The 57,671-nt window shown below is 38.9% G+C and carries 53 protein-coding genes, 8 tRNA genes, 4 rRNA genes and 3 riboswitches (2 of these 68 only partly in view); of the genes, 14 read left to right on the top strand and 51 right to left on the bottom strand.

Annotation, left to right across the window (positions count from 1 at the left end; all coding sequences use genetic code 11):
- Both LMF32_RS07845 and LMF32_RS07840 read left to right on the top strand, forming a co-directional pair.
- A protein-coding gene (locus LMF32_RS07845; protein ID WP_092480494.1) for a putative heavy metal-binding protein crosses the window boundary here: on the top strand, positions 1-203 show its 3' portion. It extends 118 nt beyond the left edge of the window; 203 of the gene's 321 nt are visible here — the last part of the coding sequence; the start codon falls outside the window, past its left edge; the stop codon is at positions 201-203.
- A 112-nt stretch (positions 204-315) separates the two neighbouring features.
- Complete coding sequence (locus LMF32_RS07840; RefSeq protein WP_230524416.1) at positions 316-1,188, top strand: SDR family oxidoreductase; 873 nt, start codon at positions 316-318, stop codon at positions 1,186-1,188.
- 37 nt (positions 1,189-1,225) lie between these two features.
- Here the strand turns inward: LMF32_RS07840 and LMF32_RS07835 are convergent, their stop codons facing one another.
- Together LMF32_RS07835 and LMF32_RS07830 are read right to left on the bottom strand one after the other, a co-directional pair.
- Positions 1,226-1,426 carry a hypothetical protein gene (locus LMF32_RS07835; protein ID WP_092480492.1) on the bottom strand — a complete coding sequence of 67 codons (201 nt, stop codon included), beginning with the start codon at positions 1,424-1,426 and terminating at the stop codon, positions 1,226-1,228.
- A gap of 112 nt (positions 1,427-1,538) precedes the next feature.
- The gene (locus tag LMF32_RS07830) at positions 1,539-2,435 is read right to left on the bottom strand and encodes an Rgg/GadR/MutR family transcriptional regulator (RefSeq protein WP_230524415.1); all 897 of its coding nucleotides are present in this window, start codon (positions 2,433-2,435) and stop codon (positions 1,539-1,541) included.
- Between the two features lie 402 nt (positions 2,436-2,837).
- On the opposite strand from LMF32_RS07830, the gene LMF32_RS07825 reads away from it, so the two are divergent.
- From LMF32_RS07825 to LMF32_RS07815, 3 genes are all read left to right on the top strand, one after another.
- Positions 2,838-3,104, top strand: coding sequence for a hypothetical protein (locus LMF32_RS07825; protein ID WP_230524414.1), 267 nt, complete (start codon positions 2,838-2,840; stop codon positions 3,102-3,104).
- 417 nt (positions 3,105-3,521) lie between these two features.
- On the top strand, positions 3,522-4,169 hold the full coding sequence (locus LMF32_RS07820) for a hemolysin III family protein (protein ID WP_092480489.1): 648 nt from the start codon (positions 3,522-3,524) through the stop codon (positions 4,167-4,169).
- Between the two features lie 298 nt (positions 4,170-4,467).
- Positions 4,468-5,169 (top strand): zinc metallopeptidase, encoded by a 702-nt coding sequence (locus tag LMF32_RS07815; protein ID WP_230524413.1) that lies wholly within the window; start codon positions 4,468-4,470, stop codon positions 5,167-5,169.
- A gap of 106 nt (positions 5,170-5,275) precedes the next feature.
- Here the strand turns inward: LMF32_RS07815 and LMF32_RS07810 are convergent, their stop codons facing one another.
- From LMF32_RS07810 to LMF32_RS07800, 3 genes are all read right to left on the bottom strand, one after another.
- A complete protein-coding gene (locus LMF32_RS07810; protein WP_230524412.1) occupies positions 5,276-6,883 on the bottom strand; it encodes an ABC transporter permease in 1,608 nt (535 codons plus the stop codon).
- Positions 6,884-6,910: 27 nt separating this feature from the next.
- Positions 6,911-7,801: an ABC transporter ATP-binding protein gene (locus LMF32_RS07805; protein WP_347401933.1), complete on the bottom strand. Its 891-nt coding sequence runs from the start codon at positions 7,799-7,801 to the stop codon at positions 6,911-6,913.
- A 107-nt stretch (positions 7,802-7,908) separates the two neighbouring features.
- The gene (locus tag LMF32_RS07800) at positions 7,909-8,865 is read right to left on the bottom strand and encodes a 2-hydroxyacid dehydrogenase (RefSeq protein WP_230524410.1); all 957 of its coding nucleotides are present in this window, start codon (positions 8,863-8,865) and stop codon (positions 7,909-7,911) included.
- 249 nt (positions 8,866-9,114) lie between these two features.
- Between LMF32_RS07800 and LMF32_RS07795 the strand changes: the two genes are divergently transcribed.
- Entirely contained in the window at positions 9,115-11,100 is a 1,986-nt protein-coding gene (locus tag LMF32_RS07795; protein ID WP_230524409.1) for a S9 family peptidase, read from the top strand.
- A 151-nt stretch (positions 11,101-11,251) separates the two neighbouring features.
- The gene (locus tag LMF32_RS07790) at positions 11,252-12,382 is read left to right on the top strand and encodes an NADH-dependent flavin oxidoreductase (RefSeq protein ID WP_230524408.1); all 1,131 of its coding nucleotides are present in this window, start codon (positions 11,252-11,254) and stop codon (positions 12,380-12,382) included.
- A gap of 54 nt (positions 12,383-12,436) precedes the next feature.
- Here LMF32_RS07790 and LMF32_RS07785 read toward each other — a convergent pair whose 3' ends face one another.
- From LMF32_RS07785 to LMF32_RS07665, 25 genes are all read right to left on the bottom strand, one after another.
- Positions 12,437-12,982 carry a dihydrofolate reductase family protein gene (locus LMF32_RS07785; protein WP_230524407.1) on the bottom strand — a complete coding sequence of 182 codons (546 nt, stop codon included), beginning with the start codon at positions 12,980-12,982 and terminating at the stop codon, positions 12,437-12,439.
- An 81-nt stretch (positions 12,983-13,063) separates the two neighbouring features.
- Positions 13,064-14,416, bottom strand: coding sequence for a phosphoglucosamine mutase (glmM, locus tag LMF32_RS07780; RefSeq protein ID WP_230524406.1), 1,353 nt, complete (start codon positions 14,414-14,416; stop codon positions 13,064-13,066).
- Between the two features lie 76 nt (positions 14,417-14,492).
- Positions 14,493-15,659, bottom strand: a complete 1,167-nt coding sequence (locus tag LMF32_RS07775; RefSeq protein ID WP_230524405.1) for a CdaR family protein — start codon at positions 15,657-15,659, stop codon at positions 14,493-14,495.
- Complete coding sequence (gene cdaA / locus LMF32_RS07770; RefSeq protein ID WP_092480481.1) at positions 15,656-16,498, bottom strand: diadenylate cyclase CdaA; 843 nt, start codon at positions 16,496-16,498, stop codon at positions 15,656-15,658. The genes LMF32_RS07775 and cdaA overlap by 4 nt, the downstream gene beginning before the upstream one ends.
- A gap of 182 nt (positions 16,499-16,680) precedes the next feature.
- Positions 16,681-16,753: transfer RNA gene (locus tag LMF32_RS07765), tRNA-Lys, on the bottom strand.
- 13 nt (positions 16,754-16,766) lie between these two features.
- Positions 16,767-16,882, bottom strand: a 5S ribosomal RNA gene (gene rrf / locus LMF32_RS07760).
- Positions 16,883-16,897: 15 nt separating this feature from the next.
- Positions 16,898-16,969 (bottom strand) — tRNA-Gln (locus LMF32_RS07755).
- A gap of 4 nt (positions 16,970-16,973) precedes the next feature.
- Positions 16,974-17,057 (bottom strand) — tRNA-Tyr (locus LMF32_RS07750).
- Between the two features lie 165 nt (positions 17,058-17,222).
- The gene (aac(6'), locus tag LMF32_RS07745; RefSeq protein ID WP_218147497.1) at positions 17,223-17,669 is read right to left on the bottom strand and encodes an aminoglycoside 6'-N-acetyltransferase; all 447 of its coding nucleotides are present in this window, start codon (positions 17,667-17,669) and stop codon (positions 17,223-17,225) included.
- 37 nt (positions 17,670-17,706) lie between these two features.
- Complete coding sequence (locus tag LMF32_RS07740) at positions 17,707-18,153, bottom strand: DUF4385 domain-containing protein (RefSeq protein ID WP_188205100.1); 447 nt, start codon at positions 18,151-18,153, stop codon at positions 17,707-17,709.
- A 222-nt stretch (positions 18,154-18,375) separates the two neighbouring features.
- Positions 18,376-18,448, bottom strand: a tRNA-Thr gene (locus LMF32_RS07735).
- A gap of 26 nt (positions 18,449-18,474) precedes the next feature.
- Positions 18,475-18,546 (bottom strand) — tRNA-Glu (locus LMF32_RS07730).
- A 228-nt stretch (positions 18,547-18,774) separates the two neighbouring features.
- Positions 18,775-19,053 carry a GNAT family N-acetyltransferase gene (locus LMF32_RS07725; RefSeq protein WP_092480479.1) on the bottom strand — a complete coding sequence of 93 codons (279 nt, stop codon included), beginning with the start codon at positions 19,051-19,053 and terminating at the stop codon, positions 18,775-18,777.
- Positions 19,054-19,161: 108 nt separating this feature from the next.
- Positions 19,162-19,788, bottom strand: a complete 627-nt coding sequence (gene thiE / locus LMF32_RS07720) for a thiamine phosphate synthase (protein ID WP_188205101.1) — start codon at positions 19,786-19,788, stop codon at positions 19,162-19,164.
- A complete protein-coding gene (thiD, locus tag LMF32_RS07715; RefSeq protein ID WP_230524404.1) occupies positions 19,778-20,593 on the bottom strand; it encodes a bifunctional hydroxymethylpyrimidine kinase/phosphomethylpyrimidine kinase in 816 nt (271 codons plus the stop codon). The genes thiE and thiD overlap by 11 nt, the downstream gene beginning before the upstream one ends.
- Entirely contained in the window at positions 20,590-21,336 is a 747-nt protein-coding gene (gene thiM, locus LMF32_RS07710; protein ID WP_188205102.1) for a hydroxyethylthiazole kinase, read from the bottom strand. Before thiM ends, thiD begins: the two co-directional genes overlap by 4 nt.
- A gap of 135 nt (positions 21,337-21,471) precedes the next feature.
- A riboswitch (TPP riboswitch) is annotated at positions 21,472-21,570 on the bottom strand.
- A 54-nt stretch (positions 21,571-21,624) separates the two neighbouring features.
- A riboswitch (TPP riboswitch) is annotated at positions 21,625-21,723 on the bottom strand.
- A 134-nt stretch (positions 21,724-21,857) separates the two neighbouring features.
- Positions 21,858-22,376 (bottom strand): YtxH domain-containing protein, encoded by a 519-nt coding sequence (locus LMF32_RS07705; protein WP_092480475.1) that lies wholly within the window; start codon positions 22,374-22,376, stop codon positions 21,858-21,860.
- 235 nt (positions 22,377-22,611) lie between these two features.
- Positions 22,612-22,684: transfer RNA gene (locus tag LMF32_RS07700), tRNA-Thr, on the bottom strand.
- 41 nt (positions 22,685-22,725) lie between these two features.
- Positions 22,726-22,799 (bottom strand) — tRNA-Asn (locus LMF32_RS07695).
- An 11-nt stretch (positions 22,800-22,810) separates the two neighbouring features.
- Positions 22,811-22,926: ribosomal RNA gene (gene rrf, locus LMF32_RS07690) — 5S ribosomal RNA — on the bottom strand.
- An 80-nt stretch (positions 22,927-23,006) separates the two neighbouring features.
- A 23S ribosomal RNA gene (locus LMF32_RS07685) occupies positions 23,007-25,925 on the bottom strand.
- 156 nt (positions 25,926-26,081) lie between these two features.
- Positions 26,082-26,154, bottom strand: a tRNA-Ala gene (locus tag LMF32_RS07680).
- Between the two features lie 88 nt (positions 26,155-26,242).
- Positions 26,243-27,793 (bottom strand): 16S ribosomal RNA (locus tag LMF32_RS07675).
- Together the 16S, 23S and 5S rRNA genes with 3 tRNA genes alongside form the textbook arrangement of a ribosomal RNA operon.
- Before the next feature lie 638 nt (positions 27,794-28,431).
- On the bottom strand, positions 28,432-29,538 hold the full coding sequence (locus LMF32_RS07670; RefSeq protein ID WP_230524403.1) for an IS4 family transposase: 1,107 nt from the start codon (positions 29,536-29,538) through the stop codon (positions 28,432-28,434).
- Between the two features lie 209 nt (positions 29,539-29,747).
- Positions 29,748-30,452: an O-methyltransferase gene (locus LMF32_RS07665; RefSeq protein ID WP_230524402.1), complete on the bottom strand. Its 705-nt coding sequence runs from the start codon at positions 30,450-30,452 to the stop codon at positions 29,748-29,750.
- 138 nt (positions 30,453-30,590) lie between these two features.
- On the opposite strand from LMF32_RS07665, the gene cbpA reads away from it, so the two are divergent.
- The gene (gene cbpA / locus LMF32_RS07660) at positions 30,591-31,226 is read left to right on the top strand and encodes a cyclic di-AMP binding protein CbpA (protein ID WP_188205457.1); all 636 of its coding nucleotides are present in this window, start codon (positions 30,591-30,593) and stop codon (positions 31,224-31,226) included.
- Positions 31,227-31,307: 81 nt separating this feature from the next.
- On the opposite strand, the gene LMF32_RS07655 is transcribed toward cbpA, so the two are convergent.
- The 15 genes from LMF32_RS07655 to LMF32_RS07585 all read right to left on the bottom strand — a co-directional run bounded on the left by LMF32_RS07655 (position 31,308) and on the right by LMF32_RS07585 (position 46,136).
- Positions 31,308-31,802: a QueT transporter family protein gene (locus LMF32_RS07655; RefSeq protein WP_230524401.1), complete on the bottom strand. Its 495-nt coding sequence runs from the start codon at positions 31,800-31,802 to the stop codon at positions 31,308-31,310.
- A 4-nt stretch (positions 31,803-31,806) separates the two neighbouring features.
- Positions 31,807-31,852: riboswitch (PreQ1 riboswitch) on the bottom strand.
- A 150-nt stretch (positions 31,853-32,002) separates the two neighbouring features.
- Positions 32,003-32,359 (bottom strand): type II toxin-antitoxin system PemK/MazF family toxin, encoded by a 357-nt coding sequence (locus LMF32_RS07650; RefSeq protein WP_230524400.1) that lies wholly within the window; start codon positions 32,357-32,359, stop codon positions 32,003-32,005.
- 31 nt (positions 32,360-32,390) lie between these two features.
- On the bottom strand, positions 32,391-32,642 hold the full coding sequence (locus tag LMF32_RS07645) for a hypothetical protein (RefSeq protein WP_092481222.1): 252 nt from the start codon (positions 32,640-32,642) through the stop codon (positions 32,391-32,393).
- 137 nt (positions 32,643-32,779) lie between these two features.
- Complete coding sequence (gene alr / locus LMF32_RS07640; RefSeq protein WP_230524399.1) at positions 32,780-33,901, bottom strand: alanine racemase; 1,122 nt, start codon at positions 33,899-33,901, stop codon at positions 32,780-32,782.
- A 25-nt stretch (positions 33,902-33,926) separates the two neighbouring features.
- Positions 33,927-34,283, bottom strand: coding sequence for a holo-ACP synthase (gene acpS / locus LMF32_RS07635; protein WP_230524398.1), 357 nt, complete (start codon positions 34,281-34,283; stop codon positions 33,927-33,929).
- 190 nt (positions 34,284-34,473) lie between these two features.
- Positions 34,474-36,030 (bottom strand): DEAD/DEAH box helicase, encoded by a 1,557-nt coding sequence (locus LMF32_RS07630; RefSeq protein ID WP_092481219.1) that lies wholly within the window; start codon positions 36,028-36,030, stop codon positions 34,474-34,476.
- A gap of 469 nt (positions 36,031-36,499) precedes the next feature.
- Positions 36,500-37,885, bottom strand: coding sequence for a UDP-N-acetylmuramoyl-tripeptide--D-alanyl-D-alanine ligase (gene murF, locus LMF32_RS07625; RefSeq protein ID WP_230524397.1), 1,386 nt, complete (start codon positions 37,883-37,885; stop codon positions 36,500-36,502).
- Between the two features lie 75 nt (positions 37,886-37,960).
- The gene (locus LMF32_RS07620) at positions 37,961-39,070 is read right to left on the bottom strand and encodes a D-alanine--D-alanine ligase (protein ID WP_092481217.1); all 1,110 of its coding nucleotides are present in this window, start codon (positions 39,068-39,070) and stop codon (positions 37,961-37,963) included.
- Positions 39,071-39,223: 153 nt separating this feature from the next.
- Positions 39,224-39,994 (bottom strand): hypothetical protein, encoded by a 771-nt coding sequence (locus LMF32_RS07615; protein WP_230524396.1) that lies wholly within the window; start codon positions 39,992-39,994, stop codon positions 39,224-39,226.
- Positions 39,995-40,203: 209 nt separating this feature from the next.
- The gene (locus tag LMF32_RS07610; RefSeq protein WP_092481215.1) at positions 40,204-40,467 is read right to left on the bottom strand and encodes a type B 50S ribosomal protein L31; all 264 of its coding nucleotides are present in this window, start codon (positions 40,465-40,467) and stop codon (positions 40,204-40,206) included.
- 149 nt (positions 40,468-40,616) lie between these two features.
- Positions 40,617-41,912: a transcription termination factor Rho gene (gene rho / locus LMF32_RS07605; RefSeq protein ID WP_092481058.1), complete on the bottom strand. Its 1,296-nt coding sequence runs from the start codon at positions 41,910-41,912 to the stop codon at positions 40,617-40,619.
- Between the two features lie 24 nt (positions 41,913-41,936).
- Positions 41,937-43,196: a UDP-N-acetylglucosamine 1-carboxyvinyltransferase gene (locus LMF32_RS07600; protein WP_230524395.1), complete on the bottom strand. Its 1,260-nt coding sequence runs from the start codon at positions 43,194-43,196 to the stop codon at positions 41,937-41,939.
- A 634-nt stretch (positions 43,197-43,830) separates the two neighbouring features.
- Positions 43,831-44,688, bottom strand: a complete 858-nt coding sequence (fba, locus tag LMF32_RS07595; RefSeq protein WP_092481060.1) for a class II fructose-1,6-bisphosphate aldolase — start codon at positions 44,686-44,688, stop codon at positions 43,831-43,833.
- Between the two features lie 315 nt (positions 44,689-45,003).
- On the bottom strand, positions 45,004-45,639 hold the full coding sequence (rpoE, locus tag LMF32_RS07590) for a DNA-directed RNA polymerase subunit delta (protein ID WP_230524394.1): 636 nt from the start codon (positions 45,637-45,639) through the stop codon (positions 45,004-45,006).
- 44 nt (positions 45,640-45,683) lie between these two features.
- Positions 45,684-46,136: a DUF1934 domain-containing protein gene (locus LMF32_RS07585; protein ID WP_223156162.1), complete on the bottom strand. Its 453-nt coding sequence runs from the start codon at positions 46,134-46,136 to the stop codon at positions 45,684-45,686.
- Between the two features lie 204 nt (positions 46,137-46,340).
- Between LMF32_RS07585 and LMF32_RS07580 the strand changes: the two genes are divergently transcribed.
- The 6 genes from LMF32_RS07580 to LMF32_RS07555 all read left to right on the top strand — a co-directional run bounded on the left by LMF32_RS07580 (position 46,341) and on the right by LMF32_RS07555 (position 52,699).
- Positions 46,341-47,216, top strand: a complete 876-nt coding sequence (locus LMF32_RS07580; protein ID WP_230524393.1) for a lipoate--protein ligase family protein — start codon at positions 46,341-46,343, stop codon at positions 47,214-47,216.
- A complete protein-coding gene (locus tag LMF32_RS07575; RefSeq protein ID WP_230524392.1) occupies positions 47,200-48,579 on the top strand; it encodes an HD domain-containing protein in 1,380 nt (459 codons plus the stop codon). Before LMF32_RS07580 ends, LMF32_RS07575 begins: the two co-directional genes overlap by 17 nt.
- A 15-nt stretch (positions 48,580-48,594) precedes the next feature.
- Positions 48,595-49,404, top strand: a complete 810-nt coding sequence (gene yidA, locus LMF32_RS07570) for a sugar-phosphatase (RefSeq protein ID WP_230524391.1) — start codon at positions 48,595-48,597, stop codon at positions 49,402-49,404.
- Between the two features lie 32 nt (positions 49,405-49,436).
- On the top strand, positions 49,437-50,252 hold the full coding sequence (yidA, locus tag LMF32_RS07565) for a sugar-phosphatase (protein ID WP_230524390.1): 816 nt from the start codon (positions 49,437-49,439) through the stop codon (positions 50,250-50,252).
- Positions 50,253-50,341: 89 nt separating this feature from the next.
- Entirely contained in the window at positions 50,342-50,782 is a 441-nt protein-coding gene (locus LMF32_RS07560; protein WP_188205298.1) for an organic hydroperoxide resistance protein, read from the top strand.
- Positions 50,783-50,950: 168 nt separating this feature from the next.
- A complete protein-coding gene (locus tag LMF32_RS07555) occupies positions 50,951-52,699 on the top strand; it encodes an IS1182 family transposase (RefSeq protein ID WP_230524389.1) in 1,749 nt (582 codons plus the stop codon).
- Here LMF32_RS07555 and LMF32_RS07550 read toward each other — a convergent pair.
- The 6 genes from LMF32_RS07550 to LMF32_RS07525 all read right to left on the bottom strand — a co-directional run.
- On the bottom strand, positions 52,657-53,103 hold the full coding sequence (locus tag LMF32_RS07550) for an NUDIX hydrolase (protein ID WP_230524388.1): 447 nt from the start codon (positions 53,101-53,103) through the stop codon (positions 52,657-52,659). The two genes, LMF32_RS07555 and LMF32_RS07550, sit on opposite strands and share 43 nt — an antisense overlap.
- 89 nt (positions 53,104-53,192) lie before the next feature.
- A complete protein-coding gene (locus LMF32_RS07545; protein ID WP_188205296.1) occupies positions 53,193-54,032 on the bottom strand; it encodes a hypothetical protein in 840 nt (279 codons plus the stop codon).
- Complete coding sequence (locus LMF32_RS07540; RefSeq protein ID WP_230524387.1) at positions 54,029-54,955, bottom strand: ATP-binding cassette domain-containing protein; 927 nt, start codon at positions 54,953-54,955, stop codon at positions 54,029-54,031. The genes LMF32_RS07545 and LMF32_RS07540 overlap by 4 nt, the downstream gene beginning before the upstream one ends.
- Positions 54,952-56,139 (bottom strand): hypothetical protein, encoded by a 1,188-nt coding sequence (locus LMF32_RS07535; protein WP_143084256.1) that lies wholly within the window; start codon positions 56,137-56,139, stop codon positions 54,952-54,954. The genes LMF32_RS07540 and LMF32_RS07535 overlap by 4 nt, the downstream gene beginning before the upstream one ends.
- 13 nt (positions 56,140-56,152) lie before the next feature.
- Entirely contained in the window at positions 56,153-57,358 is a 1,206-nt protein-coding gene (locus LMF32_RS07530; protein ID WP_230524386.1) for a hypothetical protein, read from the bottom strand.
- A gap of 165 nt (positions 57,359-57,523) precedes the next feature.
- Positions 57,524-57,671, bottom strand: partial view of a folate family ECF transporter S component gene (locus LMF32_RS07525; protein ID WP_092481071.1) — the 3' portion only. It continues 374 nt past the right edge of the window; the window shows 148 of its 522 coding nt (coding positions 375-522); the start codon falls outside the window, past its right edge; the stop codon is at positions 57,524-57,526.

Here is a 57,671-nt window from a genome sequence, read left to right as displayed (position 1 = left end):
GAAACTTTTTTGGCGGCCGTTCACAAGGATATGAAGATGAAATTCTGCAAGCTCGTGAAAATGCTTTAGACGAAATGGTTAATCGTGCTGCGCAAATGGGAGCAGATGCTGTTGTAGGCGTTAAAATGGACTATGAAACATTGGGCGCAGACAATGGAATGATCATGGTCACTTGCAGTGGAACAGCTGTTAAATTAAATTGATTTTCTATATGTGTTCAGAGCTTAATGAATTGTTCATTGAGCTTTTTTTGTACTTGCGGTCTAACAGGTTGATTTAGACAGTATAAAAAATCTATTTTTCGGAGGGTTCAGTATGAAGATTTTAATCACTGGTGCTACAGGAATGTTAGGGGTAAAAGTCGTTCAAGCTTTATTGGAACGTGTGCCAACCGAACAATTAGCAGTATCAGTCAGAGACCCTGCTAAAGCAGAACGATTTAAAGAACAAAGAATTGAAATACGTCAAGCGGATTACGAAGATCCTGCTTCATTAGAAGCAGCTTTTACAGGAATTGATCGGTTATTGCTGATTTCTTCTCAAGGCGATGATGAAACTCGCATCCGACAACATTCCAACGTCATTTATGCTGCCGAACGAACAGGTGTCGGCTTACTTGTTTATACTAGCGTATCCAAAGCAGAAACTAGTTCTCTACCTGTTGCTGAAGTTCATCGCCAAACAGAAGCTGCGATCATTAAAAGCGGTATTCCCTATACTTTCTTGCGCAACAACTGGTATGTAGAAAATGAGATCCCTGTGATTAAGAATGTTCTGGCTGGAGGTCCTGTTTTGACAGCGGCTGAAAGCGGCAGAGTTGGTTGGGTTCCAAGAGTTGATTACGCCGAAGCTGCGGCCGCCGTTTTGGCTTCTGGTAAACACACTAATAAAATTTACGAACTCTCAGGTATTCCCTCAAGTTATGCAGATATGGCTAGGGAATTAACCTCTATCCTGGGAAGGCGAGTGATTGTTCGAAACGTAGATGACAAAACCTATCAGGAAGTATTGATTGCGAACGGAACTCCCGATGTGATGGCTGAGTTTTCTTTAGATATCCAGCGAGCTATCAGAAAAGGGGATTTAGATGTCGAAAGTGCGGACCTGCCTTACTTGATGGGAAGACCAGCGATATCTTTAAAACAATCTTTGACGGAAATCGTCTATTATTTAAATACTGTCGAGTAAATAAAAAGAGGCTGGGAATGTTCCCAACCTCTTTTTATCATCGATTTCGCTTGGCTTTCAGATATTTTCGATACACCCAAATAATGACTACAATAGCGCTTAACGGCCATAGTTCAAGATACATGAAGAAAATGAATAAACCAATCATCCCGAATATTTCAATCGTTGCAGGTCCACCTTCATTAAAATATACCAGCACTGCTATCGCTAATAATAAAAATCCTACAAAAAACCACATACTATTTCTCCTTATAGCTCTTCTTGAGTTATTCTCCTTGAAGCAGCTTTATTCCATTTTTTTCTCTTACTTCAACTCATACTGAATCAAAAAGATAACTTGCGTTTTTGTGTCATATAGTGGAATCTATAATTACAGATTCTTCTTGTTTTAATTGAATCATCTCATTAACGTATTCTTCATGACTGATCGCTAAGTCTTCAGATCCTATGGTATACATCGTATCGATTGCTTTACGACACAAAGATTCTCCTTCTGGAATATTGCCTTTTTTGATTTCATAAATCCCTTTTAAGAATACCAACAGAGTTCGTTCATAAAATAAATTCTCTGCCATATGCATATTTTCGAGTGTTAAAATAAAATATAAAGCATCATTCAGCAAGTTGTTTTCTAAGCAAACAATTATAGTATTTATAAAAATACCTAGTATCTGAACAAAATTTTTATGAACCAATTTGTACATGGATGTCTTTTTGACTATTTCTTTAGATAAAGCAATAACGGTAGCCGGCGGAAATATAGTCAGAGAGTTAGCGTAAATGACTAATTCATAATTTCCCCACAGCTCTATATTGAATAAGTAGTTGGCTAAATATTCTCTTTTTTTCTTATCGATTTCTTTTTTTTCTAAATCCAATAACTTAGCTTCTGCCATGATCGAGTTACATAAATAAGCGTTTAGTCCGTATTCTTCCCATTTTTCATACTCTTTATTTTTTATGAGCGTTAATTTTGAAGTATTATTTCGTTGGTACGCTGTTGCTATATCAGCCATCAACCGATCTAACTCGCTAGGTTTGTATTCATTAGCTGCAAAAACAAATTCGTCTAAAGAAATATTCATCCGTTCAATGATTTTGATAAAATGACTCAAAGAAATGTTCGATTCCCCACGTTCAAACTTCGATAAAAAGGAGGTCGATAAAATACCATTGGATACTTGTCTTAAAGAGTATCCTTTTTCTTCTCGCAACCGTCTCAATACATAGCCGTATTTTTGTTCCATAGGCTTTTCCTCACTTTCTCTTATATGACACATTTTTACTTTTTGATTTTTTTTGTAGTACACTAAACGTAAATAAAGAAAGGTCAGGTGATATTATGAAAAAATTTGTCAAAAAGAATCTTTTTACAATTTTAGGTATTCTTGTTACTGTTGGTGCTCCACCTGTTGTGTATGGAACATACGCTTTATTACCCGTTCTTTTCTAGTCGTTTGAATTAAAGAGATGCAAAAGAGGAACTTTTACCCCTTCTTAAGATAACAGATAATTTACTTATCCTAATCTCCTCCTCTTTTGCACCTTTCATAAATGACATTTTTTATAAATAAACTTTATTTCAATAAATGATAAAAAGGTTCTTTTAATATCCATTCAACCTTTATGTATTATGGGAGTGAGCTATAATGGACCATATTGAAAAAGTATTAAATGTCCAATACGTTTTTGTTTTAGTCAAAAATGACGCTGAAATAGAGTTGAAAATCGACCAAGAAGATTTCATTTTGAATGCTGATGACGAATTGGATATTCCACTTGAAATGATCTTGAGAAAAAACCATTTAACGTTACATGATTTGTATACTATGAACGTCCAAAAGCTGCTTTTTGTTCGCAAAGATGACGGTCACTCCATTACTTTAAAACAAATTTGCTTAGATATAAATTTATAGAGACAATCGCTCAGACAAAATCTGATAGAAAGAAGCGTATAACTCATGTGCAAATTTCAACATTCGGGAATACTTTAGAACAGTGTGTTCATTGTTCAAAAGGTATTTCCGTTATTTTTTTATTCTGCTCAATCAGTCAACTTTTCTTTTAGTGTACTATGTAATCCACCTAATGAAAACCAATATCCCGTAAAGCAACGTTTCATTTCGAGTATTCTAACGAACTGATCACATATCCGTCAAAGTCTGACTCAAAAATAAATCAGCTTTTCATCTAGTTTCAGAAACTAGATGATGACATAACGGAAATTCTGTGTTAAGCTGAATTTATTGAACGCGTATCGGAGATTTACTATAATCTTATTAAAGAGCTTAGAGTGCTCCGTACCATTTTAGTCTTTAAAGGAGGTATTTAGGTTGGTTAAAACACCTACGTTTACGAAAAAATATTTGATCTGGAATGAGGTACTCAATGCAGTCACTCATGGCATCGGCGTTTTATTAAGTGTAGCAGGACTCGTTTTACTACTTATGAAAGGGTCTCAAAGCGGTTCAAAAGTAGAATTTGCCTCTTACATTGTTTATGGCACTAGTCTGATTCTTCTTTACTTGTGTTCCACCTTATACCATAGTTTGAGTTTTACACGTGTGAGAAGACTATTTAAAATTTTGGATCACAGCAGTATTTATGTATTGATTGCAGGAACTTATACTCCTTACTGTTTGGTGACGATCGGCGGGACGCTTGGCTGGGTGATGTTTAGTATCATTTGGATTATCGCTCTGGCAGGTATCATTTTTAAAAGTGTAGCTGTTGAAAAATTCCCGAATGTTTCCACTATCGTTTATATCGGAATGGGCTTGATTTGTACAGTTACTTTTAAACCTCTATACGAAGGCTTAGGTACAAACGGGTTGTATTTATTGGTAGCCGGCGGTGCAGCTTACATTGTAGGAACTATCTTTTACAGCCTGCGAAACGTTAAATATATGCATGTGGTATGGCATTTGTTTGTTTTACTCGGTACTGGATTAATGTTTCTGTCTATTCTATTTTATGTCTAACAAATAAAATCAAACCATTCGGTTCTGTAACTAATGAAGTATTTCTTTAGTTATAGAGCTTTTTTTGTTCTCCCTATTATAGTAATCGAATGAATTTAATAACAGTTAATACAAATCACTAGAAGTTGCAAAAAATTCACATTTATCTGTTACACTAAGTACAATAATACTTATTCCTGTATCTATTGTCATAGACTTAATGAATTCTTTTTATCTCATTTCGTGATATGATAAAAGTAAGATAAGTTGCCGCTTAAAGGGAATAATAAAGCCAACTGACAACTGAAAGGAGAATATTATGCCATTTTACTTTTTTTATGATCCAACAATGATCTTTATTTTGATTGGATTAGTGATTTCAGGTATAGCAAGCACTTATGTTCGCAGCACATACAGTAAGTATGCGGACACTAGAAATAACAGAGGATTCACTGCTTGGGAGGTTTCACGATCTATTTTAGACAATTCTGGTTTGAGAAATGTTGTTCTTGATCGAGTACCCGGAGATTTGACCGACCATTACGATTCTCAAAACAACATTTTACGTTTGTCTGATGCAACATATAACTCAACTTCTGTTGCGGCTATTGGTGTAGCTGCCCACGAAGCCGGTCATGCGATACAAGATCAAGAGAACTACTTCCCACTGCGTTTAAGAAGTACCTTAGTACCTGTAGCGAATTTCGGTCAAGGAATTTCATTTCCACTGATTATAGCCGGTGTGATTTTTGGTGGAAATCAATCATTGATCAACTTAGGAATTTTATTTTTCTCTCTAACCTTGGTTTTCCAATTAGTGACTTTACCGGTAGAGTTCGACGCTTCAAATCGCGCGATCGCTATCTTGGATCAGCAACAACTCTTGACTCCTGAAGAATTAGATCAGGCCAGACATGTACTGCGTGCTGCTGCTTTAACTTACGTAGCTGCTGCTGTCGCTTCTTTCTTGCAAGTTCTTCGTTTAGTCCTTTTATTCGGCGGAGGAAGACGGAACGATTAAAAGTTGAAATCCAATAAATTGTATAAATAGAGGGACTCTTTGATTTTATCGAGAGTCCCTCTATTTTTTCAACGCTTAGCTTTGAATCCCAAACCCTTGTCATGCATCAGTTTTTAAAATCCCGTCTATTGTATCCAATAAACCCGAGAACAGTTAATAGAACAGTTCCCCCTATCAACATCTCCAACTCTGTCCAATTGATCGTTTCAATCGGTACTTTTGGAATAAAATAAAAAACAGACAGCTGATTCAGCCATTCAGGAAAATCAATCAGTCCTCCTAAATAGACGACTGTCAGTGTTAACGCAATATACATCCACACAAATGAACTCCCTTTCGGCCATAGCCCTAATAGAAATGTCGCTAAGGCAAGGATAAACCAAAGAGCCGGAACATATATAAATGCTCCTTGGAATGCAACAGACCATTCAAGACCTGCGGCTAAGGATTGATTAGCTGCCAAATATAACCCTAAAGCAATCACAAATTGGATCACGCAAGAAAAGAGCAAGGAGATCATATAATAAGTAAACAGAATTTTGTTTCTTGATACTGAACGACTATAATAGTGTTCGATACGCTGCTGTTTTTCTTCTTTTTTCAACTTAAATACTATAGAGGTGACCGCTATGGCAGTAAAAATAGATAAAATTTCCATCAATAATACAATGAATTGTTCTAGCAGAACAGCACCGGCTTCTTTTGAAAAAAAGCCTTCAATAAATTCTACATCTGCAAAATAGGTTTCTAAATCTCCTAGAATAGCTCCAAATGCTGCACTGATTAAAAACAGCATCACGGTCCACCCTATTAAAATGTTTTTTTCCAAGTGCCATATTAAACCTACAGGTGTTTTCAAAAAAGCGGATGCCTTATCTTTTCCCTTGTAACTGGATATAAGACCTGTGTCAATGTCTCTTCTATGGTTCAGATAAAGAGCCACTATCAACAACACTCCTGCTCCAACAAGCAAATTGATAACCGGCCACCAAGTGTTTGTTACAAAGACTTGCGTACGAACCACCCACCCCAAAGGAGAGATCAAGGCCAGCGCTTCATTCCAAACATCTCCAATGGCTCTGATGAGGTATAAGACGATAACCAGACCAATAGACAACATAGTCGTATTTCTTGCAGTATCTGCCAATTGTGCAATGAATACTGTTAATCCAGCAAAGAACAGTCCGCAAGTTCCCAGCAATGCTCCATATAATAAAGAAGCTTCTAAACTCATTCCAGATGCCGAAATAATGGTTAAACCAACAGATAGGATAAGAAATAAAAGACCATTTGCCAATAATACTATTATTCCAGAAGCTGCTAGATACGATAAACGACCAACCGGCAAAGCCCGGATATATTCTAAACGTCCGGATTCCTCATCATTACGAGTACTTGAACTCACAAATAAACTATTCATGACTGCTACTGCAATAGCTGTAAACAATAACATTTCGTTTGCAAAAGCAGCTCCCACAGTATATTTGTCGATTGGATAATTCGGTCCTAGCATTGCGTTCATTGCAGGGTTCTCCATTGTGATCGCAAAACCTATAAGATCCTCTTGGTTAGTATAGACAGTAGGGTAAACACTAGCTACAACCAACGACATCCCTATTATTCCAAATAACCATAGACCTAGCTTGAACCCATTTTGGTGCAAGAGTATTTTTGTTACTGTACGAGTTCCTTTAAACCATTGTCCTATCACCACTACTCGCCTCTCTCCTTGAAAAATTGATTAAAAAGATTTCTCTTTATAGTGCCGCATGAATAAATCTTCTAACGTAGGAGCAGAGCTTTCTAATTTTAAAACACCAAATTGACTGATATGGCTAATCACTTCTGGCAATTTTTCGCTGTCTACTTGGAATTCCCAACTATTTCCCTTTTGACTAATGTTTTGAACACCTTTTATTTCTGTTAACCCCACTAAAGGTTTTTGTGTTTCAACAGTGAATGTTGACCTAGTTAAGTGCTTCAATTCTGAAAGAGTCCCTGTCTCTATAATTTTCCCCTCTCGAATAATGGCAACTCGGTCACACAATTTTTCAACTTCAGATAAGATATGACTCGATAACAATATACTTTTCCCTTGTTGCTTGAGTTCTAAAATGATCTCTTGAAAAATCTGTTCCATCAATGGGTCTAATCCTGACGTGGGTTCATCAAGAATATATAGATCTGCGTTTGAAGTAAAAGCTGCAATAAGAGCGATTTTTTGGCGATTTCCTTTAGAATAAGCACGACACTTTTTCGTAGGATCTAATTTGAAACGTTGGATCAGTTCATCTCTTCTCGCCACATTGCTATTGCCGTGCATTTCTATAAACAAATCAATGACTTGCCCACCTGTCAAATTAGGCCATAGATTTGCTTCACCAGGAACATATGCAATTCTTTTATGAATCATGACAGCATCTTTCCAAGCGTCTTTACCAAAAAGAGTAACTTCCCCCTCTGTAGCTTTTAATAGTCCTAATAACACTCTGATCGTTGTTGTCTTCCCAGCACCATTTGGTCCAATAAAACCGTATATTTCTCCTTCGTTTAAATTCAAATCGATTTTATCCAATGCTGTAAAATGGTGGAACTTTTTCGTCAGTCCTTTAATTTCTACTAAACTCATTATACCCACCTCCATAATAGTCACAGTGATATCTTCATGTTGCTCATTTTTTAAATAATACAAAAAATCCCCACTGAGAAAAAAACTCAATGGGGATGCATACTAACCACTTATTCTTGAACGATATTTTTAGGTTCCCCATCAAGGAACGCAATCGTATTCTCAAAAGCGATTTTTGCTCTTTCTACCATAGCTTCATCTGTCAAGTAAGCAACATGCGGCGTCAAAACAGCATTCTTCGCGTTCAACAACGGGTAATCACTTGGAATAGGCGGCTCCATATCAAATACATCGATTCCTGCTCCAGCGATTTCTCCATTATTCAGCAATTCTGCTAATGCTTCGTTGTCTATAATGGGACCACGCGCGCAATTGATCAAAATCGCAGAAGATTTCATTTTTGCCAACTCTTCTTTTGACAGGAAGCCCTTAGTCTGTTTATTCAACGGCAGATGAACGGAAAGGATGTCGCTTTGTTTCATTAGTTCGTCTAAAGAAACGTATTCTATTCCCAACTCTTTTGCAACTTCTTTTTCAGTACGACTGTATGCAATCACGTTGGCACCAAAGGCTTCAAACAAACGAGCGGTCATCAATCCAATATTGCCTGTCCCTAATATTCCAACTGTCTTCCCTTTGATTTCATTTCCTTGGATCAAACCAGGGAACTCTTTCTTACGGATGTCTTGGTTTCCTTGGGAAATAGAACGATATAAATCAAGGGTCAGCCCAATAACCAGTTCTGCTACTGATTGATCGGAATAGCCGGCTGCATTAGCGATTTTGATGTCTTTTTCTTTTGCTGCATCTCCTGCTACATGGTCTACACCTGTAAATGCGACATTGATCAATTTCATATGATCAGCTTTTTGGATGGCCTCTTCTGGATAAGGATTATTTGCTATCATGACAATATCTGCATCCTTGCTTCGTTCAGCTAATTCATCAGTATCCGTCGTCTTTTCTTCATAATAAACAAAATCATGTCCTCTATCTTTAATCGGTTGTGCCAATTCATCAATCAACTCTTTAGGGACTCTTAAAGGTTCAAGTAATTTTACCAGCATGTATTTCTTCCTTTCTATTTATTCTTACATTTGTATCCATTAGGAATAGGTTTATCTCACTTCTTATTGTACCAATAAATGACTGCAAATGTGAAATCAGCTCTCTTTGCCTCACTCAAACTTCTTTTTATTTCTACTTGAATTACTTCTTTATAAGAAGCATAATAATGATAAGAAAGTAAGTGGAAAATTAGAACAAATTAATAAAGCAGTTAAATCCATTCAAAATTTATTTTCAGGAGGAAAGTAATGAAAAAAATAACCACCGAAAGTTTATATGAACTGAAGAATGTCTCACAGCCCGTCACATGGAAAGATACGATTTTTTATTTAGAAACTCAGATAGATAAACCAGAAAATACATATCATACAGCAATCAAAAGTTTGGATACGAAGACAAAAAAACGTCGTGATTGGGGTGATAACGGGTCGGTTAATACAGCCGTTGAAATTTCTCCAAACCAGAAATGGCTGTCTTTTTTATCCAACGGAACAAAAGATAAAAAAATGCAGCTCATGATCATGCCATTAGATGGAGGTACTTCAATACAGCTGACAGATGAAAAAGAAGGAGTCTCTAATTACCATTGGACATCAAATGGCTCCAGTATTTATTATCAAACTTCTACCGATCTGACTGTAGAAGAAAAGCTGGATGACTCTTCACAAAAAACTGCTGCTGACAAAGCGGACACATTACCTAAAGCAACTACTATCACTAAATTGACTTATAAATTAGATGGAGCAGGTATCCTTCCTGCTGATCGAGATTACCATATTAAGAAAATTGATATTGCGACTAAAACTCTTACTACCATCATGACTCGTAAAGACCCTGTCTGCTTGAATTATGTCTCTAAAGACGAAAGTTATTTAATCTATGCAGATGAATTGCTTCCTGACGATGAATGGGCGTACGGACAAACGGTTTATTGGTATGATGTATCTTCTAAAGAAAGCCGTTCATTGACTGATTCTATTTCTAAAGGAAGTTTTCGCTTTGCTGCTATGTCTCCTGAAGAAGACTATTTGTTATTGATTGGAAATGATTTCGAATATGCTTTCGTTTCTCAAAATAAACTCTATGGCTATGACATAGCCTCCCAAAAGTTAACTTGCTTAACTGCAGAGCACGATATCGAATTAGGCGATGTCTTAGTAGGCGACTTCCAGCAGCAAGTCAATGGCATCGATCCTATATGGCTAACTAATGAAGAGTTTGTCTTCTCCACAACTGAACACGGGAAAATCAAATTGTATAAAGGAACTCGTTCAGGAGATATTACTGTGATTTTTGATCAGCCTCTGCACTTGACCGATGGAGCCGTTTTTGCTGGTTCTAATCAGTTTGCGGTAACTTACTCTTCACCTACTCGCCCGAGTTTATTAGGAGTGATTGATTTGACTACCGGTGAATTGAACGATTTGTATAACCCTAATCAAGCCTTTGAAAAAGAATATACCATTACAAAACCAGAGATGTTTTGGTATAAAGGCGCTGATGATTGGGATATCCAAGGGTGGTATTTAGCTCCTGAAGATAGAACATCATCTCATCCTGCAGTGCTATATATTCATGGTGGACCGCAAGTCAGCTATGGCGAAACCTTCTTCCATGAGATGCAATCCTTGGCAGCAAAAGGCTATGGGGTCATTTTATTGAACCCTCGTGGCGGAAATGGATATGGTCAAGAATTCGTAGCCTCTATCTTAGGAGATTACGGGAATAAGGATTACCAGGACTTGATGTTGGGGACAGATGTTGTATTAGCTGCTCATCCTGAAATCGATGCTGAATCAGTATATGTGGCTGGAGGAAGTTACGGAGGCTTTATGACTAACTGGATCGTAGGACATACAGACCGCTTCAAAGCAGCGGTCACACAACGTTCTATTTCAAACTGGATCAGTTTTTATGGAACCAGTGATGTCGGACCTTTCTTTGTGCAGTTCCAACTGCAGAATGATTTATCCAATGTTACTAAGTTATGGGAAATGTCTCCTTTAGCTCATGCCAAAAACGCTAAAACACCTATCTTGATCTTACACAGCGATGATGATCTGCGCTGTCCAAAAGAGCAAGGAGAGCAATTCTACATCGCTATGAAGCGGCAAGGAGTGGAAACTCAATTCATGACTTTCCCTAAATCCAGTCACGGTTTGTCTCGTAATGGTTTGCCAAACTTGCGTATCGACCGTTTGAAAGCTGTCTCTGACTGGTTTGAATCTCATTAAATTAATAAACATCAAAAGAGCCGATAAATGTTGGTTTTTTCGGCTCTTTTGATGACCTGAAATTCAATATACTATACTTTTGTAAGTACGTTGGGTATACTTTTCATTGTTCACACATATCACGTTTTTACTTATAGGAGGATTAATTAGAATGAAAGAGTCTTATCAATCATTATTTGAACCTTTTACGTTTGCTTCAGGAGCTACGATTGAGAACCGAATTGTTATGGCGCCTATGACGACCCAGTCTTCTTTTGTCAACGGGATGGTCACTTCGGATGAATTAACTTATTTTAACCGACGTGCGAAAGGACTAGGTGCTGTTATCACTTCTTGTGCGCAAGTTCGCGAAGACGGGCGATTTGCCGGTTCACTTAGCGCAGCATCAGATAATCGGATTGAAAGTTTGTCTAAATTAGCTGATTCTATCCAAAGTACAGGCTCTAAAGCCATTTTACAAATCTTCCACGTAGGCCGTATGGGAGATCGTACTTCTTTGAAAGGAGTACAACCGGTAAGTGCCAGTGCAGTTCCTGCCCTAAGAGAAGGGGCAGAAGAACCAAGAGAATTACCAGACTCAGAAGTTCGTGAATTGGTTGAAGCTTTTGGCGAAGCCACTCGTCGAGCTATTCAAGCTGGATTTGATGGGGTTGAACTTCATGGTGCTAATACGTATTTGATCCAACAATTCTTCTCCCCTCATTCAAATCGCCGTACAGACCATTGGGGCGGAACTCTTAAAAAACGAATGAACTTCCCATTAGAGGTTATTGCAGCAGCTAAAAAAGCTATTCAAACCTATGCTGAAAAACCGTTCATCTTCGGGTATCGTATTTCTCCAGAAGAACTTGAAGAGCCAGGTATCACTTTACAAGATACACTAGCATTCTTGGACAAGTTAAAAGATACAGGACTAGATTACATCCATATCTCTACAGGATCAGCTTTCCAAAGTTCGATGCGCGATAAAAGCGATCAAACTCCTGTCTTGCAATTGATCCATGAAAAAATAGGCGACTCTATTCCATTGATTGGTGTGGGTTCTGTTAAAACGCCAGAAGATGCCGCAGCCGTTTTAGACATGGGCGTTCCTATTGTAGCTTTAGGACGTGAACTGATCGTAGAACCGGATTGGGCAGATAAAGTATTTTCCGGAAAAGAAGACACTATTCGTAAAACCATCTCATATTCTGATCAGCAAGAGTTGGTTATCCCTGACGCTATGTGGGAATATATCCAACTTGCTCCAGGATGGCTTCCATTTGAAACAACTAAGGATTAAAACTTTTTAAAAAGCAGTTTTTATCAGGACTCATTCTGATAAAAACTGCTTTTCTTATAAGGATTTTCTTTCAAAAGTAAGTTCAGCAAATTGGACGATCTGCCGAACATTCGTCAATTCCCATTCCATTTCATAATTGCCCTCTTTGAATAATGGAATTCCTTTTCCTAACAGAATAGGTGCAATCGTAATAATCATTTTGTCGATTAAATCAGCTTCCAGAAAATCTGCTATCAATTCACCGCCGCCCATCAACCAAATATTCTTTCCTGCTTGATTTTTCAATCCTTGGATCAATTCAGTAGGATCTATGGCAGTAAATGTTATGCCTTTAGACGAAACTTGAGGAACCGTTCTTGAAAAGATATAATTTTCTTTATCTTCATAGGGATATTCCCCATCTAATTCGTTCATCACCCAATCATACGTTTTCCTTCCCATAATAATCGTGTCGATCGTTTGTTCAAACTCTTCCACAATACCCGTATTCTCTTCTTGACCATCAACACTAAATAACCACTCTAATCCATCTTGTTTGGTTGCAATATAGCCATCAAGACTGCAGGCAATAAACAAGACTACTTTTCGTTTTTGATCCATTTTTATTCCTCCTTAATGCTTTATCAGTAAATAAAAAAGGCAGAAAACTGTTTGATCAGTTTTCTGCCTTTTTACTACTGTTTAGTCTAATCCAATTTCTGCTTTTACTACGTCTACTATACGGTCTACATAGTTGTTAACTTGTTCTTCCGTTGGCGCTTCAGCCATTACACGCAATAATGGTTCAGTTCCACTAGGACGAACTAAAATACGGCCATTTCCAGCCATTTCTGCTTCAACTTCTTCAATTACTTTTTTGATGGCAGGAACATCCATAGCTCCGTGCTTATCGCTAACTCTTACGTTAACTAGCTTTTGAGGATATTCTGTAACTTCTTCTGCTAATTCAGATAATTTCTTACCTGTTTCTTTCATAACATTCAATAATTGAACAGCTGAAAGCAGTCCGTCACCCGTAGTATGGAAATCTAAGAACACCATGTGTCCTGATTGTTCTCCACCTAGATTGTAATCATTTTTACGCATTTCTTCCACTACATAGCGGTCTCCCACTTGTGTTTTTAAAGCTTTCATTCCTGCTGCTTCAACGGCTTTGTGGAATCCTAAGTTGCTCATGACTGTAGAAACGATCGTGTCTTTTTTCAAGTGACCTTTATCTTTCAAATGTTTCCCGCAAATATACATAATTTTATCTCCGTCAACGATATTTCCTAATTCGTCAACAGCTATAATACGGTCGCCATCTCCATCAAAAGCTAAACCAGCGTCAGCTCCTTGTTCGACAACCATTCCTGCTAATTTGTCTGGATGAGTTGATCCAACGCCTTCATTGATATTAACTCCATCCGGAGAAACACCCATTACGTCGAATTCAGCATCTAAATCAGCGAATAGACGATTGATCAATGGACTTGTCGCTCCATTTGCGCCATCTAAGCAAACTTGCAGTCCGCTTAAATCACCAGAGATCGTTTGTTGCAAGAATTGAGTGTATTTTTGAGAACCTTCTTTATAGTCTTCTACGCTTCCTAACCCAGCTGCGCTAGGACGAGGCAAGGTATCTTCTTGGTCCAATAATGCTTCAATTTCTTCTTCTTGTTCATCTGACAATTTGAATCCATCAGATCCAAAGAACTTGATTCCGTTATCTGGTGCCGGATTGTGTGAAGCAGAAATCATAACTCCAGCAGCTGCTCCTTGAACTCGAGTCAAGTAAGCTACCCCTGGCGTAGAGATAACGCCTAATTTTAACACTTCGATTCCGACAGACAACAAACCTGAGATCAATGCATATTCCAACAATTGACCTGACATACGTGTGTCTCTACCAACTAATACGCGTGGTTGTTCGTCCCCTTCAGTGTGTTGTGATAATACATATCCACCAAATCGTCCTAATTTAAATGCTAATTCTGGTGTAAGTTCTGAGTTTGCAACTCCTCTTACTCCATCTGTACCAAAGTATTTTCCCATTTTCAAAAAGCTCCTTTTCAGTAATTGAATAGATTGCTTATTCGTTTATTATTTATTATTTATTATTTATTCATTTTTATTCGTCGTTGTTTTCTTCTGCACTCTCGCTGCTGCTTTCAGAAGAAGATTCTGAACTGCCGCTGCTGCTAGAGCTTTCTGAAGATTCTCGTTCCTCGGACTCTTGACTGCTCTCTTCTTCACTGCTCTCAGGAGCATAACTAGATTCACTAGGTTGAGGTTCATCCGTCCTATCTGGCTGAGAATTCCCAGTTTCTTCCTCTGAGACTCTAATATCTACTTCAATGGTTTCAGGCAATACTGAAGCAGCTCCATTAGGTACAGGAACTGTCACTTCCACTGTAGAACTTTCTGTTACACCTGTCACATCAACAGGTACTTGAATTTCATCCAGTGCATCCAAAACAGCTTCTTCTGCTACGACATTGGCTGTGGTATCCTCTCCCTCAGCGATTGCTAATTCATAAGTGTACCCGGACTCGGGAGTACCAGATTGTTGCAGTGACATTGGAACATCTCTGCTGTTGGATGTTACCGGAATAGTAACCGACACTTCGCTTGGTGTTACTTCTACGTCCAACTGATTCCCAGCTGCGTCCGTTACAATGACCGGCAACGTTTGAGTAATATCAGAATTCGTGTTTTCCTCCGCAGAAACATTTACTTGTACATTAGCGATTCGTCCTAACGTATCTGCTGCACCCTCTATGAGCACAGTTTCTGAATCCACGATAGGTTCGCCGGCTTCGTATCCTCTGGCTAAAGAAGCTTCATTAAATAACACAGATACATCGTAATTTTCGCTGACTCGTTCTTGTATTGTGATCTTTACTTCAGCAGGATAGATCGTGTAGCTCAGCTCATCAGACAAACCTGAAGGCAGCAATTCGATCGTGTACGTTCCCTCACCCAACTCATTCAAATCAGGAGTAACAATATCAAAACCTTTTGTTGTCAGTGTATTCAACAAAATAGCTGTCGATCCCTCCAACAAAACGGAAACTGAATCAGGGATCCCCGTAACAAAATATTTTTCTTGGTCAATATCTACTAAAACCGGTAAATCAGTGATCATTTCCGTACTGTTGACTGTTGCTCCGCCTGAACGGTTATTTGCATTGATTTGTTTACTGTTTTCGTTATTCACATAAGTAAATAATAATGCGGCAAAACCTAGCGCTACAATCCGTAAAAACCAAGGAGAATTCATTATTTTTTCCATCATTTTTTAGAAGCCCCCTTTTTGAAACCGTTGAAAAAAGTTTGAATAGGGTTGACCGTTTGTTCTTCTTCTTCCGTCACTAATGCTTTGGTCAAGAAAACCTCAAAGTCTTCTCTTGAAAGATCTCGGTATAAATTACCGTTTTGGGTAATACTGACTCCCCCAGTTTCTTCGGAAACAACAACGGTTAAAGCATCAGATACTTCACTCAGACCAATTGCAGCTCTGTGCCGAGTCCCCAATTCTTTAGAAATCAACGAACTCTCAGAAAGCGGCAAATAACTGGCGGCTGAAGCAATTTTATAATCTTGAATGATTACTGCTCCATCATGCAATGGAGTATTGGGTATAAATGTATTGATCAGCAATTCTCCAGAAATATCCGCACCCATTGAAATACCCGTGTTGACATATTCTTCTAATCCCGTTTCCATTTCAATCGCAATTAATGCTCCTATGCGTCGTTTACTCATATATTGTACAGACTTTAGTATACTTGATACAAGGTCTTCTCCAGGGTTCTTTTTCTTTTTCTTGCGGTTAAATAAAGAACCTCTACCTAAATGTTCTAATCCCCTGCGCATTTCTGGTTGGAAAATAATGATCAAGGCTAATACAGCCCATTGAATCACTAAATCGACAATCCATTCTACTGTCTGCAGCTGGAAGAAATAACTTCCAACCTTTATCAAAACAATAATAGCAATCCCTTTCAATAACTGAACAGCTCTTGTTCCTCTGACAACAATAATCAATTGGTAGATAAAAAATGCAACGATCAAAACATCTATGATGTTGATTAACGAGCGCCATGTAAAAAGTAGTGACCAATCTATTGACATGTGGACACCTCCAAAAGTGTAAAATTGTCACTCAGTCCATATTATAGCACAGTTTAGTTTGAATAACGTTATTTGATGACACGTTAAGAGCTCTTTTTATCGTTTTCTAACTCTTCCATTCAACCGCTGTAAAAGAACAAAAAAAAGACTAGAAACAGGAACTCTGTTTCTAGTCTTAGGAATGAGTCATGCAGGATTCGAACCTGCGACCCTCTGATTAAAAGTCAGATGCTCTACCAACTGAGCTAATGACTCATAAATTAAACCAGCATGGCTTCGTCCTAATCTCACAAAGGGAAAGCCTTCACTACCTTTGGCGCTAAGAAGCTTAACTACTGTGTTCGGCATGGGAACAGGTGTGACCTTCTTGCCATCAAAACCACACATGGTTTAATTTAACTGGGCTAGCTGGATTCGAACCAACGCATGAGGGAGTCAAAGTCCCTTGCCTTACCGCTTGGCTATAGCCCATAAATGGTGGAGGGGGGCAGATTCGAACTGCCGAACCCGAAGGAGCGGATTTACAGTCCGCCGCGTTTAGCCACTTCGCTACCCCTCCAATAAATCATTGCAGAAAATAGAATCAAAAATCAGCAACAAGAATATAATACAATTAAACACACCATTCTGTCAAGAGAGAAAATGCTTTTTTGTTTTATTATTCATTATCCTGAATAATCTCCCCTTTAAAAGAGTGATCTAAAAGCCCTAATCTGAATTTTGGCTACAATTCTATAGACTTCACATAACAAACAAGACGATTCACTTCTTTAAATCCAGTTTTCTGATGAACTTTCTGACTAATAGTATTGTACAATTCTACATCCGACGCTATTTGCGTGCACCCTTTACTTTTAGCCCATCCTTCTCCTGCCGAAATCAATTTATGTGCTACATGACGCTGACGATAGTCGGGCTTCACATAAATACCTTCTATATACGCTACAGGTGTAGATGTGGTTCCTTCAACGTACTCATATCTTAAAGACATATGGATAAAACCTGCAGTGCCTTTATTTTCTTTAGCAACTAATATAGTGTCTTTTTTACTTCCCGACAGGCACTCGAATTCTTTTTTTAACGCAGCAAAATCATTTTCTTTGAACAACTCTTGCGCCATTTTAGCAACAAGAGTAATATCAGAAGGTTTCATTACTTGAATAGTTGTCATTTATCAACATCCTCAGTATTTTTATCACCTTACTTGATCAGCCATACTTTTTTTGATGCTCTTTTTTCAATTTGAGGTAATCTTCATCTTCTCTGACGATCTTCCATTTCTTTTCAAAAATAGCAGCTGACTTTGCTTTTTCTTCATCAATCATTCGTTCCTTAATTTCGCCGTTTTCCTCATATTTTCTTCCGCCCTTATAATTTGCGTAGCGTCTGGATCTAGTGTAACCCATTTGAAGAAATTTCCTAGCCATATCCATTCCGACGAAATCTTGATCTTCTTTATATTTTAAATACATTTGATAAATTTTTTCAGACGATTCTGTAGCGATTTCCGGCGTCTTAAATCGCCAATGAGGAAGAATCTCACTTTTGTAAGGCTCTACCAGCAGTACGCCTTGTTCTCCTCTTCCTACTCTGTATAATTCAGGTTGCTTACGGAAGTTTATTTTATCAAAATCAAGATCGTAATCAAATGCCATTTCATCACCTCTTTAGTTGCTTTGTTGCATAGACCTATGTCTGTTGTTTTCCAACTACAATACATACTAATCATCTTATTTAACCTTACTCTACTTGTGCATTCCAATCAATTTTTCTGTTTTCTTGTCCCTACATCTCTATGACATATCGTAAATCGACCTAAAAAAAACAGGTTCACAAAAGTTTTTAAAACCTTTTGTGAACCTGTTTTTTTCGTATTATGCCGGCTGCAGGACTTGAACCTGTGACCCCCGCGTTACGAGTGCGATGCTCTACCAACTGAGCTAAGCCGGCGAACGTGATTATTCCTGAAACTAAAATGACCCGTACGGGATTCGAACCCGTGTTACCGCCGTGAAAGGGCGGTGTCTTAACCGCTTGACCAACGGGCCTTAAAGACTAATGCTTGTTGAGCACAAAGAGAATTATATAAAATATTGTATCTCTTGTAAATAGAAGATCGTCTTTTTTCGTTATTTTTAATATTATTCTAATAATTATTCATTAATATTGATTTTTTGCATATTTAATAACAAAAAAAGCTGGAAATTAGTCCATTCTGCTGGCCTCAGACTCCAGCAAAATGAATAAATTCCAGCTTTCTAATTGTTTAATAAAATTTAGTCTGCCATAATATCTTGGTATTTTTCCGGCTTGCGTTCAAATAAAGTCACCACATAGGGACAAACTGGAACAATCTTCTTACCTTCATTTTTCATTTCTTGAACAGTACGATCGACTAATTGTTCTGCTACTCCTTGCCCTCTTAGGCTAGGGTCTACAAAAGTATGGTCAACCAATACTTTATCTTCTCCAGAAGGTACATAAGTGATTTCAGCAATTAAATTTCCAGCTTCATCATTTTTGTAAAAACGATTTTCCCCTTTTTCGAAATCCATGGTATCTACCACTCCTTTTATCATTTGACTCTATTTTAACACTTCTCAAGGGACCCTTCCAGTTTTCTTATTTTTACTCCATTTGTTCGAAAACAACAATTCCCAGCTTTAGACTGTTCTACGCAAGTTTTCTACTGTCGTTTTGATCTGTGTGCTATGACAAATCGCTGATATTAAAGCTACTCCATCTGCACCTGCTGAACGAACTTTATTAGCATTTGCTTCCGTTATACCTCCTATAGCAACGATTGGGAACGTATTGAACTGTTTTCGTATAGTTTTTAAAGCGGTCACTCCTGTTGGTGGTTGGGCATCTTTTTTAGTTTGAGTCGTGTATATCGGTCCAATTCCTACGTAATCCGCTCCATCAGCTATAGCTTTTCTCATATCATGAACATTATGAACCGACACTCCTATGATTTTACCTTTAGCCTGTTCACGAAAAGTAGAAATCGCTAAGTCATTTTGACCAACATGAATCCCATCAGCATTTAACTTCAATGCTAAGTTTACGTCATCATTAATAATAAAAGGAACTTGATAAGCAGCACACAGCTGTTGGCAGTCAGAAGCAAACTTTTCATACGCTTGTCCTGTTAATGCTCCTTCTCCCTTTTCTCGGAATTGAAAACAAGTTATGCCTGCTTCTAATGCTTCACGGAGTACCAAAAGCGGATCCTTTTTGCAGTTATTAGACCCCATGACAAAATATATCTCTAACATTTCACGCTTCATTCACTACCACCTCGCAAACTCCTTTTTGTTGATTAAAAGCAAAATGATTGGTGGGTCCTTTTCCGCTCCCGATAAAAAGGGGATAACTAATTGCTAAATGAACAAACTTTTTGGCTTCAATAATTGCTTCAGGTATAGTATATCCTTTGGCAATATTAGCTGTAATCGCTGCTGAAAAAGTACAACCAGTCCCATGCGTGTGGTCTGTCTTTTTTCTAGGAGTTGTCATGGTAAAAGCTGCGTCGTGACCATACACTCGGTCAACAGCATCTTTTTCACCTGTGTGTCCCCCTTTTATTACTACCCAGTCGGATCCCATTTGTAGAATACTACGAGCTGCTCTTTCCATATCTTTTGAATCTTTAATAGACATCCCAGTAAGAACTTCAGCTTCTGGTATATTAGGAGTACAGATTGTTGTTAAGTGTAATAATTGTTCAATCAATGCTTCTACAGCTGAGTTCTGTAACAGCTTTTCCCCGCCTTTTGCGATCATCACGGGATCAAGTACTAGAGGAATCTTTTGCTCTCTTAAAACAGCAGCTGCAGCCTCAATAATCTCAGCGGAATAGAGCATACCCGTTTTGATCGATTTGATAGAAAAATCTTCCAGCACTGATGACAATTGTTGCTGAACAAACTGTGGCGTCACCTTAAAAACTCCATGAACCCCTTTTGTATTTTGATCAGTTAATGCAGTTATGACTGTTGTTCCAAATACACCCAGTTCTTGGAACGTTTTGATATCTGCTTGAATTCCGGCTCCTCCACCTGAATCAGACCCTGCAATGGTTAATGAAATCATTTTTTTACCTCCGCGATTTTTTGTACATTATCTATAAATTGAGCGATAAACGACCCGTTTTCATCCGAAGAGAGTTCAGCTGCTTTTTTGTAATCCTTTAAAGTAGCGGCTAGACTCTTCAACTCTTCTTTCCTATTACTGCTGGCTAACGATGCTGCACAAATAGCGCTCAGTAAGCAGCCCATCCCTGTAATATGTGTCGCTGTCTCGTTCCCTCCACAAATGTGGTATTCAGCATGCCCATCAGTTAAAAAATCAGTTCTCCCAGTCACAGCTACCATGCACCCATACTTTAAAGCCACTTCCCGAGCTATCGTATCGGTATTCGCAAAACCTTCCCCACTATCGACTCCTTTTGCTTGCCAGTCTGCTCCAGCTATAGACGCTAATTCTCCAGCGTTGCAACGAATCAAATTGAATTTGACTTCCTTCAACAAACGACGAACCACTCTCTTTCTGTAATCTGTAGCGCCTACACCTACAGGATCAAGCACAATTGGAATATTTAATTCATTTGCTTTTTTACCAGCAACCAACATAGACTCTATCGTAAAGTCATTTACGGTTCCGATATTAATCAACAACCCATCAGAAGAAGAGACTACTTCAGAAACCTCTTTTATTTCATCAGCCATGATAGGGGATGCTCCTACTGCAAGTAATCCATTAGCTGAAAAGTTAGCTACAACATAATTGGTTATACAATGAATCAAAGGTGCTGCTTGTTTAATCTGTGATAACATTCTTTAACTCCTCCATTTATCTTTTTTACTTAAAACACCTTTTTACACTAGGTAATCTATTGTTCCTCTCTATCCTCCTCTTTTGACAGAAGCATAAAAAAGACCCCTACAATAAGCTGTAGAGGTCAAAAAAGTGCATAAAACACTATTGCTCCCTACGTCAGTATTAACTAACAGGTTCAAAGGGTCAGGTTTTAACCTTCTCAACACAATTGTGTCCCCCCGCAATCAAAAGTTTTACAAAAGAAAAGCTCCCCATAATAATGGAGAGCTCAATACATATTTATTTCATATGTAAACAGTGCTCCCTACGTTAGTGTTAACTAACAGGTTCAAAGGGTCAGGTTTTAACCTTCTCAACACAACTGTGTCCCCCTGCAAAACATTTAATTACTTATAACTCTACTACACATAAAGATGAAATGCAATGCGTAGTACGGATACCACACTCGTTTAAAAATCTAAAAAAAGACACTCCAGTTTAGCCAAGTCAGCTGACCAAACTGGAGTGTCCTAAAAAATTATTTATCTTCATTTAATAGTTCGTCTTCAGATGAATACCCTAAATCATCAAGTGTTTCATCTAATTTGTCTGCCGGAATCGTCTCATCGCCTGTGGGTTCTGCAACTGTTCCATGCACATTTCCATGAGCCTCTACAGATTCATCATAATTATCTGAAGGGTCGTATGAAGTTTCTTCATCAGCACTATATTTACCTTTTAATTCTTGTGTTTTTTCCATACCAGTATCTTTTACATCCACAAATTTGCTTTTGATATCTGTTCTTAATTCTTTACCAGATTTTGGTGCAAACAATAACGCTACTAAAGCACCTGCTAGAGGTAAAGCAATCATTTTTGCTAGTTCCATTCGTTTAACTTTAGCTGGCATTGCTTTTGTAGCACCTTTAGCTAACTTCGCATCCATCATCATTTTCTTCTTAGCTAAATGATGAGAGGATGGCATATGATCCTTAGCCATCTCAAATGCGTCTTGCGCGTAATCCATACCTGTGTTCATTAATTTCGATGCTTTCATTTTATTTGTGCCCCTTTCAAATTATATTGCCGACTTTTCTATCTCTATAAGAGAATATCTATACGAACATCATATAACATAAAACAGAATGTCAAAAGCAATACGCATTATCAGATGGAAAAAGAAAACCTTTTTTATAAATAACAACCATTAAATGTCTTTTTGCACAAAAAAAAGCCGTACAAATCACTGTAAACCAGCGTCTGTACGACTTTTAACTTATTTGTATTAAGAAAGCCACTTGCCGGATTCGAACCGGCGACCTCTTCCTTACCATGGAAGCGCTCTACCGACTGAGCTAAAGCGGCACTTTTATAAGTGGATCTGTAATTTTATGTAAAAAAAAAGACTCCGCAAGCAGGACTCGAACCTGCGACATCGTGATTAACAGTCACGCGCTACTACCAACTGAGCTATTGCGGAATAAAAACTATGCGTGGCAACGTCCTAGTCTCACAAGGGGAAACCCCTCACTACCTTCGGCGCTAAGAAGCTTAACTTCTGTGTTCGGCATGGGAACAGGTGTGACCTTCTTGCCATCATCACCACACATGTTGAGAACCTTGCGCTCTCAAAACTGGATTTGTCTACTATCACATTTGTTCGGATCCGTTGAATCCACCTAAAATCTTGGTTAAGTCCTCGACCGATTAGTATTGGTCCGCTCCGCCTATCACTAGACTTCCACTTCCAACCTATCTACCTGATCATCTCTCAGGGGTCTTACTCACTTACGTGATGGGAAATCTCATCTTGAGGGGGGCTTCACGCTTAGATGCTTTCAGCGTTTATCCCTTCCACACATAGCTACCCAGCGATGCTCTTGGCAGAACAACTGGTACACCAGCGGTGTGTCCATCCCGGTCCTCTCGTACTAAGGACAGCTCCTCTCAAATTTCCTACGCCCGCGACGGATAGGGACCGAACTGTCTCACGACGTTCTGAACCCAGCTCGCGTACCGCTTTAATGGGCGAACAGCCCAACCCTTGGGACCGACTACAGCCCCAGGATGCGATGAGCCGACATCGAGGTGCCAAACCTCCCCGTCGATGTGGACTCTTGGGGGAGATAAGCCTGTTATCCCCAGGGTAGCTTTTATCCGTTGAGCGATGGCCCTTCCATGCGGAACCACCGGATCACTAAGCCCGACTTTCGTCCCTGCTCGACTTGTAGGTCTCGCAGTCAAGCTCCCTTCTGCCTTTACACTCTACGAATGATTTCCAACCATTCTGAGGGAACCTTTGGGCGCCTCCGTTACATTTTAGGAGGCGACCGCCCCAGTCAAACTGCCCGTCTGACACTGTCTCCCGACCAGATCATGGTCGAGGGTTAGAGTGGCCATACAGCAAGGGTAGTATCCCACCAATGCCTCCACCAAGACTGGCGTCCTGGCTTCAATAGCTCCTACCTATCCTGTACAAGCTGTACAGACACTCAATATCAAACTGCAGTAAAGCTCCATGGGGTCTTTCCGTCCTGTCGCGGGTAACCTGCATCTTCACAGGTACTATAATTTCACCGAGTCTCTCGTTGAGACAGTGCCCAAATCGTTACGCCTTTCGTGCGGGTCGGAACTTACCCGACAAGGAATTTCGCTACCTTAGGACCGTTATAGTTACGGCCGCCGTTTACTGGGGCTTCAATTCTGAGCTTCGCCGAAGCTAACCCATCCTCTTAACCTTCCAGCACCGGGCAGGCGTCAGCCCCTATACGTCATCTTTCGATTTAGCAGAGACCTGTGTTTTTGATAAACAGTCGCTTGGGCCTATTCACTGCGGCTGACCAATGGTCAGCACCCCTTCTCCCGAAGTTACGGGGTCATTTTGCCGAGTTCCTTAACGAGAGTTCTCTCGCACACCTTAGGATTCTCTCCTCGACTACCTGTGTCGGTTTGCGGTACGGGCTGTTTGTTTCTCACTAGAAGCTTTTCTTGACAGTGTGACATCAGAAACTTCGGTACTTAATTTCCCTCCCCATCACAACTCATCCTTAGAGAAGCAAGCATTTCACTCACTTCAAGACTCATTGCTTGGACGTGCATATCCAGCAGCACGCATTTCTTAGCCTCCTGTGTCCCTCCATTGCTCAAACAAAACAAACAGGTACAGGAATATCAACCTGTTGGCCATCGCCTACGCCATTCGGCCTCAGCTTAGGTCCCGACTAACCCTGGGAGGACGAGCCTTCCCCAGGAAACCTTAGTCATTCGGTGGACGGGATTCTCACCCGTCTTTCGCTACTCATACCGGCATTCTCACTTCTAAGCGCTCCACTAGTCCTCACGATCTAGCTTCAACGCCCTTAGAACGCTCTCCTACCATAGAACCAATGGTTCTATCCACAGTTTCGGTGTTATGTTTAGCCCCGGTAAATTTTCGGCGCAGGGTCACTCGACTAGTGAGCTATTACGCACTCTTTAAATGATGGCTGCTTCTAAGCCAACATCCTAGTTGTCTAAGCAACCCCACATCCTTTTCCACTTAACATAAACTTTGGGACCTTAACTGGTGGTCTGGGCTGTTTCCCTTTCGACTACGGATCTTATCACTCGCAGTCTGACTCCCGGACATGAATCAATGGCATTCGGAGTTTATCAGAATTCGGTACCCCGATAAGGGGCCCTAGTTCAAACAGTTGCTCTACCTCCATGATTCTACATTCCGAGGCTAGCCCTAAAGCTATTTCGGAGAGAACCAGCTATCTCCAAGTTCGATTGGAATTTCTCCGCTACCCACACCTCATCCCCGCACTTTTCAACGTACGTGGGTTCGGTCCTCCAGTGCGTTTTACCACACCTTCAACCTGGACATGGGTAGATCACTTGGTTTCGGGTCTACGACCACATACTCATTCGCCCTATTCAGACTCGCTTTCGCTACGGCTCCGTCTATTCAACTTAACCTCGCATGTAATCGTAACTCGCCGGTTCATTCTACAAAAGGCACGCTATCACCCATTAACGGGCTCTAACTATTTGTAAGCACACGGTTTCAGGTGCTATTTCACTCCCCTTCCGGGGTTCTTTTCACCTTTCCCTCACGGTACTGGTTCACTATCGGTCACTAGAGAGTATTTAGCCTTGGGAGATGGTCCTCCCGGATTCCGACGGAATTTCTCGTGTTCCGCCGTACTCAGGATACTGATCAGAGTGAACGTCGTTTCGAATACAGGGCTTTTACCTTCTTCGGCAGTCCTTTCCAGGACGCTTCTTCTACGACGTTCATTTATGACTCTATGTGTTCAGTCCTACAACCCCAGAAAGCAAGCTTTCTGGTTTGGGCTCTTCCCGTTTCGCTCGCCGCTACTCAGGGAATCGAATTTTCTTTCTCTTCCTGCAGGTACTTAGATGTTTCAGTTCTCTGCGTCTACCTCTGCTGACCTATGTATTCAGTCAGCAGTAACATCCTATTAAAGATGTTGGGTTCCCCCATTCGGAAATCTCTGGATCAAAGCTTACTTACAGCTCCCCAAAGCATATCGGAGTTCGTCCCGTCCTTCATCGGCTTCTAGTGCCAAGGCATCCACCGTGCGCCCTTAGTAACTTAACCTATCATTACTAAATTGGTATTACTTGTTTTATCTTACGATAAGAACATTAAAAAACTCATTTAAAACGCGGTGTTTTCTCGGTTTCTTACTTAAATGTTTCTATTAGACAATATCCAGTTTTCAAAGAACAAAGTTCATTTGCAACAAAGTTGCAATGGAGCCTAGCGGGATCGAACCGCTGACCTCCTGCGTGCAAGGCAGGCGCTCTCCCAGCTGAGCTAAGGCCCCGGGAATTCATATACTATTTTGAGAGTATTGACCTCTCAAAACTAAACAAAGTAAAAGTGAACCGTGTAAAGTTCCGTTATATCCTTAGAAAGGAGGTGATCCAGCCGCACCTTCCGATACGGCTACCTTGTTACGACTTCACCCCAATTATCTGTCCCACCTTAGGCGGCTGGCTCCCGAAGGTTACCTCACCGACTTTGGGTGTTACAAACTCTCGTGGTGTGACGGGCGGTGTGTACAAGGCCCGGGAACGTATTCACCGCGGCGTTCTGATCCGCGATTACTAGCGATTCCGGCTTCATGTAGGCGAATTGCAGCCTACAATCCGAACTGAGAATGGCTTTAAGAGATTAGCTTAACCTCGCGGTTTTGCGACTCGTTGTACCATCCATTGTAGCACGTGTGTAGCCCAGGTCATAAGGGGCATGATGATTTGACGTCATCCCCACCTTCCTCCGGTTTATCACCGGCAGTCTCACTAGAGTGCCCAACTGAATGCTGGCAACTAATAATAAGGGTTGCGCTCGTTGCGGGACTTAACCCAACATCTCACGACACGAGCTGACGACAACCATGCACCACCTGTCACTTTGTCCCCGAAGGGAAAGCTCTATCTCTAGAGTGGTCAAAGGATGTCAAGACCTGGTAAGGTTCTTCGCGTTGCTTCGAATTAAACCACATGCTCCACCGCTTGTGCGGGCCCCCGTCAATTCCTTTGAGTTTCAACCTTGCGGTCGTACTCCCCAGGCGGAGTGCTTAATGCGTTAGCTGCAGCACTGAAGGGCGGAAACCCTCCAACACTTAGCACTCATCGTTTACGGCATGGACTACCAGGGTATCTAATCCTGTTTGCTCCCCATGCTTTCGAGCCTCAGCGTCAGTTACAGACCAGAAAGTCGCCTTCGCCACTGGTGTTCCTCCATATATCTACGCATTTCACCGCTACACATGGAATTCCACTTTCCTCTTCTGCACTCAAGTTCTCCAGTTTCCAATGACCCTCCCTGGTTGAGCCAGGGGCTTTCACATCAGACTTAAAGAACCGCCTGCGCTCGCTTTACGCCCAATAAATCCGGACAACGCTTGCCATCTACGTATTACCGCGGCTGCTGGCACGTAGTTAGCCATGGCTTTCTGGTTAGATACCGTCAAGGGACGAGCAGTTACTCTCATCCTTGTTCTTCTCTAACAACAGAGTTTTACGATCCGAAAACCTTCTTCACTCACGCGGCGTTGCTCCGTCAGACTTTCGTCCATTGCGGAAGATTCCCTACTGCTGCCTCCCGTAGGAGTCTGGGCCGTGTCTCAGTCCCAGTGTGGCCGATCACCCTCTCAGGTCGGCTACGCATCATCGTCTTGGTGAGCCATTACCTCACCAACTAACTAATGCGCCGCGGGTCCATCTACAAGTGACAGCCGAAACCGTCTTTCTTCTTTCTGCCAGGAGACAAAAAGATCTATGCGGTATTAGCATCCGTTTCCGAATGTTATCCCCCGCTTGTAGGTAGGTTACCCACGTGTTACTCACCCGTCCGCCACTCTTCTTTCCCGGCGCAAGCACCGGTAGGAAGCGTTCGACTTGCATGTATTAGGCACGCCGCCAGCGTTCGTCCTGAGCCAGGATCAAACTCTCATATAAAGTCGTCACCCGAAGGTGACTGCTTAATGATGCTTGAAGCTCATTAATTGATTGCTAGCGAATAATTATTCACTAATGTTGTTGTTTCGGCACTTGCCGAAACTCCTTACACGTTTGGTTCGTCTTACTTTGTTTAGTTTTCAAAGGTCAATGCTTGTTTTACAACTTCTATATAATATCATCATCTAAAAGAGTTGTCAACAGCTATTTTGAATTAAATTTACTAATAATGAATAAATATTCATCACAGTCGTTTATTCGCTCTCAAGACTTTAATATAATATCATGCTCTTCAATCTTTTGTCAACGACAATTTGAAAAACAATTATTTTAACGTGCTGACATAGCATAAGCAGCAACGTTATTTATAATAACAGAGTTTCATTTGTTCGTCAATACTAAATAAGAGATTTTTATTTACTGAGTGCCTATTACTGTATAGTTATCTCTCACACATCATTCGCTGTATCTTATTTTCATTCACTAGTGTTGCATAAAAGTAGTCAGAATATTCTGTATTGTTGTTTTTTGGAAAAAAATAAAAAAAAGACAAGTGCTTGCGCAAAGGATGGCTATTTCCAGAAAAATTTTGCTTATTTAGCTGATTCAATGAGCAGTCGACAACAGTTTATTGTGTGTCAACTAGGCACTAAAAGTTCAATCCATTTCTCTGCAGGCTGAAATATGAGATAGCGAAAAAGACGTTTGATTTGGAAAATAGACTGATTCGTTTGGGTTTCTAATTGAATTAAATAGGTTAATAAGCTGGCAATCATGGCTAAAATCAATTGATTCTTGACTCCTTGTTCGCTTCTTGAAAAAAACTTTTTGATTGTCATGTGCTGCTTAATGTGTTTAAAAAACAGTTCTATTTGCCAACGAGCTTTATACATCTCTGCAATTTCAGTAGCTGAGCAGTCAAAACGATTGGTGATAAATGAAAGAATTTTCCCTTTTTGATCTTGAATAGTCACTAACCGAAAGCGGGAAGTTAGGTAATTTTGAGCACCTAATGCGACCATTTGGTCGCTGAGAATAAAATCCTTTTTAGAGTCTGCGAATGTTTCCAGAACATGAAATTTCGTATTTTTTTTGATTCTTGTCACAAAAAAGTAGCCCTGCCAATGCATCTTATCCATTCGTTCAAAATCTAGGTATCCACGATCGAATACATAAGTTGCTTCAGGTTGATTGACTAACACTTCTAATTGATTTGTATCATGTTCAATCGCATTCGTTATCGTAAAATCGTCTGGATAAAGATGCTCATTGTCCATAAAACAGAGTTTTAAGTGAAGTTTGACTCCTGATTTTGTTCTACGAAAATCAGCCCATTGATAAAGATTTTGATTCAGTGAAAAGGTTGAAGAGTCAATAAGATAGAGACTATTTCGTTTATCCACCGGGCGGTTCTTTTTAATCTGACTAAGAAGCTGGTAAAAAATAGCTAATAGAATTTCTGTGTCCATTTTGGAGAGAACTCTGGAAAGCTGAGAATAACTAATACTGTCAATCCCAATCTCTTTCTGCAGTTCTTCGGAAACAAAAGCAGTATCGATATCTCTAAAGCTTTCTTTCTCTTCATTGATAGCATGAAGAAATAGTTGTAGAGCTCGAAAGAAACTAAGTTTCTTCTGGTATTTATCAAAGGTAAGAATCTTTTCACGAATAGCAATCGGTAATTGTTCTAATTTAATTGCCGAAAGCCATTTATTAAAAGCAGAATTTAAGTTATACTTATCCATACGTAGGTCCTTTTTATTGGTCTTGGATAAGTCATCCGAGTTCAGTATAAAGGATTTTTTTGTATATTGGAATAGAACACGCAAGCTCGTGAAACATACGATGTTTCATGCAACACTAGTGATTTTCATTATAATATATCTTTCATCTATCTCAGTTATCATGACGCTTATTAAGATAGATGAAAGATTTAAAATTTTTGACTGGTTTGTTATTTTTCCTCTAGTAAATAAGAAAAGTCTGTTTCATCTTGTTTTACAATCAGCAAAAGCCCATCTCCTAGTGGCAATAAACTAGATTCTACTGACGGATGCTTCATAACGACATCTAAAAACAGATTCAATTTGCGATGGATCGTACGAACTTTACGCGGTATATTTTCTTTAGGTTCTAGAATAGTTCCACCTTGAAGAACATCATCCACGATCAGCATTCCTCCAACTTTCAACAATCTCATACATTCAGGGAAGAAATCATAATATTTTGATTTTGCACTATCCATAAAAATAATGTCATATGGCCCTTCTAGAGTAGGAAGGATATCTGCAGCGTCTCCTTCTAAAAGAGTTACTTTATCTGTGATCCCTTGTTTTTTGTAGTTCTCTTTAGCTTCTTGAAACATTTTTTCATAACGATCAATGGTGGTGACTTGTCCATTTTCGGCAACATGTTGCGCCATTAGACTTGAAGAAAAGCCGATAGCCGTTCCAATTTCTAATATTTGTGCAGGTTTTAATTGTCCTAAAAGCAAATTTAAAAATACCACTGTCTCATGAGGGATGATGGGAACTCTTCTTTCGTGAGCATCCTTTTCAATCTCTCCTAATACTCCTGGCAAAGGCTTCTGGGCATTTCTTAAAAATTCACGGACATCATTATTGATAACCGGGCGATCCATCATTTCATTTTGAGTCATTGTTACATCCTACTTTCTTAGTTAGCTTACTGTTGTTTTCTATCCTACATAAATTTACTTTTCTCTATAAAATAGCTGTTGAGAACTTCTATAATGTGGTATCATAAGATTAAATAAAGGTTAAAGGAGAATAGCAAAATGCTCATCAAATCACTCTGCATCCCTAAAAAAAATCTGACCACTGTTAACGAAGACGTTACATTAGAAGAAGCTATTGGCATTCTGGAAAATTCTGGCTACCGCTGTGTTCCAATAGTAGACGAAAGCGGAAAAATTTTCCGAGGAAACATTTATAAAATGCATATATACCGCCACAAAGCTAATGGCGGAGATATGTCTTTACCAGTTACTCACTTGTTGAAGAACGCTACGAAGTATGTTCATTTAGATGATTCTTTCTTCAAAATTTTCTTTACTATTAAAGAGTTGCCTTACATTTCTGTACTTGATCAAGATAACCACTTCTATGGTATTTTAACACATAGTTCATTACTTTCAATGCTACAACAATCTTGGAGTATTGACAACGGAAGTTTTGTTTTGACTATTGCATCTGCTGGCCAAAAAGGAGATTTAGCGACTATCGCAAAAATCATTAACAAGTATGCTTCTATTTCAAGCTGCATCACTTTAGATGTAGAAAGAGAAGACTTGATTCGTCGTACGATCATTACCTTGGAACCAGGAATTACTGAAGATACGGTTGAACAAATTTCAGCGGCTCTAGATAAAAAAGGTTTCCGGATCATTGAAAAAGAGAACTTGAATAACTAAGTCTGATTTTTTCAACGACTGATAGATAAAAAATATACCTCAAAGGCTCTAAGGTCTTTGGGGTATATTTTTTTCTTTCTACTAACTTTTTGCTTCTAAGCGTTTAGCAAAATGGACCTTGTCATTCAATACTTTCATAATAGGAGCTCCGATTCCCATAACAACTAGTTCTCCAAAAGCGACAGTCACATAATTCAACCAAAACGGCGCATCAAAAGCTAGTTTCAATTCCCAAGCAATGATGAACGAGAAAAACATGAACATAAGTATGTTGATTCCCATTTTGATCCAAGTATTTCCTGTCTTTCTTGTTAACACTGTCATCGCTAATAGAGAGATCAATGAATGAGCTGTACCAAAGACGATATCGTACCAGCCTAAAGGTGAGAACAAATTAGCAATAAACACTCCTGCTATAATCCCAATTATGTATTTGCGATTAAAGACTGCTAAATGATTAAATATTTCCGACACCCTGAATTGGATTGCTCCATAAGAAAGGGGGGCAATAACCGTTGTAACCGCCACATATAAAGCTGCTACAATAGCATTCGTTACCATAGTTTTTAATTTCATGATGTACCTCCTAGTTTTTTTACGTGGGATGGTCGACGAACCACGTTAGTTGAACTTTATTATCATAACACCATCGATTTTAAAAAACAATCTTTCTTAAAAAGCTTCTTTTAATGAATCCTTCCACAACAAAAAAAGAACCTTTTTCATCAATAAAATCATTCAGAAAATGGGTTCTTCGCTATAAGTATATTTAATTGTTAAGTACTGTATTTGGCTACTAGTCCAAGACTGATTTCTATAGCTTCATTGATTTTTTCCATAGTAGCATAGTCTAAGTGAGTGACTTTTTCTCTGAGTCTTTGTTTATCAATAGTTCTTATTTGTTCCAATAAAACGACTGAGTCACGTTCAATTCCATGTTTTTCAGCTGAGATTTCTACATGGGTCGGCATTTTTCCTTTTTGGATCTTTGCTGTAATTGCTGCCACAATAACAGTAGGACTATAATGATTTCCTACATTATTTTGCACAACTAGTACAGGTCTCATGCCGCCTTGTTCTGAACCCACAACTGGGGATAAGTCTGCATAATATATGTCCCCGCGTTTAACCATAGGTTACCTCCTCCTACAATACCTGCACGTGCTAGTATTGGGAAAAGACCTCTTTCTCGCATGCCTCAAATTCGTTACATATATCAAGATTTATGCCAGCCATTTCCGAATAACCTTTGCGCAAGGTATCGATTATATTTAGTTTTTCTTTAACGAACCTTGTCATAAAACAACTAACCAGTTCTTCTTCTCCTAGATTCTCCAAAGCGCAGTACTCTTGTACTTGTTCATAAACATCCGCTTCTAATTGTACTTCTACCACTTTAAAGTCTTTATTGCTCATGAATTTGCCTCCTAAAGATTACCAAATACCCGATAAGCCGGAATAACTAGCTTTAGCTTATAGTAACATGTAATCTAAAACATTAAAATAGAATTTTGGATATTCCACTCAATGTTCAAAACTCATTCACAAACAATTTATGAAAGGTAAATTCTCTTGACTCTTTGAGAAATTCCACAAAGCACCTCATAATGAATCGTGTTTAATTTATCCGCAATCTCTTGAACCGTTATTTCTTTTCCGTTGCTTTTTCCTATCAGCACAACTTTTGTACCAACGGGCAATTCTTTAGGCAGTCGAATCATAAATTGGTCCATACAAATTCTTCCTACGATTTCACAACGTACACCTTCGACTAATACTTCTTGACCTTGTAAATCACGTGACCATCCATCTGCGTAACCAATAGGAACTGTCCCGATCCACTCATCGTTTTGTGCTTGGTAAGTCGCACCGTAACTGATGTAATCGCCTTGGTTCACTTTTTTCACATGTACAAGTTCACTGATTAAATTTAAAGCGGGTTTTAATGGATACGGGGGGTCCATCAGATTACCTGAAGGATTTAATCCATACATAGCGATTCCAAAACGAATCAATTTAGATGAGTTCTTAGGATGAAATAAAGTTGTAGCACTATTTGCAGTATGAACTATTTTAGGCTCTTTATCAAATGATTTGATCAACTCATTAAATCGTTTTTGCTGCTTCAAAAACAATGAATCATCCTCACTGTCAGCGGTAGCAAAATGGGTAAACACTCCTTCTAATTTCAAAAAGGTACTATTATGTAATTCTCTTTCGCACTCTCTCACTTCTTTTTCAGTTCTAAAGCCTATTCGTCCCATTCCTGTGTCTAAAGCCATATGCACGCAAACAGATTCAGCGTTTTCGCTTTCTCTTAATTTAGTCTCAGCTTTTTGGATCCAGTCTATACGTCCAACTGTCACTGTCAACTGATATTCAGCAGCTATATTAATATAATTCGGATCTATCAAACCTAGAACCAAGATCGGCTTAGTAATCCCTGCTTTTCTTAACTCTATCCCTTCATCTAGTAACGCTACACAAAATCCATCTACACCGCTATGCAAAGCAGTTTTAGCAACTTCCACGGCCCCGTGCCCGTAAGCATTTGCTTTAACTACTGCATAAATCAGCTCGTTATCCGATAGGCGTTTTCTTTCTTGAAGGATGTTCCATTGTATTGCTTCTTTATCGATAATTGCTGCAGTGTTCCGGTATTCTCCAGTAACCAAGTTACTCTTCCTTTCTTAGTACAAATCAAATTCGTCTTTCAAGCACTACTTGTGCAGCAGCGATTGAATCTGTATGAGTGATACTCAAGAAAATATTTCCATCAAAAGTACTTTTTGTCACTACCGGTTTCCCCAGTTTATCCGGTAAGATTTCGATGTCTTTGAAACCCAGCTTACCGATCCCAGTCCCGACAGCTTTTGAGTAAGCTTCCTTAGCCGCGTATCTTCCTGCTAAAAATTCCATTTGTCTTTTGCCTGTTAGCTGAGAAAAAATGGCTGACTCTTTATCTGTTAAAACTCGGTCTGAAAAAGTGTTCTTCCTAGTATAAGCTTTTTCGATACGACTTATTTCGGTAATATCCAATCCTATCCCAATAATCATTTAAGACTCCTTCAATTACTTAATCTTGTTTTCTCCTTAGTATACACTATTGAATCACAAAAAATCATTTCATTTTTGAACTATTTACCTATATTTTTATGATAAAGGTTTCTTCTAAAAAAAACACTTAATAACTATTGAAAAAATAAAAAAAGGAGACGGACAGTATCCATCTCCTTTTTGAATTTAATTATTTTTGACGGATAGTGAAATCGCGTTTGCTGTTTCCTGATCCACGACGGTCACTGCTTTTTTTATCAGTAGATCCGCTTTGGCGTTTATCAGAAGAGTTGTAGCGTTTTTCGCCACCACGGCTGCTGCTGCTTCCACGACGACTGTCAGGACGTTTTGCGCCACGACGGTCTCCGTAAGTTTTACCTTTCGAACGAGGACGACCTTTTCCACCGCCGCCACCTTTGTGGGACTTGTTAGGAAGTGGACGTTCTGGAGTGATTTTTACTGGAATTTCAGTTGAGTCTTTAATCATGCTCTTCAAGAAAGCAGCTGCTAAATCTTCTGCTGAAAATTCTTCCAATAAACTATGAGCAGCTTTTTCATAACGTTCCAACTCATTTTTTTCAATCAGTTCTTGAACTTGATCCATCGCTGCTTTGATTTGACCTTTGTACGCTTCTGAATCAGAAGGCGGACGTAAAGGAGTCATTTCTTTACGAGTTAAGTTCTCGATCGTACGTAAATATCCCATTTCATTTGGTGTAATGAAAGATACAGACATACCTTCTTTACCAGCACGACCAGTACGGCCGATACGGTGAACATAACTTTCAGGATCTTGAGGAATATCAAAGTTATAAACGTGAGTTACGCCTGAAACGTCTAATCCACGAGCTGCTACGTCAGTAGCGACTAAGATGTCTACTCTTCCTGATTTGAATGCTTTTAATACACTCATACGTTTTTGTTGAGAAAGGTCACCGTGGATTCCTTCAGCACGGTATCCGCGCATTTCTAATCCTCTGGCAATTTCATCAACACGACGTTTTGTACGACAGAAAATGATAGACAATTCTGGCGTTTGAACATCGAATAAACGAGTCATGATATCGAATTTTTCAAAATCTTTACATTTAACAAAATATTGATCAATCAATGCACTTGATAATGTTTTTGTTTTGATTTGAACGTGCTCAGGATCTTTCATGAACTTAACGCCAATACGTTTGATAGCAGCTGGCATTGTTGCTGAAAACAATAATGTTTGACGTGCAGCTGGAGTTTCTTGAATGATACTTTCGATATCTTCAATGAATCCCATATTTAACATTTCATCTGCTTCATCAAGAACCAATGTTTCCACGTTGTTTAATTTCAATACTTTACGTTTGATTAAATCTAGTAAACGTCCTGGAGTACCAACAACGATGTGTTGTCCATCTTTTAGTCCACGGATTTGGCGGCTAATGTCAGCTCCACCGTAAACAACTTGTACTTTGACTTTTTTATCGCGGCTCAAACGGAATAATTCTTCTTGAGTTTGAATAGCTAATTCTCTAGTCGGTGCAATAACCAACCCTTGAACATTTTTGTTTGTATTGTCGATTTTTTGCAACATTGGCAATCCAAACGCAGCAGTTTTACCTGTACCTGTTTGAGCTTGTCCAATAACATCTTTTCCTTCAATAGCTAAAGGAATCGTTTGTTCTTGAATGGGTGTAGCTTCCTCGAATCCCATTCTTTCAATTGCTTTAAGCAATTCTGGTGTTAATCCTAATTCTGAAAATTTCAACTAATTTTCCTCCCGTAATTTGAAAACCTAAAGAGAGTTTTTGCAAAAAAAGAACAGGTATAATGTTGATCTTCATCAAGGACACCTGCTATGGTCAGTCTTTATAAATTCCTGGCAACTAAACTCGGTTGTCGCCAGCAGCTTCTTCTCATATAACAAGCTTGTAAACACAAGCTACTTATTTTCTGCTTTTCTGAGTTACTTAAACCCTCAGTGTTTTCATTTCTCAATTCGTTGCCTAATTTGCAACTTTTCTAATAATATCACTTAAAAGTTTATTTAGCAATGTTTTTAACTCGATGTTTCAATGAACACGTTTCCTAACTCAATGTAAGGGAGTTCATTTGTCACATGCGCTTCTTATTTACTTTTTTCAGCCATTTCTATAAAACAGATTTTTTACAAATCAAAAAATCCCCTTAAAGAAGTCAGAATTTCATCACACTTCTTTAAAAGGATTTCTTTTTGATTAATCAGCTTTTAGTGCTTCCACTACAGACAATAAGTCTGTTCCAAAACTGGATTTGATCAAAATATAGTCTTCTTTATTTAGTTTGTTTTTGATTTCTTCTATTAAAGGAGCTTTATCTCCAACAAAGGAATGAACAGCATCTTTATTGAAACGACTTTCATTCCATAAAGCTTCTGCTACTGCTTCCATTTCTGTTCCATATAAATAAACTTCATCTATACAGTCAGGATCTAATGAATCTTTTATGCTTAAATGCAATTCTTTAGACATTTCACCGAGCTCCAACATATCTCCTAAAACGACGATTTTTTTGCCGTTGTTTTCTAATTGACTGAAGTTTTCGATTACTAATTTCATTGCAGTAGGGTTAGCGTTGTATGAATCATTCAAAATCATACTGCCGTTGATACCTCGATCCCATTCTGTACGATTTTTTGTTAATTGGAATTGGGACAACGCTGAATAACTTTTTGAAATTGGAATACCCAGCACTTCTCCCGCCGTCAAAGCCGCTAAAGCATTGTTCACATTGTAAGTTCCTAATACTGGGATTTTAATCTCAATTGTCGGATCTGCATTCACAGTAAATGTCGTTTCTCTCATTTGGCTGTTAACTTGAAGAGGATGTAAATCGTTCGTTGAGTCAGCTCCAAAGGTTTTTAACTGAATTCCTGTCAGATCTTTCACTCTTTCTTGTAGTAATATCTCTTCTCCCGGATAGATTAAGACACCATTCTCTTTCACTCCAGCGATGATCTCCATTTTTGTGGTTGCAATATTGGCTCTAGAACCCAGGAATTCAATATGAGATTCTCCAATCATCGTAATGATCGCAACATCTGGTTCTGCGATTCGAGACAAGACTTCGATCTCTCCTTTGTTGCTCATCCCCATTTCCAAAATGACGACTTCTGTATTCGAGGGCATACTCAAAATAGTGATGGGCAATCCAATATGGTTGTTAAAGTTCCCTTGTGTCTTATGCACACGGTAGCGACTAGACATAACAGCTTCAGTCATATCTTTTGTAGTCGTTTTCCCATTACTTCCTGTGATTGCCACTACTTTGGGACCCACTTTTTTCAAGTAGTATTTCGCCAATTCTTGTAAGGCCAATAATGTATCTTCTACTTGAATAACCGGGAAATCTGCAGGGGCATCCGTCAAAGGAGCACTCCATAAAGCCGCCTTAGCTCCGTTGGTTATGGCATTTTGCACAAATCGATGTCCATCATTTTCGCCAATCAACGGCACAAATAAAGACCCGGGCTCCATTTTTCGCGTGTCAAATCCCACTGCTGTAATTTCTACATCATTCCACTTGCTTGTCTCATTTAATGCGCCTAAAGCTTGAGCTATTTCTTTTACTGTTAAAGAAATCATTTCTCTTCCTCCATACAAAAAGAGGCTGGACCGAAAATACCTAGTCAAGCCCCTTCAGCTTTTTTATTCTATTGATTAGTTCATTGCTTCGCGATTCTTTTGCTGGAAAGCTTGTCTTTCTTCAAAACGTTTCAAAGCCAATTGGATTAATTCTTCAATCAAATCTCCATAATTTAAACCAGTATGCTGCCACAACAACGGATACATACTATAAGCTGTAAACCCAGGCATAGTATTGATCTCATTGACAAAGATTTCTCCATTGTTGGTTAAGAAGAAATCACATCGACTTAAGCCGCTGCCATCAATAGCTTGAAAGGCTTTTACGGCATAAGTTCGCAATTTAGCAGTCGTTTCTTCTGACAATTGAGCTGGAATCTGCATTTTCACATCATTTGTAATGTATTTAGAGTCATAATCGTAAAAATCTACTGATTTAAGCAATTCTCCAGGAACAGACGCATGAATGTCGTCGTTGCCTAATAAAGCAACTTCTACTTCTCTCGCTTCTTCAACACCTTGTTCGACAACTACTCTGCGATCATATTGAAAGGCTTGTTGAATCGCTGCTTCTAATTCTTCTCGATTTCCAGCTTTATTAATACCAACACTAGATCCTAAGTTTGCTGGTTTAACGTACATTGGATAGATCAGAGATCCTTCACAACGAATGAATACTTTCTCTCTTTCGTTTTCCCAATCAAATTTCGAGATTGGTTCGTAAGGAACTTGCGGCAATCCCGCTTGATGGAAAAGATGTTTGGTAACGATCTTGTCCATTCCTGCTGCACTAGCCAGTACTCCCGCACCTACATAAGGCATATTCAAAACTTCAAACAACCCTTGTACCGTTCCATCTTCACCATTAGGTCCGTGAAGAGCCGGGAAAATAACCGCATTTTCTTCTTTAATATCGCTCGGTTGGACCAAGTGACCTTTAGACAAAACAGTTTCTTCCATAGAGAACTGTTTGTCTTCTGAAGGTTCCATGCGCAAAGATTCAGCAAAAGGAACTTCTTCAGCCTGGCGTACGATAGGTCCTCTTATCCATTGGCCTTCTCGAGTGATGTAAATTGGTTCCACTTCATAATATTGATAATAAATTTCTTGAATAATAGAATGGGCAGTTAAAATAGAAATATCGTGTTCTGCGCTTTTACCGCCATACAAAAGAAAAATTTTCATGATTTGTTCCTCCACGTTTCGGACTTATCACTATAAATCAGTCACTGTCGCTAATTCAGGTGTAATTGTATCATATTTTTATTTAGAATCCTAGTTTGGTAAGAACTAATTGATCTCCTTATTGTAGTCGAATAAAAGCTTATGAACTCTTTTTTACAAACTCGGTACCAGTGTTTGCATCTCCTCGATAGTCCATTCTTGTTTTTCATGATTGTACAGCAGTAAAGCCATCAATTCGCTTTCTTTCATTTGAGATTGTAGATTGCGCACTCGATCTTCCACTAAGTATACCTTTATCTCCGAAACCGTATCTCTCGCAGAAATCTTAGAAAACGACAACACTACTCCTTCTTTTAAAAGCGGGGTCAATTGATGCGTGATTTCAAATGGGATCATTGCAATAGTTTTCTGTTTTTTGAATAATTTTCTTCTTTCATTGACACACTGGTTCACTCGCTTTGTAATTTCTCGAGCAAAAAACTCATAAAACAAATTTAAATCACGACAATAAATTTTTGTGAAACCATCAGGAAGCGTCAGCAAAATAAAGTTATTCTGTAGTTTATAATAAAAAGGTGAATGCAGCGATGAATGGGCATGAGCGATGTACAATAATTCTGATATTTCTACCGGCGTCAGTTCGTGCAACAATTCTAAATTCTGAAAATCAATCCAGTTGCCTACTTGTTTAACATATCTTTGATAAGCTTCACTCGTTAAAAACTCTTCTACTTTTTGTTCACCGCGTATCATCCGAAACCCAGTGTATGAATCAAACTCTCCTATATCTTTAGTTGCATTCAACAACAGCAAGTTTTTTAATGGTTGTTGGACAATTTCCTTATAATTGGAAAAACTGATTCCTTTGCTCAAAACTGAATTAGAGACGCTATCCAAATGAACATAGATATAATCGTGCTCCATGATACATTCTCCTTATTTCATAGTCATCATTATTGTACTACAAATCCCCTTTTTTACTGTATCAATATGATGAAATTACAGTTACAATATCGCTTATTCCCAAAATACAGCTGCCTTTTCAGCAATAAAAACACGATTTGGTATTTTATCGCACAAAAAAGCTCTCCGAAAATAATTTCGAAGAGCTTTGACTATCCCATAAAATGGAATTAGTTGTCTGAAGTTTTGTCTGCAAGACCATATTTTTTGTTGAAACGGTCCACGCGTCCATCTGCTTGAGTAAATTTTTGACGTCCAGTGTAGAATGGATGTGAGTCAGAAGAAATTTCAACACGGATCATTGGATAAGTGTTGCCATCTTCCCATTCAACTGTTTCAGAAGAACTTTTAGTTGATCCTGATAAGAATTTGTAACCTGTAGTTGTATCCATGAATACAACTTGTCTATAATCTGGATGGATTTCTTGTTTCATATCATTTCTCTCCTTATGCCCTGAATCATCTGCTGAATCAGAGTTATTCGCTGTTTTTTTACAACACTAGCATATTATCATGTTTAATAAACAAATGCAATGAATTATTTCAGCTGAAAAGACTTGTTTCTTTACTTAAAATTGCATGATTAACGGCGTTTATTGCGGTAATTTTTAGATTGGGCCAAAGTTGATTCAGAAAACGTTTCAAAGAATTCATCATTAGTTTTAGCTTTTCTCAACGTTCGTATGAATTGATCCGTAAATTCTAAGGATTCACCGATCATAGCGTGGCGAACTTTCCATATAGACTCTACGCGACTGCCGTCCAATAATAATTCTTCTTTTCTGGTACCTGATTTTTTGATATCGATAGCAGGGAAAATCCGTCTTTCTGCCAACTCTCTTGAAAGGTGCAGCTCAGCATTCCCTGTACCTTTGAATTCTTCATAAATAATATCGTCCATACGGCTTCCAGTATCTACAAGAGCTGTAGCCAGAATTGTTAAGCTTCCGCCTTCTTCGATGTTTCGAGCCGCTCCAAAGAATTTCTTCGGTTTATACAATGCAGCAGGGTCGATCCCGCCGCTCAATGTTCTTCCGCTTGGCGGAATGACCAAATTGTATGCTCGAGCTAAACGAGTGATACTATCCATTAGAATAACGACATCTCGTTTATCTTCCACCAAACGCATCGCTCTTTCAAGAACTAATTCTGATACTCGAACATGATTTTGAGGCAATTGATCAAATGTCGAAGAAACAACTTCCCCTTTTACGGTTCTTTCTAAGTCTGTTACTTCTTCCGGTCGTTCATCGATCAGCAATAAAATCAATTCAACGTCAGGGTAGTTTTCTGCGATCCCATTAGCAATATCTTTCAGCAAAACTGTTTTACCAGCTTTTGGCGGAGCAACGATCAATCCACGCTGCCCAAAACCAACTGGCGATATGACATCAATAATACGCGTAGCCACTTTTGTTTGTGCCGTTTCTAAAACGATTTGTTTGTCTGGATAAAGAGGTGTTAAGGCAGGGAAATGAGAACGTTCTTTTGCGTCTTCAGGGTCTTTATCGTTAACTAGATTAACGTGCATCAAACCATAATACCGCTCGGATGGCTTAGGAGGTCTAGCTTTACCTGAAACTTTATCTCCGTTTCTTAAACCGAAACGTTTGATTTGAGAACCGGAAATGTAAATGTCTTCTTTACTCGGCGTGTAATTGATGGGACGCAAAAATCCAAAATCTTGCTGATCCATAATGTCTAATACGCCTTCCACGATAAAGAAGCCTTGTTTTTCCTCTTGCGCCCGAATAACTGCTAAAGAAAGTTCCTTTTTATTCATTTGACTGTAATAAGGAATTTTTAACGCTCTAGCATACTGGTAAATTTCTTTTAATGTCTTACTCTCTAATTCCTTTAGTGTTAGAATTTCATCCATTAGTTGCCCCTCACTCGCTTTCTCTTAATCTTCAATCATCTTAATATCCGCTCCTAGATCGGTCAGCTTTTCAATAATATGATCGTAACCTCTGAGAATATTTTCAATCCCTGTAATTGTTGTTGTTCCTTCAGCCATTAATCCAGCGATAACTAAGCAAGCTCCGGCTCTTAAATCACTAGCTTCCACTTCCACACCAATCAATTTGCTTGAACGTTCTAAGACAATTGTATCACTTTCTACTCTTGCTTTAGCTCCCATACGCACTAATTCCGGTATATGTTTGACTCGTTTTGGATAGATCGTATCTTTGATGATCGATTCTCCATTTGCCATCAGCAATAATGGTGTCAAAGGTTGTTGTAAGTCAGTAGCAAAACCAGGATACGGAACAGCTTTCACAGATATTGGTTTTAATTCACTCGGTTCCAATACTCGTACGCTGTCTTCTCCTATTTCCATAGGAACACCCATTTCTTCCATTTTAGCCAGTAGCCCTTCAATGTGTTCTACAATGACATTTTTTACTAAGATATCCGTTCCGACAGCTGCTGCCATAGACAAGTATGTGCCTGCTTCAATTCGGTCAGGAATAATCGTATGACGGCAACCGTGCATTTCTTCCACACCTTCGATACGAATAATGTCCGTTCCTGCTCCACGTACTTTTGCTCCCATGTTATTTAACAAGGTTGCTACGTCAATGATTTCAGGTTCTCTTGCTGCATTTTCAATAATCGTTTTACCCTTAGCTTTTACAGCTGCCAACATGACATTGATGGTCGCACCAATCGATACCACGTCCATGTAAACACGAGTTCCTGTTAATCCTTCTTCAGAAGTTTTCAGATACATCGCACCCATTTCGTTATCAACAGTTGCTCCTAATGCTCTGAATCCTTTCAAATGTTGGTCGATTGGTCGAGGTCCTAAGAAACAACCACCCGGCAATCCTACAACTCCTTGACCAAATTTAGTCAATAATGCTCCCATGAAGTAGTATGAAGCTCTTAAACTTTTTATTTTCCCGTTCGGCATCGGGATAGAGATCATTTCGGTAGGATCTACCACTAATGTACTCCCGTCAAAGTCTGTTTTTACATTCATATCGTTTAGGATTTCGATGAGAGAGTGAACGTCTTGGATGTCTGGGACACCCTCTAATGTTACAGGAGAATCGGCAAGGATCGTAGCTGGAATTAACGCAACTGTACTGTTCTTAGCTCCGCTGATGCTGATTTCACCTGATAATTTTTTACCGCCGCGGATGACAAATTTTTTCATTTTTTTACCTCACTTATTAATATACGTTCAAATTTATTTTTTTACGGAAAATTCTTATACACTGTTCATTTTAACGAGCAGCTTGATAGTTACCGCTCTGATAACTTTGACTTACTCTTTATCTGTCGCACTATTTTAAAGTTCTTTATGACAATCACCTCTATAACAATCGACCACTTTTAGTCCCTTGTTCTGGATAACTTTTTTGAATAATGATGGACTCTCTTTCACTTAATGAAGATCGTTCTTTCTATTACGCAGGAAAAAGGTTTATGGTGGGTAACGAGGTACAGCTACTAGCTTATGAATCATAAATCTAGTAGTCCGTTTTGAGGGTCATATGCACTCCTGTTCAGTTTCATATAGTGTAAAACTGTAAGACATTAGCCCTATTTTACTACATCACTTTCCATCTTACAACCATTATAATAGTTTGAGGGGCAACAGCATAATAGAAGGTTTCACTAATCAGACAAAGAAAAGAGAAAAAGCCCTTTATCAGCTTCCGTGTTTTAAAAAATACAATTTGAGGAATATTAATTCCTTTGTCTAATGGGGATAAAAACAAAAAAGAAGCCTTCCCTTACAAAAAGGAAAGACTTCTTTTTTCTCTACTCTTGTTAGAGAAAGACAATTATGCTTGGCCAGATGAACCAAATTCGCGCATTTTTGCTTTTGTTGTTGCAGTAATATCTTCTTTACCTGGGCCAATGATTTTACGTGGATCGTAAACTTTTTCGTTGTTTGCGATAACTTCACGAGTTTTCTTAGTCCAAACTTGTTGCAACTCAGTGTTAACGTTGATTTTAGTGTGACCGTACTCGATAGCTTTTTTGATTTGGTGTTCTGGAATACCAGATCCTCCATGTAATACTAATGGAGCTCCTGTTAATTCAGAGATCTCTTTCATTTCATCAAATCCAAGAACTGGTTCGCCATCGTAGTTTCCGTGAACAGAACCTAGAGCAGCTGCTAAAGCATCGATTCCTGCTTCTTCAACCATACGTTTACATTCTTGAGCATCTGCATAGATAACGCCGCCTGTTACGCCGTCTTCTTCTCCACCAACACTTCCAACTTCAGCTTCTACAGAAGCACCTTTTGAGTGTGCGTATTCTACAACAGCTTTTGTTGCTTGAATATTTTCGTCAATTGGGAATTTTGAGTTGTCGATCATTACTGAAGAAAAACCTGCATCAATAGCTGCAGTACAGTTTTCTAAAGATGAACCGTGGTCTAAATGCAATGCTACAGGAACTGTAATATCCATTGTTTCCATTAATGCTTCTACCATAGCGGCTACTACTTTAAATCCGCCCATGTATTTTGCTGCGCCTTCTGAAACACCTAAAATTACTGGTGATTTTTCTTCTTGTGCAGCAGTCAGTACAGCTTGAGTCCATTCTAAATTGTTGATGTTGAATTGACCAATTGCGTAGTGACCTTTCAACCCTTTTTGTAACATATCTGTCATGCTTACTAAACGAGTCATACTTTGTTGCCTCCTCAGAGATATCTTTGCGTGCTAATTAACTTAGCCGACGTTCTAATTGTATCAGAGAATTGATGTTTTTTCCACGAATTTGTAAAAAAAGTCAATGGTTCTCATTTTACACCCTAAAACTCTCATTTTCGACGTTCTACCGCTCTTCTCACCACTCGAAAGTATCACATAGTGAAACTTTAAAAAGTGTTTTTACTTTCTTTTCTACTGAATTACTTCCTTTAGTTTGTGATGGATTTTATTTGTTTACGAAACGAAAAAAGCGCTCGATCCAATATCTGGACCAAGCGCTTTTAGGAAAAATTAAAACTCTTCTTCCTCTTCTTCATCGTCTTCGATTAGTGTCAAATCGCCTTCGACGCCATCTGGTAATTCATCTTCTTCATCATCGTCATCTGCGCCTATAGCAGAAAGATCTTCTTTATATTCGCCAAGATCTTCTTCGTCTTCTTCATCGATCATTACACCATGATCAGATACATCTACACGTCCGCCATAAACAGTTGCTTTTTCTTCTTCTTCATCTTCAACGATTTCTTCTTCTTCGTATTCATCAGAATCTTCAGGATCGTCAGCGTTGTAGTCAATTTCGTCTTCGCCATAAGTAGTAGTCTTGCTTTTTTTGCGGCGACGAGGTCTTTCATCTTCGTTATCATTGTCATGTGTTAATTCTTCGTCAATTGAATCAATTGGATACCATGAGCGCAAGCCCCAGCGGTTATCCCCTAAAGAGATAAAACTCCCGTCGATATTCAGGTCGGTATAAAATTGTGTCATTTCTCGTTCAACTTTTTCATCACTTAAATTCAAGTAGTCGATAATTTCTTTCAACAAATCAGAAAAGTCCATGACCTCGCCTTTTTGTTCCAAAATAGCATGAGCAACTTCAATCATTGACAATTCACTTCTAATTTGTCCATCAAATTGTTTTAATTCCATTAAAGTTCCGTCCTTTCAAGAGTCTATCCCTTATCTTACAATATTTAAACAGTAAAAAGCAATCGTATTTTGTATTCTCCTAATTTTTCATTGCCTACAAACAAATCATATGCAACTTGGACATTTCCAGAAAAGGGTTTATCCGTGTAGCTGATCTGCAAATGACGCGTGATCGTATCTACGAATATATTGCCTTGGGCTGTGCGGTAAAGCGTTTCATAGCTCTTTCCTTGTTCGAATCTCATCCTTGTCGTCATGTCTCCTTTTCGAGTCAACGTAACGATCCCATTCGGTTCGATTTTAAATGTTACAGGAATTCGTCCATCTTCTTGATAAGTCTCCTCGTAACGAACGTAATACGAACCACCCATTTGAACAACTTTTCCTTTTTCGTCAAAAACAAATTCTTCTGTATCATTATTTTGAGTAATAGTGGTTTGAACATGTACTTTTGCCGGCATTCCTTTAGATAAATCCAATTTATTCACCTCAAACATATTTTATCTCTTTCATTTTAGCACAGAATACTTAATGGCTTTAGTAAAATCTTTTATTTCATCAGAAACGTTCCTTTTGAATAAAATCCTTGGGGTCTTTTCGTTTAATTCCCTATTATTGACAAGGTTTTGGTATAATACAATCGATACGATTAAATTCTTTTGATTTGAGATTACTTTAATAGATAGGAGTACGTCAATAGAATGACTTCTTTAGAACCCGCTAATTATATTACTGATCAATCCTTTCTTCATTATGACGCTGAAACAATGCCTTTTAAAAATAATTTTATTTCTCACTTTGCTCTATCTGACGCTTTGATGGCTTCAGCCGGAAGACACCAGCAGCCCATGATTCACTTTTGGCCTACTTCCAACTTAGTCATCTTAGGTATGATGGATACCAAACTTCCCTACTTCAGCGATGCTTTAGCTGTCTTAAAAGCTGCTGGAAAAAATACTATCGTCAGAAACTCTGGAGGTTTAGCAGTTGTAGGCGATGAAGGTGTATTAAACTTTTCCATTATTTTGCCTGAGCGCGAGCGTATCCCGATAGATGTCGGGTATGCTATTATGCTGCTTCTTGTAGATTGCGCCCTAAAACAATACGGTAAAACAATCGAAGCTTATGAAATAAAAGATTCTTATTGTCCTGGAGACTTCGATTTAAGTATCGACGGCAAAAAATTTGCCGGGATCGCCCAAAGACGATTGAAAAACGGAATCGCCATTATGATTTATATAAGCGTTACCGGCAATCAACAGGAACGTGCGGAATTGATTCGAGAATTTTATCAAGCCGGTTTGAACAGTGAAACGGTCAAATGGCACTACCCTAAGATCAACCCTTCAGTTATGGCCACTTTAGAAGATCTCTTAGAGGTTAACATGACAGTCGATGAACTAAAAGAATTGATTCTCAACTCTTTAAGAGACCTAGGTGCTTACTTGTCTAAAGGAACCTATACAGAAGAGATTATAGAAGACTACCAATCGGCTTTTCAAAAAATGATTCGCCGAAATGAACAAATGCTGGGCGACCATCTAGATCGGAGGCTTTTGGATGAACCTAATGTATGACGATGATCAATTACTTCCTATAGAACAAGTATTTAGAGATCCTGTTCATGATTATATCCATGTTCAACATCAAGTCGTTTTAGACTTGATCAACACTAAAGAGTTTCAACGTCTGCGTCGCATCAAACAATTGGGAACGACTTCTTTCACTTTCCACGGTGGAGAGCATTCACGGTTTGGCCATTCTTTGGGTGTTTATGAGATCACTCGAAGAATCTGCGATAAATTTGCGCGTAATTTCCCTACTAAAGAACCGGGTGACGGTGGTTGGGACGATGGAGAACGATTAGTTGTGTTGTGTGCCGCTTTACTGCATGATATCGGTCACGGTCCTTATTCGCACACTTTCGAAAGCATCTTCCAAACCAATCATGAAGAACTGACAATCGCTATCATTCTTTCACAAGAGACTGAAGTGAATCAAGTGTTGAGTAGAGTGAGTTTAGACTTTCCTCAAAAAGTAGCCAGTGTTATCGAAAAAACATATTCTAACCCTCAAGTTGTCCAATTGATCTCCAGTCAAATCGATGCGGACCGTATGGATTACTTACTGAGAGATGCTTACTTCACTGGAGTCAACTATGGGACATTTGACTTGACTCGCATTCTGCGTGTGATTCGTCCCTATAAAGACGGCATCGCGTTTCAAATTCAAGGGATGCATGCCGTAGAAGATTATATTGTCAGTCGCTATCAAATGTACATGCAAGTATATTTTCACAGAGTATCTAGAGGGATGGAAGTCATTTTGGATCATTTGCTCAAGAGAGCTAAGAAAGTTTACCAAGATCCATCGGTCAGTTTTAAACACAGTTTTTCATTACTCGTGCCGTTTTTTGAAGGCAACTTTACTTTAAAAGACTATTTGGCCCTAGATGATGGAGTACTGAATACGTACTTTACTTTATGGCGAGCAGACCAAGACCCTATTCTCAGCGATCTGTCTACTCGTTTCCTTGACCGAAAGCCATTTAAATCGGTGACGTTCTCTAAGCAAACTGATGAAGCCATTCTTGAAAAACTCAGCAAATTGATTCAAGAAGCTGGATACGATACAGATTATTACACAGCTATCAACAATAGTTACGATTTGCCGTATGATTTCTATCGGCCCGAAACAGACAACCAGATCACTCAAATCGAATTGATGTACCCTGACGGCTCGTTTACTGAATTGTCTAAAGCTAGTGCTTTAGTAACTTCGATAGCCGGAAAAGAATATGGAGATGAACGTTTCTATGTTCCTAAAGAATTTTTAAAACCCGATAAATCGGTCGAAATCACTTTATTTGAAGAACTTTACACGGGTTTTTCTAAGTACATTAAAAACGGAGCCATTTATGACCCGACTAAAAACGAATAAAAAGGAGTTTATATTGTGAAAATATCATTGATTGCACTTGATTTAGATGGCACCCTTCTGCTTCCAGACGGCACTGTTTCTCCAAAGGTAGCTGAAACATTAACGATTGCTCGTTCAAAAGGCATCAAATTAGTCCTTTGTTCTGGAAGACCTCTACCAGGAGTACTGCCTCTATTAGAAGAACTGGACTTAGAAAACGAAGGAGATCATGTCATCACTTATAACGGGGCTTTGGTTCAACAAACAAATGACGGGAAAATTCTGGCGCATCATACTATGGATCACGACGATTTTCTTGAAGTCGAAAGTCTCAGCCAAAAATTAGGGATTCACTGTCATGCTGTGAATGACCAAGGAGTCTATACGACGAACAAAGACATCAGCTATTACTCTGTTCGCGAGTCATTTTTGACAACCGTTCCTTTGCGTTACCGGACTGTTGAAGAAATGGATCCTTCTATACTGATCAGCAAAATGATGTTCGTTGAACCAAAAGAAATTCTAGAAGAAGCTATTGCTCAAATTCCATCTGCATTTGCTGAAAAATATACTTTGTTAAGAAGTGAAGACTTTTTCTTAGAAGTACTAAACAAATCTGCTAGTAAAGGACAAGCTTTAAGAGATTTGGCAGCAATCTTAGAAATTCCAAGAGAAGAGATCATGGCGATTGGAGACAACGGAAATGATTTAGACATGTTGGAGTTTGCCGGAATGGGCGTAGCTATGGGAAATGCTTCTTTTGAAGCTAAAGAAGCCAGCGATTACGTTACCGACAGCAATGTACATGATGGAGTGGCTACAGCGATAGAGAAATTTGCATTTTAAAATATATATTTATAGAGGAGAACAACTACAACATGCCGATCAAATTAATTGCCATTGATATCGATGGCACCTTATTGACACCCGAAAAGATTATTAGCGAACGTGTGAAAAAAACCTTATTAAAAGCTAAAGAAGCTGGAATCAAAATCGTATTGAGTACTGGGCGACCTTTACCCGGTGCTACAGAATACTTAACTGCATTAGATCTGACCAATAAAGGCGACTACGCCATTACGTATAATGGCGCCTTGGTTCAAGACACACATTCTGGAGAAGTATTAGCAAACCACACTTTAGATATCAACGATTTTTACCGAATCGAAGAAATGAGTCGTAAAGTTGGTGTTCATTACCACACTACTACTCAAGACGCGATGTATACTTCTAATAAAGACATCAGTGCATATACCGTTCGTGAAGCCATGCTGGTGAATATGCCGTTGAAATTCCGTACTGTTGAAGAAATGGATGAGTCTATTGCAATCAGTAAAATGATGATGATCGATGAACCTGCTGTGTTGGATGAAGGAATCAAACAACTCCCTAAAGAGTTTCTTGACCGTTACACGGTTTTGCGCAGCGAACCTTTCTATTTAGAAATTCTTAATCCTTCTGCAAGTAAAGGGCAAGCCTTAAAAAGCTTGATCGATATTCTGGGATTAACGCCAGACGAAGTAATGGCCATCGGTGATAACGAAAATGACTTGGACATGATTCAATTCGCAGGAATGGGTGTAGCTATGGGGAACGCTGTTCCTATAGTGAAAGAAAACGCGACTTACATCACAGATACCAACGCAAATGACGGCGTAGCAACTGTTATCGAAAAATTTGCTTTGATCGATTAGAGGTACCAGAATCGTTTTATTCGCATTCTTATTTAGGCTTTGTATAATAGTAAGTGTAATCAGAACTAAATGATAGGAGATTTTATGTTATGTCAGAATCAGAAGTAAAATATTCCGCAACTGCAATAAACACTGGAGGCCGTGTAGGTGAAAGTCATGTGCCGGATAAATCTTTTTCGGTAAAAGTTTCTACTCCTAAAGAAATGGGCGGTCCTGGACAAGGAAGTAACCCAGAACAATTATTCGCTCTAGGTTACAGTGCTTGTTACCATTCAGCATTAGACCATTACAAACGAGAAGAAAAAATTACGAATAAATCAGAAGTTACTACAACGATCAACTTACTGAGTGATCCAACAGACGGCGGATTTAAACTGGCTGCAGTAATCGAAGTAGCAATCGAAGGATTAGATGATGCAAAAGTCCAAGAATTAGCGGACAAAGCACACAGCTACTGCCCTTACTCAAAAGCAACCAGCGGTAATATCGAAGTAACGATCAAAACAAAAGAATATTCAGGCGAAGAATAAACACCGACCCGTAAAGACGGGGCTGGGAAAAATCTCAGTTCCTGAATAAAGAAAATCCCCAACTCTTTCAAACTTGAAAGAGTTGGGGATTTTTATCGTTTTAAAAGACACAGTGAGCCAAATACCTTATAATTTAAGTACGACCAAAAACAAAAGGAGTGACTCACTATGTATCAAAATTATAACACAATGGAAACGGCCTTAGCACTACAATTAGATTTTACAATTCCAAATGATCATGAAGCACGCCTCATTAGCCGTTTTGTCGATTCGATTCCTTCGGAATTTCTTCTAGAAGATACGTCCCATACTGGACGCCCTGCTTTTCATCCTGCCATGCTTTTAAAGATGTGTTTGTTTGCCTATAGTCGCACAACGTTTTCCGGACGTAAAATGGAACGAATGAATGAAGAATCCATTCCTATGAAGTGGTTAACAGGCGATACGCCTGTTAGCTACAAGACAATCAACACCTTCCGTTCAAGCGAGCACGCATCTAAACTCATCAAGTATGCCTTTATTCTTTTTACAACACTCTTGAGTGACAATGGCTTGATTCACGAAGACGCGTTATATATCGATGGTACAAAGATACAAGCCGATGCAAATATCTATAGTTTTACTTGGAAGAAAGCAATCGAACGTTATGAAGCAAACCTCAATGATAACGTTTCGGAATTATATGAAGAACTAATCCAAGCCAAAGTAAATCTCGCTTTATCGGAAGAAGTATTAAAAACGTCAGAAGGTATTGAAGAAATAATCGTTTCTCTAGACGAAGAACTTGTGGCCGTTGAAGCTGCGATTACAGAAGAAAAAATGATTCCTAAAGGTGGTTCGGAACATAAGCGACGTCGTCGCATACTGAAGAAACATCGGAATAAATGTAAAAAAGATTTCTTACCGCGTAAACAACGCTATGAAGAAGCAAACGCAACCTTCGATGGCCGAAATAGTTTCTCAAAAACAGATACAGACGCAACGTTCATGTGTATGAAAGAAGATCCGATGAAGAATCGGGAGTTAAAACCAGGTTATAATCTTCAAGTCGCATCGAGTAATCAGTTTGTCATTGCCTATGATATTTTTTCAAATCCAACGGATACACGAACGTTTATACCTTTTTTAGAAACCATTCAAACATTAGATTTATTTAAGTATATCGCCGCAGATGCTGGTTATGGCAGTGAAGAAAATTATGAGGCGGTTATGGATACCTTTAATAAAGTCCCTTTAATTCCATATGGCATGTATCATAAAGAGAAGGGGAAAGCCTATCGCTCTAATCCAAAGCATCGCGATAATTGGGATTATAATGAGATCGAAGACTACTATACTGATTTAGATGGTGTGCGCTTCAGCTTCTCACACTACAGTACGCGAAAAGATAAAAACGGTTTCCAAAGAGAATTTAAAGTATACAAGGCTGATATGGAGCAACAGGATGACACTCGTAATCTGTTAGCTAAAACACCTAAAGGTGCCCAACGCCAGACATCGGTCAATTATAATTGGGAATACTTTAAGCATCATGTAAAAGAAAACCTTGAAAGCGATCATGGAAAAGAAATCTACGCCCAACGAAAGATTGACGTAGAAACTGTTTTTGGTCGAATGAAAGGTGTATTTGGCATGCGAAGAACCCATGTCAGGGGCAAGCAAGCCGTTCATAATGACATCGGGATCATGCTTATGAGCATGAATCTGACAAAACTAGCCCTTGAGGCTAGAAGAAAAGCGGAAGCTTTTCAACAAAATCCAGTCAAAAATAAAAATCGCAATGAAACAATCAAGTTTTTGATTATTTCATTACGGTTTTTTTATTTGAGGCTAGTTTTTTCCCAACCCCGTCTTTTTATAGATAGAAATCTCTTTTATTGTTCAATCCCAATAAGTTGTTCAACGGCCCACCGATGACTGCCTCTTTTTAGTAAACGCAAAGCTTCAGGAATAGTCGCCCATTTCAGCGTATTGAAATCCTCTAAGGGTTCACTGACCTTTGTCCATGAAGAAGAGACATAAAAATGAGCAGGATTATGATAGTATTGCTTTCGGTGAGTGGAATAATAATACTCATCTGCTTTCCCTAAGTACTCTCCTACTTCAATGTCAAAACCTAGCTCTTCCATTGATTCACGTTTAAGCGTTTCAATGTGGGTTTCACCATCTTCTCTTTCTCCTCCTGGTAACAAGTAAGAGCCATTTGGCGGGGAAACGAGCAAGATTTTATCCTGTGCAGAATTAAAAACGATCAAGTGGACACCCATTCTGAATTGGTATGCGACTCCTTCTATTTTCTTTCCAAACTGGTTAGCAGTCATATCATCCCTACTTTTCTTGTTTCTTTTCTCATCTAATTCTCATCATCATAACCAATAACTTTCCCCTAGTCAACAATAGCCTTCTGCCTTTATTCTGATGTATCTTTCGCTGTAAACTTTAACGGTTGATTTAAATCTTTCAAATACATTTTTTGTCCGTTCTCCAACGTTAGTTCCAGGTGAGTTTTGACAGGTATGAATTCCCCAGTCTCTTCGTTCAGTTCCATTTGTCCTCGAAGTTCGAATACTCTAGGATTAAGAGTGTTGTCAAATAAGTAAAGATAACCGCCAGGAGGCAGCTCCGTAAAAACATACGTGCCTGCTTCCAGCTGTTTTCCCACTTCCCAGACTCCATTTGTGAGCAGTACTTCTCCTACTTCTAGTGGTTGCTCAACTAACTGTGAAGCTGAATCTTTGCTGGCTCCCATTTCTACTGAAAATCCTTCTCCTGATAACGACACTTTGTTTCCCTCGTACAAATCCGTTTCTACATAACCAATTTTATAAGGCGTCAGCAGTTCTTCTGTCATCAGCTGGTCTTTCTCGTCTGTCACTCGTAAAGTTGCGTTATTCATCAAATGAGGTTCTAGCTGCTCATTCATGTATCGAAACTGATATCTTCCAGCCGGAAAATCTTCTCCCACAATGTATTCTCCAGCCTCTATTTTAAAGAAATCGGACTCCTCTAGAGGCAGAGAAGGGTTTAATAAACTTTCACTAAACGGCTCCAAGATGTATAAATCCTTACTTTCTCCAACGATTTCTTTTGCCTTTGAATAAGCTTCAATAGATGTCTCGTCTCTTTGAACGGTCTTTCCATCGTATTTTTCCGGCATCAAGCCTTTCCAACTTGCGCATCCAGAAAGCAGGAAACTCATCACCAACAGTACACTCGTTTGGAGAAGTATTGACCGACCTTTTCGACTCATTCTGCAGCCTCCTCTATTGTCGTTTTAGAGTCTCCATAAAGATGTGTATAATATTCAGCCGTTCCTAATGCTCCAACTTCTAAGCTCTCTGTCTCCAGCTCTCTTAAAACTTGGAACAATTCTATCTGTTGTTGAGGTGAATAGTTTTCTAAAGGGATACATAGTTTATCTTGGTTCAGCCAAATAGTTCCTGGTGGTAAATTCCATTTATCCATCAAAAGCTTTTGTTGCTCGCTGTCCAACAGCACTTTATAGAAGTCAGCAGCTTTTACATGCCGCTGATAAACAAAATGGACTTTTCGATCTTTCAAGAAAATCACTTGATCTGCGTACTCATCCAGATTGTGCAATAAGTGAGAAGAAACGAAAATAATTTTACTTGTTTCTCTCAACTCTTTTAACGTTTCCGATACTAAATTCACATTTTCCGGGTCCAAGCCATTCATTACTTCATCCATTAACATGATCGGAGTATCAGCTGCAATCATCATCGCAAAACATAGCCGTTGTCTCATCCCTAAAGAATAAGTCTCTACTTTTCGATCCACATACCCTCTCATTTGCAACCGGTCAATGATTTCTTCGATAGAACGATTCTTTTTCTTCCAAATATCCGCGTACATTTGAATGTGTTCTTTCCCAGAAAAATTTTCATGCAAATCTGCTTGATCTGGAAAAAACGTTACCTGTTTATGGAGCTCTAACACATCTTTATCCGAACTAGTATATTCTTTTCCATCAATCAAAATATGGCCTTCTTTGATCGGAATAAATCGCATAACAGCATTGAACAACGATGTCTTTCCTGTTCCATTTGGAGCTACCAAACCTACGATCTGCCCATTTTCTAATTGAATGTTTATCTGCTCTAAGATCGAACGTTCACCATAAGATACCTGCAATCCTTTTATTTCTAAGCTCATGACGTTTCCCTCCTTTTCAACCCCATCGTCTTGGTAGGAATCAATTGAAAAATCAAAGCAAATATTCCTTCCAGCAATAACAGACACACCCCAAAAGACAACACTATTTTCCATGTGTTGATGGAAGATATCCCTAATTCAGCAGCAGTTGCACCTTTTACGACCGGTACAATGTGCAAATAAAGAGAAGGTTGCCATGAACTAAATGGTCCCATCAATTGCCAAATGTATGGGATAAAGTAAACACTGATGGTTAACCCGATGGTCAAATAAATATTTCGAATCATCCAGCTCAGCCCTGTACTGAACAAAAGTAGGATGTAGCTTAATATCATCCCCAAAAAAACGAGCATTCCTATGTATTGCCAAGTCGCAATGTACTCGATCTTTTCTCCAAAGAATACTCCTATGGGATACCAGAGGCTGCCAGTTGATTCTCGCACTACACTGACTCCATAACTTACCAACATACCCGTTCCCGTCACTATCCACATCAATCCCCACAACTGCGCACTGCGTTGGTGCCACTGTTTTTTCCAAGAAATAGGGTTTCCTTGAGTGACGCTCCAATTGTTTTTTTGATCTTGCGTGAACCGATCCGCTGCCAGCAAAGCTGCAAATACAAATAAGACGATCCCTACAATCAATTCCGCTTGTTGATACAAGACTTGACTGGCCGAGTAAGGATTCCATTCAATATTAAGTTGATGATCATCTAAATACGTATAAAATGCTAACTCTTGCTGCAGTTCCTCACGATCCGGCAAGGTACCCGTCAATACGAGATAGGATTCAAAATCTGTCATTTCCCATAAGCGAAGCTGATTTTCGGCAATCGTTCGTCCGTTGTCTAAATAATTATCAACGACCGACACCATAGCTTCGACCGTATTCCCTTCTTTTTCAGATAAAATGTATCGCTGCATCCCGTAAAGTCGTTGTTGCTGAGCTAATAAATCATACACTTCAGTGCCCAACTCTCCTTCGAAATGCGCTTCAGGAATAATATGGAATAGTTGCTGTGTAACTTCGTATTGACTCCTCGCTTCATCCAACGGCAGATCTAAACTCTGTTGACGGTAGAATAAAGAAAAAGAACTAAAAAATATGAGGAATGCTATTAGAATGATTCTGGTTTTCCATTCTCTCACTAATTTCAACCAATGCCATTTCGCTAAACCCATTTACTCTCCTCCTTTACCTTACGAATCGTTGTCTAGGAATATACTTAGTCGTCACCCATAACAAACCTTCAATGATCAGAATGGTTGCTCCTACGACAAGCAGCCCTTTTCCAGCCGTGATAGAGTCTGTATTCAAGAGAAAATTCTTTTCTCCACTGACAACTTTGCCAAAATCCATATATGTCTGAGGAAAAAAGCTTAAATCGATTCCAAAAATATCTCTCATCCGCCTGCTGTAATAAATCTTTTCAAAAACAACAGCGAATATTCCTAGAATCAAAACAACAACTTCATTTTTGAACACTAAACTGAACAATACGGTCAAACGAATCATTAAGAAAATAAATAAGACTATAAAAGGAACGACTTGAATCAAAAAATTTCCGATCGACATTAAGCCAAAAACAGCATTATTGGTTGCGTAATCTGACGAATAGGTATACTCCGGCACCTTTAACGCCAAACTTCCAAACCCAAATAAAAGACCATTAACGAGTAAAAACCAGCAAAAAATCACGAGAAAAAACACACATACAAAACAAAAAGATGCGACAGATTTTACCGCCAAATATTTTCTCCAACTATAAGGGATACCTGCTTTTTGTGTTCGAGCATCTCTGTCGCCAGTCACTACATCACTCACCATAAAAACCGTCAAAATAAGAATAGCTAACGGCCCAATGCGAAGTAAGAATAAATGGATCTGCTGCCAAGCCGTTTTTTCTTGAATGAGATGAAAGGTGATATTCGGAACCTCTTCTATGTAACTATTTAACCTCAATTGTTTATTGCTGCGATCGTAGTGCAAGTCTTTAAGAGGTTCTTCAGAATTCTTTAAGTAATGATTTTCTATTTCTTTAGCAAGTTCTTCCGGTATGTAATTCAACTCGATAAATCTTCGTGCATCACCTGTATTGACCGCTCCTATAAAGGCCCTTTGCTGCTCAAAATTACTTTTCGCCATCTCATAAGTAGACATTCCAGTAAAGATGTTGGCTTCTGTTGTTCCTTTCTCAAATTGGCTTTCCATCAACCCTTTATTTCCCAGCAAATCAATACCTAACCGCTCCATATCTACAGTATCCATTGATTCACTATTTGGAAGAACTACCCCTGAATAAATCATTACCCCAAGCAAAGCCACGATCAAAACCAACCGATTTTTGCTGTTGCGCATCATTTTTTTTATGGTTTCTAGAAAAATAGTTTTTGCAATCACCTTACGTCACCTCTCTTTGCGTAATCCTTGTTATTGAATCTTTTACCAAGATTATAACACAATGAAAAACAGATGAAATGATTATCATAAATAATTTAGTGTTTCAGTTTTAGAAAATAATAAAAAGCCGTTTCCATTATTGGAAACGACTTTACAATTCAGTGTTTAATCAGTCAGTTGCATCGCTCTGCGCAACGTTTGGTTATTGGCTACAAAATAAATCACGGCTATACGGATTGGTGCTAAAACCAGATTTTGAACCAATCGAGCTGGGAAAAATGCCACAACAGCTTGTTCAGTCAATATATAGACC

The organism is Desemzia sp. C1 (assembly GCF_020882875.1).
In the GTDB taxonomy this organism is placed as follows: domain Bacteria; phylum Bacillota; class Bacilli; order Lactobacillales; family Carnobacteriaceae; genus Desemzia; species Desemzia incerta.
This window is presented reverse-complemented; position numbering and strand designations above follow the sequence as displayed.

What these genes read in the sequence shown, in the direction of transcription:
- LMF32_RS07840 (WP_230524416.1), top strand. Translation starts at nt 316, where the DNA reads ATGAAGATTTTAATCACTGGTGCTACAGGAATGTTAGGGGTAAAAGTC.
- LMF32_RS07835 (WP_092480492.1), bottom strand. Translation starts at nt 1,426, where the DNA reads ATGTGGTTTTTTGTAGGATTTTTATTATTAGCGATAGCAGTGCTGGTA.
- LMF32_RS07830 (WP_230524415.1), bottom strand. Translation starts at nt 2,435, where the DNA reads ATGGAACAAAAATACGGCTATGTATTGAGACGGTTGCGAGAAGAAAAA.
- LMF32_RS07825 (WP_230524414.1), top strand. Translation starts at nt 2,838, where the DNA reads ATGGACCATATTGAAAAAGTATTAAATGTCCAATACGTTTTTGTTTTA.
- LMF32_RS07815 (WP_230524413.1), top strand. Translation starts at nt 4,468, where the DNA reads ATGCCATTTTACTTTTTTTATGATCCAACAATGATCTTTATTTTGATT.
- LMF32_RS07800 (WP_230524410.1), bottom strand. Translation starts at nt 8,865, where the DNA reads ATGCTGGTAAAATTACTTGAACCTTTAAGAGTCCCTAAAGAGTTGATT.
- LMF32_RS07795 (WP_230524409.1), top strand. Translation starts at nt 9,115, where the DNA reads ATGAAAAAAATAACCACCGAAAGTTTATATGAACTGAAGAATGTCTCA.
- LMF32_RS07790 (WP_230524408.1), top strand. Translation starts at nt 11,252, where the DNA reads ATGAAAGAGTCTTATCAATCATTATTTGAACCTTTTACGTTTGCTTCA.
- LMF32_RS07785 (WP_230524407.1), bottom strand. Translation starts at nt 12,982, where the DNA reads ATGGATCAAAAACGAAAAGTAGTCTTGTTTATTGCCTGCAGTCTTGAT.
- glmM (WP_230524406.1), bottom strand. Translation starts at nt 14,416, where the DNA reads ATGGGAAAATACTTTGGTACAGATGGAGTAAGAGGAGTTGCAAACTCA.
- LMF32_RS07775 (WP_230524405.1), bottom strand. Translation starts at nt 15,659, where the DNA reads ATGATGGAAAAAATAATGAATTCTCCTTGGTTTTTACGGATTGTAGCG.
- cdaA (WP_092480481.1), bottom strand. Translation starts at nt 16,498, where the DNA reads ATGTCAATAGATTGGTCACTACTTTTTACATGGCGCTCGTTAATCAAC.
- LMF32_RS07740 (WP_188205100.1), bottom strand. Translation starts at nt 18,153, where the DNA reads ATGGCATTTGATTACGATCTTGATTTTGATAAAATAAACTTCCGTAAG.
- LMF32_RS07725 (WP_092480479.1), bottom strand. Translation starts at nt 19,053, where the DNA reads ATGGATTTCGAAAAAGGGGAAAATCGTTTTTACAAAAATGATGAAGCT.
- thiE (WP_188205101.1), bottom strand. Translation starts at nt 19,788, where the DNA reads ATGAAGCGTGAAATGTTAGAGATATATTTTGTCATGGGGTCTAATAAC.
- thiD (WP_230524404.1), bottom strand. Translation starts at nt 20,593, where the DNA reads ATGATTTCATTAACCATTGCAGGGTCTGATTCAGGTGGAGGAGCCGGA.
- thiM (WP_188205102.1), bottom strand. Translation starts at nt 21,336, where the DNA reads ATGTTATCACAGATTAAACAAGCAGCACCTTTGATTCATTGTATAACC.
- LMF32_RS07705 (WP_092480475.1), bottom strand. Translation starts at nt 22,376, where the DNA reads ATGAAAGCATCGAAATTAATGAACACAGGTATGGATTACGCGCAAGAC.
- LMF32_RS07670 (WP_230524403.1), bottom strand. Translation starts at nt 29,538, where the DNA reads ATGGATAAGTATAACTTAAATTCTGCTTTTAATAAATGGCTTTCGGCA.
- LMF32_RS07665 (WP_230524402.1), bottom strand. Translation starts at nt 30,452, where the DNA reads ATGACTCAAAATGAAATGATGGATCGCCCGGTTATCAATAATGATGTC.
- cbpA (WP_188205457.1), top strand. Translation starts at nt 30,591, where the DNA reads ATGCTCATCAAATCACTCTGCATCCCTAAAAAAAATCTGACCACTGTT.
- LMF32_RS07655 (WP_230524401.1), bottom strand. Translation starts at nt 31,802, where the DNA reads ATGAAATTAAAAACTATGGTAACGAATGCTATTGTAGCAGCTTTATAT.
- LMF32_RS07650 (WP_230524400.1), bottom strand. Translation starts at nt 32,359, where the DNA reads ATGGTTAAACGCGGGGACATATATTATGCAGACTTATCCCCAGTTGTG.
- LMF32_RS07645 (WP_092481222.1), bottom strand. Translation starts at nt 32,642, where the DNA reads ATGAGCAATAAAGACTTTAAAGTGGTAGAAGTACAATTAGAAGCGGAT.
- acpS (WP_230524398.1), bottom strand. Translation starts at nt 34,283, where the DNA reads ATGATTATTGGGATAGGATTGGATATTACCGAAATAAGTCGTATCGAA.
- murF (WP_230524397.1), bottom strand. Translation starts at nt 37,885, where the DNA reads ATGATTTCTTTAACAGTAAAAGAAATAGCTCAAGCTTTAGGCGCATTA.
- LMF32_RS07620 (WP_092481217.1), bottom strand. Translation starts at nt 39,070, where the DNA reads ATGAAAATTTTTCTTTTGTATGGCGGTAAAAGCGCAGAACACGATATT.
- LMF32_RS07615 (WP_230524396.1), bottom strand. Translation starts at nt 39,994, where the DNA reads ATGGAGCACGATTATATCTATGTTCATTTGGATAGCGTCTCTAATTCA.
- LMF32_RS07610 (WP_092481215.1), bottom strand. Translation starts at nt 40,467, where the DNA reads ATGAAACAAGAAATCCATCCAGATTATAGACAAGTTGTATTCATGGAT.
- rho (WP_092481058.1), bottom strand. Translation starts at nt 41,912, where the DNA reads ATGGATGAAATTCTAACACTAAAGGAATTAGAGAGTAAGACATTAAAA.
- LMF32_RS07600 (WP_230524395.1), bottom strand. Translation starts at nt 43,196, where the DNA reads ATGAAAAAATTTGTCATCCGCGGCGGTAAAAAATTATCAGGTGAAATC.
- fba (WP_092481060.1), bottom strand. Translation starts at nt 44,688, where the DNA reads ATGACTCGTTTAGTAAGCATGACAGATATGTTACAAAAAGGGTTGAAA.
- rpoE (WP_230524394.1), bottom strand. Translation starts at nt 45,639, where the DNA reads ATGGAATTAAAACAATTTGATGGACAAATTAGAAGTGAATTGTCAATG.
- LMF32_RS07585 (WP_223156162.1), bottom strand. Translation starts at nt 46,136, where the DNA reads ATGTTTGAGGTGAATAAATTGGATTTATCTAAAGGAATGCCGGCAAAA.
- LMF32_RS07580 (WP_230524393.1), top strand. Translation starts at nt 46,341, where the DNA reads ATGACTTCTTTAGAACCCGCTAATTATATTACTGATCAATCCTTTCTT.
- LMF32_RS07575 (WP_230524392.1), top strand. Translation starts at nt 47,200, where the DNA reads ATGAACCTAATGTATGACGATGATCAATTACTTCCTATAGAACAAGTA.
- yidA (WP_230524390.1), top strand. Translation starts at nt 49,437, where the DNA reads ATGCCGATCAAATTAATTGCCATTGATATCGATGGCACCTTATTGACA.
- LMF32_RS07560 (WP_188205298.1), top strand. Translation starts at nt 50,342, where the DNA reads ATGTCAGAATCAGAAGTAAAATATTCCGCAACTGCAATAAACACTGGA.
- LMF32_RS07555 (WP_230524389.1), top strand. Translation starts at nt 50,951, where the DNA reads ATGTATCAAAATTATAACACAATGGAAACGGCCTTAGCACTACAATTA.
- LMF32_RS07550 (WP_230524388.1), bottom strand. Translation starts at nt 53,103, where the DNA reads ATGACTGCTAACCAGTTTGGAAAGAAAATAGAAGGAGTCGCATACCAA.
- LMF32_RS07545 (WP_188205296.1), bottom strand. Translation starts at nt 54,032, where the DNA reads ATGAGTCGAAAAGGTCGGTCAATACTTCTCCAAACGAGTGTACTGTTG.
- LMF32_RS07540 (WP_230524387.1), bottom strand. Translation starts at nt 54,955, where the DNA reads ATGAGCTTAGAAATAAAAGGATTGCAGGTATCTTATGGTGAACGTTCG.
- LMF32_RS07535 (WP_143084256.1), bottom strand. Translation starts at nt 56,139, where the DNA reads ATGGGTTTAGCGAAATGGCATTGGTTGAAATTAGTGAGAGAATGGAAA.